The sequence below is a fragment of the Saccharospirillum impatiens DSM 12546 genome, assembly GCF_000423605.1.
GTDB lineage: Bacteria > Pseudomonadota > Gammaproteobacteria > Pseudomonadales > Natronospirillaceae > Saccharospirillum > Saccharospirillum impatiens.
On sequence record NZ_AUIH01000004.1, the window covers coordinates 1 to 57671 of the forward strand.

General features: G+C 54.5%; 55 protein-coding genes (1 of these 55 running past the window's edge). 27 read left to right on the forward strand and 28 right to left on the reverse strand.

The window, feature by feature from the left end:
- Together G565_RS22815 and G565_RS27695 are read left to right on the forward strand one after the other, a co-directional pair.
- On the forward strand, positions 1-345 hold a 345-nt coding region (locus G565_RS22815; RefSeq protein ID WP_037337594.1), incomplete at its 5' end, for an IS66 family transposase.
- Positions 346-362: 17 nt separating this feature from the next.
- On the forward strand, positions 363-551 hold the full coding sequence (locus tag G565_RS27695) for a tyrosine-type recombinase/integrase (protein ID WP_084649227.1): 189 nt from the start codon (positions 363-365) through the stop codon (positions 549-551).
- A 356-nt stretch (positions 552-907) separates the two neighbouring features.
- Here the strand turns inward: G565_RS27695 and G565_RS0103635 are convergent, their stop codons facing one another.
- A complete protein-coding gene (locus G565_RS0103635) occupies positions 908-1399 on the reverse strand; it encodes an ATPase (protein ID WP_245584116.1) in 492 nt (163 codons plus the stop codon).
- Positions 1400-1582: 183 nt separating this feature from the next.
- Here G565_RS0103635 and G565_RS0103640 point away from each other — a divergent pair, with 183 nt between their 5' ends.
- Together G565_RS0103640 and G565_RS0103645 are read left to right on the forward strand one after the other, a co-directional pair.
- Positions 1583-2203 carry a hypothetical protein gene (locus tag G565_RS0103640; RefSeq protein WP_028669748.1) on the forward strand — a complete coding sequence of 207 codons (621 nt, stop codon included), beginning with the start codon at positions 1583-1585 and terminating at the stop codon, positions 2201-2203.
- 32 nt (positions 2204-2235) lie between these two features.
- A complete protein-coding gene (locus G565_RS0103645; protein ID WP_028669749.1) occupies positions 2236-2982 on the forward strand; it encodes an SOS response-associated peptidase family protein in 747 nt (248 codons plus the stop codon).
- Between the two features lie 4 nt (positions 2983-2986).
- On the opposite strand, the gene G565_RS22820 is transcribed toward G565_RS0103645, so the two are convergent.
- Entirely contained in the window at positions 2987-3589 is a 603-nt protein-coding gene (locus G565_RS22820; protein ID WP_051207273.1) for a thymidine kinase, read from the reverse strand.
- A gap of 128 nt (positions 3590-3717) precedes the next feature.
- Here G565_RS22820 and xthA point away from each other — a divergent pair, with 128 nt between their 5' ends.
- Positions 3718-4557, forward strand: coding sequence for an exodeoxyribonuclease III (xthA, locus tag G565_RS0103655; RefSeq protein WP_028669750.1), 840 nt, complete (start codon positions 3718-3720; stop codon positions 4555-4557).
- A gap of 90 nt (positions 4558-4647) precedes the next feature.
- Here the strand turns inward: xthA and G565_RS0103660 are convergent, their stop codons facing one another.
- Positions 4648-7563 (reverse strand): insulinase family protein, encoded by a 2916-nt coding sequence (locus G565_RS0103660; RefSeq protein WP_028669751.1) that lies wholly within the window; start codon positions 7561-7563, stop codon positions 4648-4650.
- A 244-nt stretch (positions 7564-7807) separates the two neighbouring features.
- Here G565_RS0103660 and G565_RS0103665 point away from each other — a divergent pair, with 244 nt between their 5' ends.
- Positions 7808-10468 carry a helicase-related protein gene (locus tag G565_RS0103665; RefSeq protein WP_028669752.1) on the forward strand — a complete coding sequence of 887 codons (2661 nt, stop codon included), beginning with the start codon at positions 7808-7810 and terminating at the stop codon, positions 10466-10468.
- Between the two features lie 118 nt (positions 10469-10586).
- Positions 10587-11375 carry an enoyl-CoA hydratase-related protein gene (locus G565_RS0103670; RefSeq protein WP_028669753.1) on the forward strand — a complete coding sequence of 263 codons (789 nt, stop codon included), beginning with the start codon at positions 10587-10589 and terminating at the stop codon, positions 11373-11375.
- A gap of 185 nt (positions 11376-11560) precedes the next feature.
- On the opposite strand, the gene G565_RS22825 is transcribed toward G565_RS0103670, so the two are convergent.
- The gene (locus tag G565_RS22825) at positions 11561-12190 is read right to left on the reverse strand and encodes a TetR/AcrR family transcriptional regulator (RefSeq protein ID WP_037337596.1); all 630 of its coding nucleotides are present in this window, start codon (positions 12188-12190) and stop codon (positions 11561-11563) included.
- A 355-nt stretch (positions 12191-12545) separates the two neighbouring features.
- Here G565_RS22825 and G565_RS0103680 point away from each other — a divergent pair, with 355 nt between their 5' ends.
- From G565_RS0103680 to G565_RS0103710, 7 genes are all read left to right on the forward strand, one after another.
- Positions 12546-13214 carry a Bax inhibitor-1/YccA family protein gene (locus G565_RS0103680; RefSeq protein ID WP_028669754.1) on the forward strand — a complete coding sequence of 223 codons (669 nt, stop codon included), beginning with the start codon at positions 12546-12548 and terminating at the stop codon, positions 13212-13214.
- A 71-nt stretch (positions 13215-13285) separates the two neighbouring features.
- Complete coding sequence (gene tusD, locus G565_RS0103685) at positions 13286-13675, forward strand: sulfurtransferase complex subunit TusD (RefSeq protein WP_028669755.1); 390 nt, start codon at positions 13286-13288, stop codon at positions 13673-13675.
- Positions 13672-14061 (forward strand): DsrE family protein, encoded by a 390-nt coding sequence (locus G565_RS25760; RefSeq protein WP_051207275.1) that lies wholly within the window; start codon positions 13672-13674, stop codon positions 14059-14061. Before tusD ends, G565_RS25760 begins: the two co-directional genes overlap by 4 nt.
- Positions 14061-14324 carry a hypothetical protein gene (locus G565_RS0103695; protein WP_028669756.1) on the forward strand — a complete coding sequence of 88 codons (264 nt, stop codon included), beginning with the start codon at positions 14061-14063 and terminating at the stop codon, positions 14322-14324. Before G565_RS25760 ends, G565_RS0103695 begins: the two co-directional genes overlap by 1 nt.
- A gap of 64 nt (positions 14325-14388) precedes the next feature.
- On the forward strand, positions 14389-14706 hold the full coding sequence (locus tag G565_RS0103700) for a TusE/DsrC/DsvC family sulfur relay protein (RefSeq protein WP_037337599.1): 318 nt from the start codon (positions 14389-14391) through the stop codon (positions 14704-14706).
- A gap of 29 nt (positions 14707-14735) precedes the next feature.
- A complete protein-coding gene (locus G565_RS22835) occupies positions 14736-15716 on the forward strand; it encodes a glycosyl transferase family protein (RefSeq protein ID WP_037337602.1) in 981 nt (326 codons plus the stop codon).
- Positions 15717-15885: 169 nt separating this feature from the next.
- On the forward strand, positions 15886-16101 hold the full coding sequence (locus tag G565_RS0103710) for a hypothetical protein (protein WP_028669758.1): 216 nt from the start codon (positions 15886-15888) through the stop codon (positions 16099-16101).
- 96 nt (positions 16102-16197) lie between these two features.
- Here the strand turns inward: G565_RS0103710 and cysG are convergent, their stop codons facing one another.
- The 6 genes from cysG to G565_RS22845 all read right to left on the reverse strand — a co-directional run bounded on the left by cysG (position 16198) and on the right by G565_RS22845 (position 24112).
- Positions 16198-17583: a siroheme synthase CysG gene (gene cysG / locus G565_RS0103715; RefSeq protein WP_028669759.1), complete on the reverse strand. Its 1386-nt coding sequence runs from the start codon at positions 17581-17583 to the stop codon at positions 16198-16200.
- Between the two features lie 362 nt (positions 17584-17945).
- Positions 17946-19235, reverse strand: coding sequence for a serine--tRNA ligase (gene serS / locus G565_RS0103720; RefSeq protein ID WP_028669760.1), 1290 nt, complete (start codon positions 19233-19235; stop codon positions 17946-17948).
- A 90-nt stretch (positions 19236-19325) separates the two neighbouring features.
- Positions 19326-19718, reverse strand: coding sequence for a fluoride efflux transporter CrcB (crcB, locus tag G565_RS0103725; RefSeq protein WP_051207276.1), 393 nt, complete (start codon positions 19716-19718; stop codon positions 19326-19328).
- Between the two features lie 42 nt (positions 19719-19760).
- A complete protein-coding gene (locus G565_RS0103730) occupies positions 19761-21074 on the reverse strand; it encodes a replication-associated recombination protein A (RefSeq protein ID WP_028669762.1) in 1314 nt (437 codons plus the stop codon).
- Between the two features lie 5 nt (positions 21075-21079).
- Entirely contained in the window at positions 21080-21718 is a 639-nt protein-coding gene (lolA, locus tag G565_RS22840; protein WP_037337606.1) for an outer membrane lipoprotein periplasmic chaperone LolA, read from the reverse strand.
- A 51-nt stretch (positions 21719-21769) separates the two neighbouring features.
- Positions 21770-24112, reverse strand: a complete 2343-nt coding sequence (locus G565_RS22845) for a DNA translocase FtsK (protein WP_084649206.1) — start codon at positions 24110-24112, stop codon at positions 21770-21772.
- A gap of 248 nt (positions 24113-24360) precedes the next feature.
- Here G565_RS22845 and aat point away from each other — a divergent pair, with 248 nt between their 5' ends.
- From aat to infA, 3 genes are all read left to right on the forward strand, one after another.
- Positions 24361-25125, forward strand: a complete 765-nt coding sequence (gene aat, locus G565_RS22850) for a leucyl/phenylalanyl-tRNA--protein transferase (RefSeq protein ID WP_084649207.1) — start codon at positions 24361-24363, stop codon at positions 25123-25125.
- Entirely contained in the window at positions 25125-25877 is a 753-nt protein-coding gene (locus tag G565_RS0103750; RefSeq protein ID WP_028669763.1) for an arginyltransferase, read from the forward strand. The genes aat and G565_RS0103750 overlap by 1 nt, the downstream gene beginning before the upstream one ends.
- 169 nt (positions 25878-26046) lie before the next feature.
- Positions 26047-26265: a translation initiation factor IF-1 gene (gene infA, locus G565_RS0103755; RefSeq protein WP_008043370.1), complete on the forward strand. Its 219-nt coding sequence runs from the start codon at positions 26047-26049 to the stop codon at positions 26263-26265.
- A 161-nt stretch (positions 26266-26426) separates the two neighbouring features.
- Here infA and clpA read toward each other — a convergent pair whose 3' ends face one another.
- The gene (clpA, locus tag G565_RS0103760) at positions 26427-28697 is read right to left on the reverse strand and encodes an ATP-dependent Clp protease ATP-binding subunit ClpA (protein ID WP_028669764.1); all 2271 of its coding nucleotides are present in this window, start codon (positions 28695-28697) and stop codon (positions 26427-26429) included.
- A 21-nt stretch (positions 28698-28718) separates the two neighbouring features.
- Entirely contained in the window at positions 28719-29069 is a 351-nt protein-coding gene (gene clpS, locus G565_RS0103765) for an ATP-dependent Clp protease adapter ClpS (protein ID WP_028669765.1), read from the reverse strand.
- A gap of 782 nt (positions 29070-29851) precedes the next feature.
- On the opposite strand from clpS, the gene G565_RS0103770 reads away from it, so the two are divergent.
- Positions 29852-30148: a cold shock domain-containing protein gene (locus G565_RS0103770; RefSeq protein ID WP_028669766.1), complete on the forward strand. Its 297-nt coding sequence runs from the start codon at positions 29852-29854 to the stop codon at positions 30146-30148.
- A gap of 127 nt (positions 30149-30275) precedes the next feature.
- Here G565_RS0103770 and icd read toward each other — a convergent pair whose 3' ends face one another.
- A complete protein-coding gene (gene icd, locus G565_RS0103775; RefSeq protein ID WP_028669767.1) occupies positions 30276-31535 on the reverse strand; it encodes an NADP-dependent isocitrate dehydrogenase in 1260 nt (419 codons plus the stop codon).
- Positions 31536-31687: 152 nt separating this feature from the next.
- Between icd and G565_RS0103780 the strand changes: the two genes are divergently transcribed.
- On the forward strand, positions 31688-32425 hold the full coding sequence (locus G565_RS0103780) for a pseudouridine synthase (protein WP_028669768.1): 738 nt from the start codon (positions 31688-31690) through the stop codon (positions 32423-32425).
- On the opposite strand, the gene fabV is transcribed toward G565_RS0103780, so the two are convergent.
- Positions 32319-33500, reverse strand: coding sequence for an enoyl-ACP reductase FabV (gene fabV / locus G565_RS0103785; protein ID WP_028669769.1), 1182 nt, complete (start codon positions 33498-33500; stop codon positions 32319-32321). The genes G565_RS0103780 and fabV overlap by 107 nt on opposite strands.
- A 228-nt stretch (positions 33501-33728) precedes the next feature.
- Here fabV and G565_RS0103790 point away from each other — a divergent pair, with 228 nt between their 5' ends.
- From G565_RS0103790 to G565_RS22860, 6 genes are all read left to right on the forward strand, one after another.
- Positions 33729-34199, forward strand: a complete 471-nt coding sequence (locus tag G565_RS0103790) for an NUDIX domain-containing protein (protein ID WP_028669770.1) — start codon at positions 33729-33731, stop codon at positions 34197-34199.
- A gap of 4 nt (positions 34200-34203) precedes the next feature.
- Entirely contained in the window at positions 34204-35295 is a 1092-nt protein-coding gene (mnmA, locus tag G565_RS0103795) for a tRNA 2-thiouridine(34) synthase MnmA (protein ID WP_028669771.1), read from the forward strand.
- Positions 35296-35401: 106 nt separating this feature from the next.
- A complete protein-coding gene (gene hflD / locus G565_RS22855; RefSeq protein ID WP_037337612.1) occupies positions 35402-36025 on the forward strand; it encodes a high frequency lysogenization protein HflD in 624 nt (207 codons plus the stop codon).
- Between the two features lie 154 nt (positions 36026-36179).
- Positions 36180-37556 carry an adenylosuccinate lyase gene (gene purB, locus G565_RS0103805; protein WP_028669772.1) on the forward strand — a complete coding sequence of 459 codons (1377 nt, stop codon included), beginning with the start codon at positions 36180-36182 and terminating at the stop codon, positions 37554-37556.
- A gap of 122 nt (positions 37557-37678) precedes the next feature.
- Positions 37679-38803 carry a cupin domain-containing protein gene (locus tag G565_RS0103810; RefSeq protein WP_037337616.1) on the forward strand — a complete coding sequence of 375 codons (1125 nt, stop codon included), beginning with the start codon at positions 37679-37681 and terminating at the stop codon, positions 38801-38803.
- Positions 38804-38820: 17 nt separating this feature from the next.
- Positions 38821-39474 (forward strand): lytic transglycosylase domain-containing protein, encoded by a 654-nt coding sequence (locus G565_RS22860; RefSeq protein ID WP_211227127.1) that lies wholly within the window; start codon positions 38821-38823, stop codon positions 39472-39474.
- A 79-nt stretch (positions 39475-39553) separates the two neighbouring features.
- On the opposite strand, the gene G565_RS0103820 is transcribed toward G565_RS22860, so the two are convergent.
- The 4 genes from G565_RS0103820 to htpG form a co-directional block, all read right to left on the reverse strand.
- A complete protein-coding gene (locus G565_RS0103820) occupies positions 39554-39787 on the reverse strand; it encodes a hypothetical protein (protein ID WP_028669774.1) in 234 nt (77 codons plus the stop codon).
- A 76-nt stretch (positions 39788-39863) separates the two neighbouring features.
- On the reverse strand, positions 39864-40343 hold the full coding sequence (locus tag G565_RS0103825; RefSeq protein WP_028669775.1) for a DUF6586 family protein: 480 nt from the start codon (positions 40341-40343) through the stop codon (positions 39864-39866).
- 3 nt (positions 40344-40346) lie between these two features.
- Entirely contained in the window at positions 40347-40907 is a 561-nt protein-coding gene (locus G565_RS25765; RefSeq protein WP_051207277.1) for a YfaZ family outer membrane protein, read from the reverse strand.
- A 147-nt stretch (positions 40908-41054) separates the two neighbouring features.
- Entirely contained in the window at positions 41055-42965 is a 1911-nt protein-coding gene (htpG, locus tag G565_RS0103835; RefSeq protein ID WP_028669776.1) for a molecular chaperone HtpG, read from the reverse strand.
- A 153-nt stretch (positions 42966-43118) separates the two neighbouring features.
- Between htpG and G565_RS0103840 the strand changes: the two genes are divergently transcribed.
- Positions 43119-44537: an MFS transporter gene (locus G565_RS0103840; RefSeq protein WP_342662964.1), complete on the forward strand. Its 1419-nt coding sequence runs from the start codon at positions 43119-43121 to the stop codon at positions 44535-44537.
- Positions 44538-44580: 43 nt separating this feature from the next.
- Here the strand turns inward: G565_RS0103840 and G565_RS0103845 are convergent, their stop codons facing one another.
- The 10 genes from G565_RS0103845 to sdhC all read right to left on the reverse strand — a co-directional run bounded on the left by G565_RS0103845 (position 44581) and on the right by sdhC (position 56744).
- A complete protein-coding gene (locus G565_RS0103845) occupies positions 44581-45312 on the reverse strand; it encodes a DUF599 domain-containing protein (RefSeq protein WP_028669778.1) in 732 nt (243 codons plus the stop codon).
- A 149-nt stretch (positions 45313-45461) separates the two neighbouring features.
- Positions 45462-46334, reverse strand: a complete 873-nt coding sequence (gene sucD, locus G565_RS0103850) for a succinate--CoA ligase subunit alpha (protein ID WP_028669779.1) — start codon at positions 46332-46334, stop codon at positions 45462-45464.
- Positions 46331-47500 (reverse strand): ADP-forming succinate--CoA ligase subunit beta, encoded by a 1170-nt coding sequence (gene sucC / locus G565_RS0103855; protein WP_028669780.1) that lies wholly within the window; start codon positions 47498-47500, stop codon positions 46331-46333. The genes sucD and sucC overlap by 4 nt, the downstream gene beginning before the upstream one ends.
- Positions 47501-47624: 124 nt before the next feature.
- Positions 47625-49064 carry a dihydrolipoyl dehydrogenase gene (gene lpdA, locus G565_RS0103860; protein WP_028669781.1) on the reverse strand — a complete coding sequence of 480 codons (1440 nt, stop codon included), beginning with the start codon at positions 49062-49064 and terminating at the stop codon, positions 47625-47627.
- 103 nt (positions 49065-49167) lie between these two features.
- Complete coding sequence (gene odhB, locus G565_RS0103865) at positions 49168-50478, reverse strand: 2-oxoglutarate dehydrogenase complex dihydrolipoyllysine-residue succinyltransferase (RefSeq protein WP_028669782.1); 1311 nt, start codon at positions 50476-50478, stop codon at positions 49168-49170.
- 30 nt (positions 50479-50508) lie between these two features.
- Positions 50509-53352 carry a 2-oxoglutarate dehydrogenase E1 component gene (locus G565_RS0103870; RefSeq protein WP_028669783.1) on the reverse strand — a complete coding sequence of 948 codons (2844 nt, stop codon included), beginning with the start codon at positions 53350-53352 and terminating at the stop codon, positions 50509-50511.
- A 183-nt stretch (positions 53353-53535) separates the two neighbouring features.
- Complete coding sequence (locus G565_RS0103880) at positions 53536-54243, reverse strand: succinate dehydrogenase iron-sulfur subunit (RefSeq protein ID WP_028669784.1); 708 nt, start codon at positions 54241-54243, stop codon at positions 53536-53538.
- A 9-nt stretch (positions 54244-54252) separates the two neighbouring features.
- Entirely contained in the window at positions 54253-56025 is a 1773-nt protein-coding gene (sdhA, locus tag G565_RS0103885; protein ID WP_028669785.1) for a succinate dehydrogenase flavoprotein subunit, read from the reverse strand.
- 3 nt (positions 56026-56028) lie between these two features.
- A complete protein-coding gene (gene sdhD / locus G565_RS0103890; RefSeq protein WP_342662965.1) occupies positions 56029-56364 on the reverse strand; it encodes a succinate dehydrogenase, hydrophobic membrane anchor protein in 336 nt (111 codons plus the stop codon).
- A 5-nt stretch (positions 56365-56369) separates the two neighbouring features.
- Positions 56370-56744 (reverse strand): succinate dehydrogenase, cytochrome b556 subunit, encoded by a 375-nt coding sequence (gene sdhC, locus G565_RS0103895; protein WP_028669787.1) that lies wholly within the window; start codon positions 56742-56744, stop codon positions 56370-56372.
- 450 nt (positions 56745-57194) lie between these two features.
- Here sdhC and gltA point away from each other — a divergent pair, with 450 nt between their 5' ends.
- Positions 57195-57671 carry the 5' end (the start) of a citrate synthase gene (gltA, locus tag G565_RS0103900; RefSeq protein WP_028669788.1) on the forward strand. 801 nt of this gene lie beyond the right edge of the window, so 477 of the gene's 1278 nt are visible here — the first part of the coding sequence; it begins with the start codon at positions 57195-57197; its stop codon lies beyond the right edge, outside the window.

Below are 57671 nucleotides of genomic sequence, written 5' to 3' on the forward strand. Positions count from 1 at the left end.
TCGGTAACACCCAAGAGCAAACTGGGTAAGGCGATCAACTATGCGCTGAACCAGCGGCAAGGGCTAATGCGTTATCTCGACAACGGCGCCATGCCGATCGATAACAACGGTGCTGAAAATGCGATCAGACCGTTCGTAGTGGGCCGGAAAAACTGGCTGTTCAGTGATACGGTCAACGGAGCAAAAGCCAGTGCTGTGTGGTACTCGATCATGGAAACGGCGAAGGCTAATGGACTGGAACCCTATCACTATCTGAAGCGGGTCTTTGAGCAGTTGCCGCTGGCAACATCTGACGATGATGTTGATGCCTTGCTGCCATGGAATATCGAGTTACCTGCTCAGTGAAAGTGTGGGGTTAATGGATCGCTTACAAAGATGTCACATCCCATTGGCTGAGACATACAGGTGCTAGCTCGGAAATCGACCGTGGTCGGGCATTAAAGGATGTATCTGAAGACCTCGGCCACTCAAGCATGGCAACCACGGACAGTATTTATGTCCAGGCCAGCGCTAAGAACCGAGCAAAAAGCGGAAAATCCCGAGAAGTATAGTTTGATCACATATTCAATTGCGGCATGACGCGTTCTTAATGAAATAGCTTCTTGCGAAATATTTCCAATATTGTGTGGAAAATGGGCTATAACACGCTGTTAGATTTCCAACTTTACTAGGTCGCTTACCAGCTGGAAAGCCAGACCCCGTCGCATCATCCACTATTTCCTGTAATAAAGATTACAGGAAATAGAGGATGAATGATCTGCAGGTAACTCCCACCCGGTATAGACAACCCCAAATTATGAACCTGATCTCCTTCAACCTATCCATATTGTCCGCGGGTCTTTGACATTGTGGGCGAAACCCGAACAATTGGCTGACGCCCACGCTGACTCACGTAATTGCGCTGGTCCTAAAGGGCCCTGCCCGCATCGATCTGTTTGGCCAGCCGCATTGATTCGTGTTCCTCCATTGTCAGCAGCGATTCCATCAATTCACGGGCATTGGCCGTTTCGGCTTTGCCAATCAGACTCTGATAAAGCGTTGTTAACTGAGTATGGAAGTCGAAGACTTCGCGACAAATACCCTCGTAATCCAACTCACTGTATGGCACGTCGCACGTTCTCTGAGAGTGCAACGGCCCGTTGGATAGATAGTCGTAAACGCGGGTTTTCAGCACCTGCTGGTCGGTTTCCTGTTCAAAGCGATCGACCATTTGTTCCAGCGCCTGTTCATGATCAGCCAGATACGCCAGCAGCGCTCCGGCTTTGTCGTCGGTCTGGTGTTGCGCACCGGCCGTCAGGCAGCGGCTCAGGTTATGGTGAAGTTCACGGCTCCAGTCGATCAGATCTTCAAAGGTTTTAATATCCAAAACAGGCTCCCCGTTCATTACGATGCCTTTCATGTGCAATCCGTTGGGAAAAATTCAACCGTCTGAGACCTTTTGGCGCTGAAATTGCTGAACCCACGGCTCTTACCGGGGTTTATTGCCCGGGAATTCTGGCTCACTGACTTTTAGGGGAACCCTACCCGGCCTGCTATACTGCGCAACCCGCCCCGGGAAGACCGACCAATCAGGAGCTATTGCTTGAACGACCGCTTGAACAAGACCGTTGATTACCGCGAGCTGATACTCAGCGCCGACCAGAAATCCCTCGAACACAACTTGCCACATCGCGCCTTGTCCTATTCGGGAGACCCACTGCAGACGGCGGAGCTGAAGCGTTGCATGATGCTGGGTGTTGCGGCCAGAAATGCACTGACTTTTACCTCGAAAGACCCGTTTCGCAACGCGCCTGATATTTGCCTCGCTGTCAGTGAAGCGTTGACTGAGGCCGGTTTCGAGCATGAAGTCACCCTGGGCAATCTGATTCGCCGCGGCAAACACCTGGTCAGCAATGTGTCTGCCAGGGCGCTTGTGGACGCCTTTCAGTCAACGGAATCGGCGGTCAGGGCCAACTACTATTGTTGGATCACGCTGAATGATGGGTCGGTTTTCGATTTCGCCCTGCTATCTGAGGTCAAACCGCCTGTACGAGCGCCTATTCAAAAAGGTCGGGTGCGGCCACCAAAGCCCAAAAAACAGAACCTTGCCGATACGGTGTTGATGCTGAATCCCACGGAACATGGCACCTTGTACCGGTATGTTCCTGAAATTGTCGGCTATGATGTCTTGAAAGCGCTGGTCAGTCGTACACCAGGGCGATAAACACCCTTCGGCTAACGGGAGGCGTTATAACCATGTGCGGTGCCATCAACAATGTGTCCGATTTTCCGCTACTGGACCCGCTGCTGGGGCTGGCCGGTTATTCGGAGGCTGAGATTCGGTCGGTATTGAACAAGCGCGAATGCCGACCGACCGATGAGGTGCTAGCCCTGGTGCCGACGCGTCAGGGCCCGCGCCTGATGGCCGCCACCTGGTGGCTCAAGCTCGACCCGAACACCTTATTGCCGGATACCCGCTGGAATACCTTCAACTGCCGATCAGGCCAGATTTTAAGCTCTCCCCTTCACCAGCTCGCGCCTAAAAGCTTTCGGGCGGTGGTGATTACCGACGGGTTTTACGAGTGGCAACCGCGCTACTCCGGCGGCCGGCTCTACAGTGACTTGTCGGCTGAAGAGCAACAGCACCTTCCCAAAGCTCAGTCCAAGCAGCGTCACTGGATTCATCAGCCCGGAGAGCTGATGCTATTGGGAGCCATGTGCAAACACTGGCTGGATGCGCAAGGAAACCCCAAAGTCTCGGTAGGCGTTATTACCCTACCCCCACACCCGGCATTCTTGGACGTGCACGCCAAATCCTTTCCGCTGGTGTTGAGGCCCGACGAACTGAATGACTGGATGAACCCGCGCATCGGCCATGCTCATTTCGAGTCTTTGTTCAAAGAAACAGAGGTTCGTGTTGATGTTAACGTTCAAGCCATCAATGATGCTGAGTTCGATCTGATACCCGGAGAACCGCCAATACTGAGGGCTCCGAGAGTTTAAATGGCTACCGTGTAGATAAAACTGGCGTCGACCAGACGGGTTTTACCGCTTCCTTGTAGTGCTTTCGACACATTGATACGTAGCGGTCATTGCCACCGATTTCAACCTGATCTCCCTCACTGATCGCACCGCCCTGCTCATCCAGTCGCGCCACCATGATGGCTTTACGACCGCAATGGCACACGGTTTTTAGCTCATTCAATTTGTCAGCCAGGGCGAGCAAGCGCGCGGACCCGGGGAACAGATTGCCCAGAAAATCGGACCGGATGCCAAAGCACAATACGGGCACGTCGGCATCGTCCACCAGATCGGATAACTGATTAACCTGCTCGGGCGTCAGAAACTGGGCTTCATCCACCAATATACAGTCCGTATGTCCGTCAAAGGCGGTAAACCAGGCTTTCAGGTCTGTCGTCTCGGTAAACGTATCGGCCGCCTTTTCCAGACCAATGCGTGAACTGATGCGCCCTGCCCCGTAACGCTGATCAATCTGCGCCGTCAGCAGGCGCGTGGTCATACCACGTTCCCGGTAGTTGTACTCCGACTGCAGTAAAGAGGTGGATTTGCCAGCGTTCATCGCTGAATAGTAAAAATAGAGCTGGGCCATGGGGGCATCCTGATTCGGGGTTTCAATACGGCGGTCGAGGGGGAATAATAGCGCGCAAGCGAGCACGGTTACAGTTTGGGTTGAGGTTAATCCCGAACCTTGAAGAACTCACAGCCAATAGGACAACCATGCGAATCATTTCGTTCAATATCAACGGTATACGCGCCAGACTTCATCAATTGGAAGCACTGCGTGATCACCAAAAACCAGACATCCTCTGCCTGCAGGAAATCAAAGTCCACGACGATATGTACCCACACCCGGCGGTGGAAACGGCCTCCGGTTTCGGTTCGGTGACCCATGGGCAAAAAGGGCATTACGGTGTCGCCACCCTGACCGCAGCACCCCCGCGGTTTGTGCAGCGGGGCTTTAGCAGCGACACAGAAGATGACCAGAGACGCCTGATCATTACTCACCATCCCCTGACCGATGGCCGGCACCTGACCGTCATCAATGGCTATTTCCCCCAGGGTGAGAACGTCAGTCACGACACCAAGTGGCCCGCCAAGCGCAAGTTTTATGCAGATTTAACCCACTGGCTGAAAACTGAAGCCAAACCCGATGACCTCATCGTGATCCTGGGCGACTTCAACATTGCTCCGGTCGACGAAGATATTGGCATCGGTGATAAAAACGCCCAGCGTTGGCTGCGCGAGGGCAAATCCGCGTTTCAACCCGAAGAGCGGGCCTGGTTTGAAACGCTGCGTGCCTGGGGCCTGACCGACAGTTACCGCCATTTGTATCCGGATACCAACGATCGATTCAGCTGGTTCGACTACCGTTCACGCGGCTTCGACGACGACCCCAAACGGGGCCTTCGCATCGACCACATCATGGTGTCACAACCGTTAGTGCCGCTGATTCTCGATGCAGGCATTGACTACGACACACGCGGGCTTGAGAAACCCTCTGATCATGCGCCGGTCTGGCTGGACCTGGACGTATCGCTTGCGGGTTTGTCTATGTAGTTAAGCGCATTTGATGTCTCCAGCCCATACTAAAAAGCCGCCTACAGGCGGCTTTTTACGTTCAGAAACAACGGTGTGTCTAGCGCTAAGTTAACTCAGCGATTCGACCTCGAACCCTTGTTCGGTGAGCTCGTCAGCATGTTTGCGGTCTGTGACCACAGCCCTGGACGCGTTGTTTTCCGCAAAGTACGTTTCAGCCACACGCTTCACATCAGCAGCCGTTACACCCAATAGCGCCTCACGGTAGGCCTTGCGGTACTCATCCGACCGACCGAACAACCGATTCTGGAAGGCTTGTTTGGCTTCACCGGCCGGTGATCCGGGTTTATCCATGGAGCTGATCACCCCCAGAATCGACGATTCAACCTGCTCCTGCGTAACGCCCTGCCCGGTCGCCCAATCGAGACTGGCGCGGAAATCATCCAGCGTTCCCTCGATGCGAGGATCACGGTACGAGTAAAACCGGAACGTACCGGTATTGCTGTCGTGTGCAGCGCCGCCGCCATAAGCGCCCCCTTGTTCCCGGATGGTCCGGTGCAGGAAGTTGTCGCGCAACACGCCGCCAAGGACGGTCAGTGGCGCTGAATCCGCATGGCCTGGTAACACCGTTCTGTAAGCCGCTGAACAAAAATTGACCTGAGTGTTGACGCTCCAGGCGGTGTTCTGTTTGGGCATCAGCCAGTCGGCCGTCTGGTTGGCCGGCTCGGAAGTCGACTCTCTGTTTTGTAGCCCCTGTTCTCTTAACAGCTGGGTCAAAGACTCGAGTTCAGCGGGCTCAGCGATCAATACAGCATGAGAGCGTTGCTGCTGAATCTTTTGATGCAGGCTACTAATCGCCGCCAACCAGTTCGTCAGGGCCTGCTGATCATCGGTGAAAGAATCCACCCAGCCTTTAACGCGTCGAATTGCCGGCAAGCCGCCCATATCGTAAGTCAGCGCACTGGCGCGCGTGTGAAAGGCACTGCTGGTTTGCATGGCCAGAACATGGCCCTGTCCGGTGACACTTTGCTGACGACGCGCGCTCAGCTGTTTGAGCAAGTCGAATACGCGCGAGGTTTCGTCAAAACGTGGGGATGACCAGTGACGGGTCAGAATCTGGGTCAGCTCGTCCACATGTCTGACCAGGGCCCGGCCAGATAACACCACATAACCCGCGACGTCGTCGGCACTGTCGAGTGGGTTACGGAACTGGCTGTAAAAGCTGACGCTCCCGGTTCGGGCTGCCTGCCATTGCTGCATGGCCAGGTAGTCTTTGTCGCCCGCACCTATCTCAGTCAGCAAGGCGGTATAAACCGGTAGCAACGCCAATTCATCGGCCGACAACTCCGGCAGAGGCACAAACCACTGCTCATAGGCAATGCCATTGGTACCGGCGGTGTAACGGGTGATGTCGTCGCTTGCAGCCGGAGCTATACGTTTAACGTCCGGTTTAACATCAGCCAGCGTGACTTTGGGGAGCAAGCCCACATCGTCTTCCTGCTCCTGGCGCGCTTTTAGTTTGCTGGCCTGCTCAACCAAATGCTGTTTTTCAGGCTCCGTCAGACTGGCCTGGATACGCGCCAGTCGAGCGGCTTCATTATCCAGTTGGCGCTGATGGAGCTCAGCATCGGGGCGCAGCGTCAGCCGCACGCGATGAACGTTATCGAGCAACAGAGTGCGGATAAGACCTGGAATATAGGCCGGATCCTGGCTGCGTTCGCGCAAAATGGCCAGTGTGGGGTCTATATCGAGCGACTCCATGACTGAGCCACCGTGTGTAGCAGCACCGATCACTGAAAAGATCAGCTGCAAGCCATACGGCGCGCTGTCGCCGGTGATTTCACGTTGCGACAGTTCGAGCTGGTGCAGCATGGCCTCTACGTCTTCATACGGCACACCCGACTGCTCAATGGCTTCAAGCGATTCGATGACCAGACGCTCAAACTCGGCCGCTTTTTCCGGCTCACTGCCTTCCAGGCCGCACAGGAACATCATTTCCCGGTTGGAATCTTCCAGGCCGCACATCGGTGATGGGTTGCTGCCAACGTCGGTTTGCTCCAGGGCTTTGCGCAACGGCGAAGCACTGTTATCGAGCAACACATCGCTGAGCAAATGCGCCTCCAACTGACCCAGAAGATCGGTGGATTCGCCCAACAACCAGCCCATAACATGGTGCGTTTTGCCGCTCAGGTCACCGGGTTCAGCGGCGTAGGCGTTCTCAACCCGCAACACGGAGTTGTAGCGGCGCTCCAGCGGCACGGACAATTTGTGATCGAGGGCTTCAAACCGATGCAGAGCCTGGTCGTGAACGCGCTGCTGAACATCGGCTGCCGAGCGGTCACCAAAGGTAAAAAAGGTCGCATTGCTCGGGTGATAGTGAGTCTTGTAGAACGCCTTGAGATCTTCGTACGTCAGATCCGGAATCGCTTCCGGGTCACCACCGCTGTTGAAATGGTAGGTGTTGTTGGGAAACAAATAATGCTTGGCGGTCTGGTACAACTGGCTGACCGGTGAGCTCATGGCGCCTTTCATTTCGTTGAACACTACGCCTTTGAACGTCAGCGGTGACGCCGGGTTGTCGGGTTCGGTAAATTCAAGGCGATGCCCTTCCTGCAGGAAATCGAGTTCGTTCAGGTTCGAGAAAAACACAGCATCGAGATAGACGCTGAGCAGGTTTTCATAATCCTGATCGTTTTCGCTGGCAAAGGGATACGCTGTCCAGTCACTGCTGGTCATGGCGTTCATAAAGGTATTCAGGGAGCGCCGCGTCATCATAAAGAAGGGGTCGCGGACCGGAAATTGCTCGCTGCCGCACAACGCCGTGTGCTCAAGAATGTGCGCTACCCCGGAAGAATCCTTCGGCATGGTGCGCAGGGCAACCATAAAGACGTTTTCAGGATTATCGGACTGGATGTGGAAGTGATCGGCTCCGGTGTTCCGATGCCGGTAGTGTTCCAGCGTCACATTCAGTGAGTCGATGGTGCGGGATTCAATCGCGTCGAACGCGGTGTGCGCATTTAGAGTCATACAGCGGAAGTACCTTGATTCATGTACCCCTAATAATGGGGCAATGAAGCCAACTGGCAAGCCCCAAATGCATGATTTTGCACTCTGCTCACCTTAAAAACAGGCTTCTGTCTGGGCGAATTCTGCAGATGGCGGCCGTTTTACTAGACTGAGAGTCCACGAATTGCCGCCGATTCAAGGTTATCTCTTTCATGACACGACAGATTCCGTAGAATAGCGGCCCTTTTGGGGATACGAGGACGCCATGTCAGACTTTATTCAGGGCCAGCGCTGGCTAGCAGATGGTGAGCCCGAGCTCGGGCTCGGTATGGTGCAAGGCCAGGATGAGCGCACTGTTACTCTCTATTTCCCTGCCGTCGACGACGAACGGTGCTATGCATTGCGCCAGCCACCGCTGACTCGCATACGTTTCGAACGGGGTGAGGAATTTCAGCGTCGGGACCAGCGCAAGGCAGAAGTTAAGGCCGTGCACGACCTGAATGGCCTTCATGTCTATGAAACGCTCGATGGCGAGATGGTTCCCGAGACCGAGTTGGCCGATACGCTGGATCGAAACAGCCCGCTGACAAGGTTGATGACCGGTCAGACCGACCACCCTAACTGGTTCAATTTTCGCGCAGCGCTCAACGCCGGACATCAGGCAATCTGGTCCGCCCATCTGAATGGCCTGCTCGGCACTCGCTCTTCTTTATTGCCTCACCAGTTGTATGTTGCAAAGCAAGCGACTGAAAGAACCCGGGTTCGGGCGCTGCTGTCCGACGAAGTTGGCCTGGGTAAAACCATCGAAGCCGGCCTGATTATCAACCGACTGCTTCAGCAAGGCCGGGCAAGTCGCGTGCTGATCGCCGTACCAGACGCCCTTCAGGCTCAGTGGCTGGTTGAACTGGTGCGCCGGTTTTCGCTGCACTGCGAGTTTTACCAGTCCGAAGATCACGACTTCGGCATGGGTCAGGTGCATCTGATTCCCCATCGATTGTTAAACGACAGCGAAGAAATGCCCTGGATCACCGCCCAGGACTGGGATGTACTGGTCGTGGACGAAGCCCATCACCTGTCTCTCGACGATGCCGAAGGGCTTGACGATACCGAGAGCTGGGTAGCGCTGGCACGGAAAACGCCGCATCTGCTGCTGTTGACGGCAACGCCTGAGCAATTAGGCCAGGAGGCGCATTTTCAGAGACTGCAATTACTCGATGCCTCCAGGTTTATCCGGTTTGAAGACTATCAGGCCGATGAATCCCACTTTATTGAGCACTCGTCGGTGGCCAGTGCCTTGTACAACGACAGCATTGACGATGCCTTGCTCGACCGGCTCGCTACCCTGGGCATCGAATGGCACGACGACAGTCGTCGCGCCCTCGCCGAGGTGCTGGATCGGCATGGGCCGGGTCGCGTGGTCTACCGCAATACGAGACGGGGCGTCGCCGGTTTCTTCCCACGCGAAGTTCAATTGCACCCGTCAGCGTCTGAAACGGAGCGACAGCGCTGGCTGGTCGACTGGCTGAAGGCCAACCGCACCGAAAAAGTCCTGTTGATAACCCAGACCTCAGAGGTCGCGCAGGAGCTGTCTCACCACCTCTGGCATGATCATGGTCTGGAATCGACCGCCTTTCATGAAGGCTTGAATCTGATCGAGCGTGACCGTGCTGCCGCACACTTTGCCAGGGAAGACGACGGTGCCCAGATTCTTGTGTGCTCTGAAATCGGCGGTGAAGGCCGCAATTTTCAATTCAGCCACCACCTGGTGCTGTGGGACCTGCCGGATCATCCGGATGTTCTGGAGCAGCGCATTGGCCGACTTGACCGCATAGGCCAGGATCAGACTATCCACATCCACCTGCCCTTTTTGACAGATGGGCCTGATGCGGTGCGCGTGCGCTGGTTCCACGAGGTACTGGGTTGCCTGGAGGCATTGCAACCGGCCGCTGGCGCTATCCATGAGCAATTCGCTGACGCCTGGTTCGCTAACCCAGAAGACAGTGATCTGACCGGGGACGTGCAGCAGTCTCTGACGGCGCTGAACCTGGAGCTGGAGTCGGGCCGTGATGTCATGCTGGAGCTGAATTCCTGCCGGCAACCGGAAGCGACAGAGCTGGCCGATCAGGTTGCCGAGCTTGAGCAGAACAGCGCAGAACCGGTTGTTGAGATGGCGGCTAATTTGCTCAACCTGCATTTTGAAACGCTGGATGAAGGCATCTTTGAACTGATTCCTTCAGACAATATGATGATACCGGTTATTCCCGGCATTCCCGAAGGGGGCGCCGTAATAACCTTCGACCGGCAACGGGCGCTCGTGCGCGACGATGTGCTCTTTGTTTCCTGGGAGCATCCTCTCATTGTGGGGCTGATGGATATTCTGACCAGTACTCAACTCGGTCAGGCCAGTGTAGCCCTGCTGGAAACCAAACAGATACCGGCTGGCCAGGTGTTGCTTGAGGTCCAATGGCAAATTGCCATTCCGCCCCGACTCGCGCATACGCTGAAACCTTATCTGAATCGCAATTTGTTGCGCACCCTAACCCTGGAAGGCGGTACCGCCGACCTGTCATCGGCCCTGACAGAGGCCTCGCTGGCCCCTCAGATCAAGACCTTGCCGGTGAAAATGGTGCGCAAGCTGATTCAGTCGGCCAAAGACCGCATCCCTCCCATTTATGATGTCGGCCTTGGCCATGCCAAAGTGCAATTCGATACGGCCGTAGCGGACGCACGCCAGGAGCACGAAGCCGCCAGCGATGCCCGTATCGAACGTACTCGCTATCTGGCCAGCGTGAACACTCTGGTCAACGAACAGGATGTTGTAAAAGCGGAGATGCAGGCAGAAATGCAACGCCAGGCCTGGGATAACGTGGAATTGCAGCCAGTTGGCGTACGCATGATCCTTTGCGCACCGCCAGGAACGGTTTGAACCGGCCTGCCCTGCTATACAAAAAACATACAAATACCAAGGCCGCCTGCAACTGGCGGCCTTGGTATTTGTGGTTTAGTGTTAAAATACCCTTCGCTAAAAAAGAACAACAACAGCCATGAAGGAAACCGTACTGATTGAGCGTCTGGAAGATGGGCTGGCCCGGGTCATTCTCAACAAACCCGAGAACGGTAACGCCTACGATGACGAAATGATTTGCACCCTGGTCACAGCTCTGGACGACCTGGCCGATGATGACACCCTGAAACTGGTTTGGCTCAGTGGCAAGGGAGCACACTTTTGCAGCGGCCCCGACCGACAATGGCTAACACGCCGGGAGGGTGTGGGTCGGGCCGAGCATCAGCAAGACGCTGAACAAATGTCGCGTCTGCTGGAAACCCTGTATCAGTTCCCGGTGCCGGTATTACTTACCGTGCGCGGCGACGTCAATGCGGTGGCGGTAGGCATAGCCAGCTGCTGCGATATGGTGCTGGCCAGTGAACGAACGTCATTCTGCATCACTGAGTCGTTGTTCGGACAGGTACCGGCGCTGAGTAGCCCTTATCTCACCAAGGCCCTTGGCGAGCGTGCCGCCAAATACTATTCGCTCACCGGCGAAATCATGGATGCGTACACGGCAACCCGGCTTGGGCTGGTTCATCGATTGGTGCCTGGTGATGAACTCGAAGCAGTCGCCACGGTATTGGTTCGGGGTATTTTGTCTCGCAGTCTGGATTCCCTGCGGGTCACCAAAGCCACGTTTAATCTGGTGGCCAATGAACCTTATGATGAATCGCTGCTGGAGACCATGATCGAATGCTCCACCGATGTTCGACTGACACAGTCTGAGACACTACGACAACGGCGGACCAACGGTCGCCGCATCAATTCAGAGACATCCAAGTGAGTTGTTGTTGAGCAACACAAGGCCCTCTACCAAGGCGCCCTGGTGGCCTGCTAAGAGCCTGGCACCCGTATAACGGCTGTTCTTCCCTGTCGTTCAATTTCAAAAGACCGCTCGTTCTCGATGTTTGCCGACATACCCTTGCTCTGGTGGCAACCGGCTGACGCTGACTGACGTTCAATCGTCGTCTAGCGTTCGAGTGCCGCCGCCAAAAACGGAATCAACTGGTTCATCACGTCTTCAACGCCGGAGTCTTCGCCGGTGTCGGCCATCGACATATCCCGCAGCACCTCAATGCTCGACATGGTGAACACACAGGCACCGATGGCAAAATGAATCCGCCAGAATATCTCCCGGGGTGACAGTTCAGGATGAGCAGCACGCAGGTACAGGATGAACCGACTGTATGTCTCGTGGTAGTTCTCTTTGAGAAAGCGCCGCAGATGTCCCTGAGCCTGAGTATAAGCCAGACCGAGCAAACGCATGAAAACTGACAACTTGCGAGTCCCCACAGTGGAATGCACGCCGGTCAGCATGGTTCTTGCCAGTACATCGAGAACATCGCGAAGGTCGGGTTCGGTGTTGGCTGCCGCCATGACTGTCAGTTCTTTATCCAGCTTACTGCAGAACGGACTTAAAAAGCGGGCGAAAACGGCCTGAATCAGGTCTTTTTTCGACCCGAAATGATAGTTGACCGCTGCCAGATTAACCTTGGCCCGGGTGGTGATCATTCTCAATGACGTTTCAGCAAACCCTTTCTCGGCAAACAGTTCTTCAGCTGAATCCAGAATGCGGGTGACGGTATCGGCTTGGCTCATGGTTCGGTCTCGGATAGGGCTTGGCGAGGCTGACTACAACCCCAGTCACGGGTTACTTGATGGCGGTCGTCGATACTCGCATTCGTGCGATTGTTTAAAACGACCGTTTAAAACGAGAATATACAGGACTTATGGCCACTTTGCAGGCCTTTTTCTCGCGCACAGAAAGGAGATGGGCTCTACCCATGGCAACGCTTGGTGCCAGGGCGTAAAAACACCGATCGAAGCTGACAGCTACTGGCTTATCCTGTAATGTCAGCAGCAGGTATAGCTGGCGCATAAGTGATGATATCGCTTGAAAAACGGTGACTGGCCTATACTATTTAATTCGGGTTCACATTATGGAGGTTTGCCCATGGCTGACTATCAAGGTACCGTCACGTCGCGTTCGGAATCGACGCTGGCGACCAATAAAGTTTTACGAAATACCTATCTTCTATTGTCGATGACACTGGTGTTCAGTGCCGTTACGGCAATGATCGCCATGGCTGTAGGAATGCCTCAGGGCGGCGCATTGATCATGATGCTCGCCGCCATTGGTATCGTCTGGTTTGTGTTGCCGCGTGCTTACAATTCAAGCATGGGCATTGTCTGGACGTTCGCTTTCGCCGGCCTGATGGGCGCGAGCCTGGGGCCCATGCTGTCTTCCTATCTGGCGCTGTCTAATGGCCCTGCCATTGTCGCCCAGGCGTTGGGTGGCACCGCTCTGGTGACGTTTGGTCTGTCGGCTTATGCCGTGACGACTAAGAAAGATTTCAGCTTCCTCGGCGGTTTCGTCATGGTTGGCATGATCGTGGCGCTCGTAGCCATTCTGGCCAATCTGTTTCTGGCGATTCCTGCACTGAGCCTGGCCATTTCTGCTGGCGTCGTGTTGCTGATGTCATTGTTGATTCTGTTTGACACCAGCCGCATTGTGAATGGTGGCGAAACCAATTACGTGCGTGCCACCGTGTCGTTGTATCTGAACATCTACAACTTGTTCGTTCACCTGCTGGTGCTCGTCGGCGCACTGTCCGACGATTGACACGGGTCAGTCGATAAGTGATAGAAAGGCCGCTTTTAGCGGCCTTTTTTGTGTGTGATATGATAACCACCATGAATCTTCAACTGAACCTGTATCAGGCGCCCTGGCACCATGTGAGCCACCGAGATGCCCTCGCCTTCGCCCGGGCCAGCCTGGCTCGCGGAGACCGTATTGAGCGAGTGTTTTTCTTTATGGATGCGGTTTACATTGGGCTGACCAGCCAGTCTCCGGCATCCGATGAAGTCGACATGAGACAAGCCTGGCTTGACCTGGCCGCTGACGCTGGCTGCGAATTGTTGCTGTGTATTGCCGCCTCGGCCAACCGCGGGTTATTGAACGACGCTGAAGCTGAACGGTACCAAAGCCCAATAACCACTGTTGCCGAACCGTTTCAGTTGGTGGGATTGGGCCAGTGGGCACTGGGCTATGGCGATTCAGACAAGGTCGTGAGTTTTCGATGAATACAACCGCAGATGCTACTGCCGAGGCAGGGTCCGATCGTTTCGACACCCTCGTGCTGATCACCCGTCCGCCCTACCAGGGCCGACGCAGCGAGGAGGTGCTGGAAGCAGTTATGAGTCTGGCGCTGTTTGATCGTGACCATGCCGTGGTGTTTTTTGATCAGGGTCTTGGCTGGCTTGCTGAGGGCCAGGCACCGGGTGACAGCAAGAGCCTTAGCAAACAGTTGAGTGCCTTGCCCATGTACGGCAGTGAAGCCTTGTTTTATTGTGCTGGCCATCAACATCGGGTTCTGGGCCAAACCGTTAGCCGGGATGACGTTCAAGCCTGCTCTCTGGCGCAATTGGCGCACTGGTTACGCCAGGCTCGTTACGTAGAGGTGTTTTGATGGCTCTGCTCACCCTGACCGGATTGCCCAATGACGCGCAACTGGAACTGTTTGGTTTGTGGCTGACAACCGCTGATGCGCTGTTGCTGCGTGAAGATGCGAGACCACTGATGTGGCAACCCAACCCGACCCGGGCAAGAGGATACGTGCGCCAAACCGACGCTGATGCCCTGGGAGGCTTACGACACCCTGACTGGACGCCGATTACCGACCGGCACTGGGTAGAGCTGGTCGCTGAACACCAGCCACAACTGACCTGGTGAGTGGCATCGTTCGTTAGATTTTCGATACACCCTGTCTTTAATAAATCAAATGAAAGAGAGAATAATGACGGTCACGCTTGAAACCGACCATCTTGGCTTTTTACTGGACGCCCGGAGCTGGAGTCGGGACTGGTGTTTGTCGATTGCGGATCAACAACGCCTTTCGCTGACCGATCAGGACCTGGCGATCGTGGAATCGCTGCGCGAATTCTACTTTGAGTATGATCTTTCACCTGCCATGCGACCGCTGGTCAGGCATTTGAAAGGCCGGTTCGGGCCCGACGTAGGCAACAGCATATTTCTGATGCAACGTTTCGGTGAAAGCCCGGCCCGTATGCTGGCCTTGCTGGCTGGTCTGCCCAAACCCAAAAATTGCCTGTAATCTGAAACCACTTTGTTGCTGGATAAACAATGTCTGAACCTCTGAAGTTTGCCGACCTGATCCGCGCCCTGGGACGAGGGAAGAACGGCAGCCGATCGCTGAGCCGGGAAGAAGCCCATTTCGCCATGCAGGAAATCTGGCATCAGCGTGAAACCCAGGCACAATTGGGTGCCCTGCTCATGCTCATGCGGGTAAAAGAGGAAACGGCCGAAGAACTGGCAGGTATGGCCCAGGCGGTGCGCGATGAACTGGACACCTGGGACGGTCAAGCAATGCACATTGACTGGCCCGCCTATGCTGGCAAACGCCGGCAGCCCTCCTGGTACGTGCTAGCCGCCAAGGCGCTGGCACAAGGCGGTTACCGGGTCTTCATGCACGGTGGTGGCGAACACACGGCTGGGCGCCAATACGCCCGGCAGGTGTGCGAAGCGCTGTCCATACCCATTGCTGCATCCTGGCAACAAGCCGCAACTCTCAGTCAGAACCACACAATGGTCTACTGCCCCCTTGCCAGCTTCGCACCAAGTCTGTCGCACATTATTGACATGAAACAGGAGCTGGGTTTGCGTTCACCGGTAAACACCCTGGTACGCAATCTTAACCCGACCGGTGCAGACGTTACCCTGCAGGGCATGTTTCACCCCAGCTATAAAGCGCTTCACCATGACACAGCCAACTTACTCGGGGATCGGCTCAATATCGTGCTGAAAGGTGACAGTGGTGAATTTGAAGTCAGACCCGATTCCAATGCCGTGGTGCGGGTGAACAGCCCGCGTCATCCCGATTCGCTGGAAGTACCAAAACGACTGCCACAGCGAGCCGTGCGGCCGGATGAACCATCGCTTTCGCTGCTGCAAACGACCTGGGCCGGTGAATCAAATCCGGAATATGGCATAGCGGCCATACAGGAGACCATGGCATTGGTACTGATGGTTGCGGACGGATTGTCACTGCAGAACGCCAGGAACAAGGCTTTGCTGTTATGGCAGCAACGCTTGCTCGCTGACTGATCCGATAGTCGCCGACCCTGGGTTCGGATCAGCACACCGCCAAAAGTGGCATGTATCTTGAGATACCCTCTGTATCGGAGGTTTTTCTGTAGAAAACCGCCGAAATCGCACCAAAAGTGAGCACAGATCCTATTGCTGTGATTCAAAGCGACGCTCGGAGGCTGCTGTAATGACCGAACCCCTACCCCTGCAAATGACTGCCTATCAACTGAAGATACTGATGGGCGTTGTCTTTTTTATCGGAATCACGCTCGTGTCTGCGGCCATTGCCGTTCTGGGAGCCGCGATTCTTGGTTTGTTGCCCGTATCCTCTGCCGGTTACGGTTTGGCCCCACTGATCAGCGGCATAGCATCGGTGTCTGCTGCGGTATTTTTGTCGCACTGATTAAGTCGCCAGCCCGTTTGTAAGGCGGGCCTGTCCTGTCCGATACTGTCGATAAGTTTGCCAGGACGGTACCGCTATACACCGCGCTTGAGTCTTCTATTGGCTCGTCACAGCAGAACCCACCCAGTTCAAGCGCTCATGCAATGAGACCACCTCACCCACGATAATCAGAGTCGGCGCCTGGGGTGGATCATTCCTGACCAGAGTGGGCAGCGTTGCCAGAGTGCCGACCCAAAGTCGCTGATCAGGCGTCGTGCCCTTCTGGATCAGGGCAATGGGCGTGTCTGCTGAACGCCCATGCTGGATAAGTTTGTTGCAGATCTTTTCCAGACCCATCAGGCCCATGTAAAACACCACGGTTTGCTGCGGGCTTGCCAGTTCGCTCCAGGGCAAGTTCAGGCTTCCGTCTTTCAAATGGCCGGTTACAAAACGCACCGACTGGGCATAATCCCGATGGGTCAGCGGAATACCGGTATAGGTCGAGCACCCCGAAGCAGCCGTAATACCAGGAACTACCTGGAAAGGAATGCCCTGCTCGGCCAGTAAGTCAATTTCCTCGCCACCTCGGCCAAAGATGAAGGGGTCTCCCCCTTTGAGGCGCAGAACCTTCTTTCCTTCCAGCGCCAGATCGACCAATCGTTGATTGATGTCCTGCTGGGGGACCGAATGGTCGGAGCGCTGCTTACCGACGTAGAGTCGCTCCGCATCGCGTCGCACCAGGTCCATAATGGCGTCTGACACCAACCGGTCATAGAGCACTACATCGGCTTGCTGCATCAGTCGCAGCGCCTTAAAGGTCAGCAAATCCGGATCACCGGGGCCGGCTCCTACCAGATAAACTTCACCGTGTTGAGTGTCACCGGGTGCATCGATCATCGCTTTGAGTTGGTGCTCTGCCTGCTCCAGCCGTCCGGCGTAGACATGCTCGGCCACGGTACCGCCCAGTACTTTTTCCCAGAAGTAGCGCCGGTCGTCCAGGCGGGTGAAGCGTTTTTTAACCGCGGTGCGAAAGCGAGAAGCCAGTTGCGCCAGGTGGCCATAACTCGCCGGGATCGTGCTTTCCAGTTTGGCTCGAACTGATCTTGCCAAAACCGGGGCCTGGCCACTGGAGGTAATCGCAATAATCAATGGATCCCGGTCGACCAGAGAGGGAAAAATGACATCGCATAGATCGGGGGAATCCACCACATTAACCAACACCCCCCGAGCCCGTGACTGCGCAGAGACTTCCCGGTTCACCGATTCGATGTCAGTAGCACTGACCACCAGTGCTTTGCCATCAATATCGGCGGGGTCAAATGTTCGCCATTCACAGTCACAATTGGGGTTATCGGCTATAACCGGCAGAATGGAGGGAGCCACGACCTGAATCCGACATCCTGAACGCTGCAACAGGTGGATTTTGCGCGCCGCAATGTCCCCGCCGCCAACCACCAGGATGGTCTTATCGGATAACTTATGGAACAACGGAAAATATTGCATGACCACTCCCTATTCTATGGACCCGGCACTGGGGTCTGATGCCGGGCCCGACACAGGCGGGCACAGGCCATTCAATGCCGGTGTTAGACCCGCCGTTGGGTCAGTCAATTGTTACCGGGTTGGTAATGCCCGGATTTAAAGACTTTCAAAGGTAATGCGGCGCCACCAAACACAGTGCTGGCTGCCGGGTTGACCTCCACGGGGCAGTCCGCAGCAGGGATGCTGCGGTCTAGGCCCCCTAGGTTGGGTTGAGTGGGCGGCATCCCGCACGACTCCGGAGAGGTCAACCCGGCAGCGGGCACGGCTGATTGGCACCAAAGACCAGGCAACCTGCCCTTTTGACGTGGCTATGTATCAGCCGTTTAGATCAATTCCAAACCAGCCATATAGGGTTTCAGTACCTCAGGAACCCGAATGCGCCCTTCTGCCGTCTGGTAGTTTTCCAACACCGCGACCAGGGTGCGACCTACCGCCAGGCCAGACCCGTTCAGGGTATGCACCAGTTCGGTTTTGTTGGTCTCGGGGTTACGGTAGCGGGCCTGCATACGGCGGGCCTGGAAATCCGTCATGTTGGAGCACGAGGAGATTTCCCGGTAGGCCTGCTGAGCGGGCAGCCACACTTCCAGATCGTAGGTTTTAGCGGCGCCAAAGCCCAGGTCGCCGCCGCACAGCAGCACTTTCCGATATGGCAATTCCAGACGCTGCAGAATGCTTTCTGCATGGCCGACCAGAGACTCCAGGGCGTTCATCGACTCTTCGGAGCGCTCTATGTGTACCAGTTCAACCTTCTCGAACTGATGCTGACGAATCATGCCTCGAATGTCCCGACCATAGCTGCCGGCCTCTGATCGAAAGCAAGAGGTGTGTGATGCGAATTTAAGCGGCAACTCTGCATCGGTCAGGATCTCATCGCGTACCAGGTTAGTCAGTGGCACTTCAGAGGTTGGAATCAGGTAATAATCGCTGGCGTGATCGGTGTTCAATTTGAACAGATCATCTTCGAATTTCGGCAATTGGCCGGTTCCCATCAACGATTCCCGGTTGACGATAAAGGGCACCTGAGTTTCCAGGTAGCCATGCTCCTGAACGTGGGTATTCAGCATGAACTGAGCCAACGCCCGGTGCAGGCGAGCAATGCCGCCACTCATGACCGAAAACCGGCTCCCCGTTAACTTGGCCGCCCGTTCGAAATCCAGACCACCGGAAACAGCGCCCAGGTCAACGTGATCCTTAACCTCAAAATCAAAGGTCGCCGGCGTACCCCAGCGAGCCACTTCCTGGTTGTCTTCTTCGCTTTTGCCTTCAGGCACAGACGCATCCGGCACATTGGGAATACCCAGTAGCAGACCGTCCAGTTGCGCCTGAATCTCTTTCAATTCCGACTCTTTGGCACCCAGTTGCTCGGCTATGGTGTCGAGTACCTTCTGTACCTGAGCCTTGGCTTCGTCGACTGACATGCCCTGCCCGACCAGCTGACCGATCTGCTTTGACGCCTTTTTGCGCTCCGCCTGGAGCTGTTCGGTATCGACCTGTACGGACTTGCGACTCGACTCCAGGGACTCGAAAGCCGACACGTCGAGTTGGTAGTGCTTTACCCGAAGTTGATCAGCAAGCGTGGAAATGTCCTGTCTCAGCCGTTTTATGTCCAGCATGGGCGTTTCTGTCCTGTTAGAGTCGATTAAAGTAGTGTGAAATTTCGCCACAGGGTGTTACGGCTTTAAGCCCTCCTGCCTGGCGGGCCGTTAGAATACCAGTTTACCTACACCAAAGCCCAGCGCTGCTGCGGCAAGGCAGGTGAGTACACTGCCCAGGGTATATCCCAGAGCCATCCCGTAGTGCTGTTGCTGCAACAGCACCAGATTTTCCAGCGCAAAACTGGAGAAGGTCGTAAAAGCGCCCAGAAAACCGACAATGAGCAGTCGATGCCACAATGTGTCGGATCCGGAGAACCGCAGCATAAGGACCACGAAGATGAGCCCCATGGCAAAGCTACCAACGGCATTGACGACAAAGGTCCCGAGCGGGAAATGACTACCGTGTAGCCGATTAAAAGCGTTCACTAACCAGAACCGTCCCATGGCACCCAGACTCCCGCCCAGCGCAATGGCAAGCCAGTGGATCAAAGGGTACGACATGAGCTCACTCTCTCTGCTGATGTAACCGGATTGTAAGACGCTTTATGGCTGATGGCGCTCATCGAGTTCACGCAAAAAAGCCAGTTTGTCAGCGATTTTTTTCTCCAAGCCCCGATCGACAGGCTGATAAAAACGATGCCCCGCCAGCGGTTCGGGCAGGTAGTGCTCTCCCGCCGCATACCCATGGGGCTCGTCGTGGGCATACCGGTATTCATGACCGTACCCCAGTTCTTTCATCAGGGCGGTTGGCGCGTTGCGCAAATGGACTGGCACTTCCAGACTCTGATCAGACTGGACTCGCGCCATGACTTCATTAAACGCTTTGTAGACTGCATTGCTCTTGGGAGCGCAAGCCAGGTAAACCACGGCTTGAGCCAGACTCAACTCCCCTTCCGGGCTGCCCAGCCGTTCCTGAACCTGCCAGGCGTCCATCGCCAGTGTCAGAGCGCGGGGGTCTGCATTGCCAATGTCTTCACTGGCCATACGCACCAGTCGACGGGCAATGTACAGTGGGTCACAGCCTCCGTCGAGCATACGGCACAACCAATAGAGAGCGCCGTCTGGCGATGAGCCGCGAACACTCTTGTGCATGGCCGATATCTGGTCGTAAAACGCGTCGCCGCCCTTATCAAATCGCCGGGTCTGACCCTGGGTTAGCTGTGATAAGCGTTCCAGAGTGAGCCCTTCAGGGTCATCTGCATACAGATCTGCTGACAATTCGAGCAGATTGTAGAAACGGCGGGCATCGCCATCGGCCAGTGCGAACAGGCGCTGCTGCACATCGGTTTCAATCATCAGCCGGGAGACGGATGCGTCTTGTTGTCTGGCCTGGTCGAGTAAGGCGGCCATGTCACTGATCGAGACGGGTTTCAGTGGGTAGACGCGAGCGCGTGAGAGCAAGGCGGCATTAAGTTCAAAACTGGGGTTCTCGGTCGTTGCCCCCACAAATATAAAGGTGCCGTCTTCAACATAGGGCAGAAACGCGTCCTGCTGTGCCTTGTTAAAACGATGCACTTCATCAACAAACAGCAGTGTACGCCGACCTTCTGCTTTTGCCTGTAGCGCGCGCTCTGCTGCAGCTTTTATGTCTTTTACACCGGACTGAACCGCCGACAGAGCCTCAAAGCGTGATGCCGTAGAGTGCGCCAGCAGCCTTGCCAGCGTCGTTTTACCAACACCGGGAGGCCCCCAGAAGATCATCGAATGCAGCTGGTCGTGCTCGATGGCAAGACGCAAGGGTTGAGCCGGGCCCAAAATATGAGGCTGGCCAATGTAGCCGGCCAGCGTGGTAGGCCTCATCCGTTCGGCAAGGGGGGCAAAGGGATTGGTGTCGGTTGAACTGAACAGGTCGGCCATAGACGTTACATCTGTTCGAAGACGTCAGTGCCCTCGGGCGGGGTAAATTCAAAATCGGCCGGGTCAAAGGTCAGGTTCGTTTCAACGTTGCTGAAGGTAATGCGGGTGTCTTGCCCCAGATTGTCACGAAGCCGAAGCTCGCTGATGCGTCCGTCTTCAAACAGCAGAGTCATGTCTTCGAACACGGCGTCTTCACTGGTGGGATACAAGCGATAGGCTGTCAGGCTATCGTTGGCAGCTTCTGTGACGTCGTACGAGGTTCTGAGCGTGGACTCGGGCTGACTTAGAATCATCGCCGGGGATTCCTGCAATTGACTGGTCACGGGCTGATAAGTCGCTTGCAACAAATCCGGATCATGAACCCAGAGGGTCTCGCCATCGGAAATGACCGACTGTTCATAGGGCGCAGAGACCTCCCAGACAAATTTCAGAGGACGGGCAATCTTCATGATGCCCTCTGCCTGGTCGCCTCGCAGCTCTCCATCGGCATAGGTTTCCTGACGAAACGTAGCCTGCAGGGTTTCAGTCGACTCCAACAGGTCGATCAATCGCTGGCGGGCAGCTTCATCGGCATTAACTTGGGGTGCAAGGGCCACCCAGCTTAGCAGTAACGCCACACCGGACCGGGCAAAAACGTTTAACATGAATCGCTCTCCTGAGCTTCTGGCTAGTTAGGGCAGTTAGGAATGCGCCACTTACCCCGCCGGGGGTGGTGGCGCCAACACTTCGCGGCTGCCATTGTGGCCAGCCGAACTGACAATGCCGGCGGCCTCCATCGTATCAACCAGCCGCGCCGCCCGGTTGTAGCCAATGCGCAATTTACGCTGTACTGAAGAAATTGACGCTTTGCGGCTTTGGGTTACAAAGGCGACAGCCTCGTCAAACAGCGGGTCACTTTCGGAAGTATCATCGCCATCATCCAGTGATGGAACACCGGGCAAGTCAGCGTCGCCGCCGGCCAGAATTTCTTCAATGTAATCGGGCTGGCCGCGCTTCTTCCATTCTGCTACCACCCGGTGAACTTCGTCGTCGTCAACAAAGGCACCATGCACCCGAACGGGTAAGCCGGTACCCGGAGGCAAATAGAGCATATCGCCGTGACCGAGCAACTGCTCTGCGCCACCCTGGTCCAAAATGGTTCGAGAGTCGATCTTGGATGAAACCTGGAACGCTATGCGGGTTGGTATGTTGGCCTTGATCAGGCCGGTAATAACATCCACAGAGGGCCGTTGCGTAGCCAGGATCAGGTGAATGCCTGCCGCCCTGGCTTTCTGCGCCAGCCGCGCAATCAGTTCTTCCACTTTTTTACCGACGATCATCATCATGTCGGCAAATTCATCAACGACAACTACGATAAACGGCAGGGGTTCCAGTTCAGGTCTCGGCGCGTGCGGATCCAGAGTATCAAAGGGCTCATAGAGCGGATCCAGCAAAGGCTCTCCCTCGCGCCGAGCGTCTTCAACCTTTTTATTGAACCCGGCGATGTTTCGCACCCCAACCTTCGACATCAGTTTGTAGCGACGTTCCATCTCCGCCACACACCAGCGCAGGCCATTGGCCGCGTCTTTCATATCGGTAATCACTGGTGTCAGCAGATGTGGAATGCCCTCGTAGACTGACAGCTCAAGCATTTTGGGGTCGACAAGAATCAACCGGACTTCTTCCGGTGTGGCCTTGAACAGCAGGCTACACAGCATTGAGTTCACGCCAACCGACTTACCGGAACCGGTAGTACCGGCGACCAGCAAATGCGGCATCTTGCCCAGATCAGCAACCACCGGAGCTCCGCCGATATCGTGACCCAGAGCCAGCGTCAGGGCTGATTTGGCTTTGTCATAGGCACTGGACTGAAGCACGTCACTGAGCCGGACAATATCCCGCTGTTCGTTTGGAATCTCGATACCCACCGTGGTCTTGCCCGGGATGATTTCCACAACCCGGACACTGACCAGCGCCATCGACCGGGCCAGGTCCTTCGCCAGGTTCGATATTTTCGATACTTTGATACCCGCCGCTGGCTGAATTTCAAAGCGGGTAATGACCGGCCCTGGAGCCACCTCGGTCACCTCGGCATCGACATTAAAGTCTTTGAGCTTGATTTCGAGCATGCGCGACATGGCCTCGAGGGCTTCCTGGCTATACCCATTGTTGGTGTCGTGCTCTCCGGATGTCAGCAAACTCAGGGCTGGTAGTGGCGTGTTCGAGTCTCCACCGGTGAATAGAGGTTGCTGCTTCTCTTTTTGGACCCGCTCGCTGGGCTCGGGCGCTTTGGGCTGCAATGGCTTGATCTGGGGCGGTTTGCGCTTCGACTGTTTCTCGATCTGAATATCCAGATTGGCTTTGCGCGTTTCGACAACCTGTCTGACCTGGGCTTTCTCAGCCTGGCGTCGACGTCTCGATTGCATCCGTTCGCGCAGTGAGGTGATGCCCGATAACAATAGCAGCCCAATTCGCTCCATCAATCGCAACCAGGAGACGTTCATGGCCAGGGTCAGAGAAATGAACCAGAGCACGACGAGTAACAGGGTGGTGCCGGTCATGCCCAGAATTGGGAAAATCCAATCGGACAAGCCTATACCTAGCCAGCCGCCTGCGCTTGCTTCTGTATTAGAGGCGATGTGAACGGTGGCGAGAGTGCAGCTAACAGTAACAAAGAGGGCCCACCCAAGGGTCCGGATAACAATTAGCAATGGATTCCACGCTAACCCTGCTCTTCTATCCCGAAAAGTAGACCATGCTCGATACAAAAATATTGCTGGCAACCCATACGCAAGGCCGCCAACAAGCGTAAAAAGGAGTGACGACAATTTTGCGCCTGCAGAACCAGCTAGGTTACGAATACCGTCACCTGAACCAGAAAAATTAAAACCAGGGTCAGAAGGGTGATGAGTCGCCAAAGCAATTAAAAAATAGACGCCCACAGCCAATGAGAGCAGCAAGCTGCCTTCGTGCAACAAGCGCTGCTTTACATCCAGAACTCTGTGGTCGTCACGCGCTCTGGACAGTTCCTTGCGTGGCGAAGCGTTCTTTTGCGTCAAATCGAAGTTACCTGTTTGTTGTGTCTGTCATACCGTTGTGTCAGTCATTTGGGGCTTTACCATCCCTGCCCCGCCGAGCTATTAGTAGGGTCGCATTCTAGCCGAAGTGACCCGGCCACAGTAAGTGCTCCCCGGTCAGCCGCAAAAAGCGGCGTACCTTCGAATCTGTCCAAGCGTGGCAGTCCGGGTCAAAGATCACTAAGATACCACAGTATGAAGCCCAACTTATTGATACACCGAGCATTTTTATGCCACAACTAAGCTGGCTGGACGCTGAACAGGACGTTTGCTTTCCACCCACCGATCAGGGCCTGGTCAATCCACCGGGGCTATTGGCAGCGGGAGGCTCCCTGACGCCTGACTGGCTTTTGACCGCCTATGAGCGGGGTATTTTCCCCTGGTACAGTGAAGGGGAGCCCATCTTGTGGTGGTCCCCGGAGCCGCGCATGGTGCTGATACCGGGCGACATGCATGTGTCGCGCAGCCTGCGCAAGGCATTCCGTCATGAACCGGTCCGGATAACCCTTAATACAGCGTTTGCCGAAGTCATTGCGGCCTGCCAGGCGCCCAGGGCAAAACAGCCCGGTACCTGGATCAGCTCAGAGATGCGCGAAGCCTATACTGAGCTGCATCAACTTGGGTGGGCTCATTCTATCGAAGTGTGGCGTAAAAACGTCTTGGTTGGCGGTCTGTACGGCATCGGCATCGAAGGCGTGTTTTATGGTGAAAGCATGTTCTCGCGCCACACCAATGGCTCGAAGTTCGCCCTGCTGGCCCTGCAGGAAGCAGCACTGATGCAATCACTCAGGCTTATTGACTGCCAGGTCTATAATGACCACCTGGCCAGCCTGGGCGCCCGGGAGGTAGAACGCCCCTGGTTCGAACAACAATTGCCCAGACAGCGCCGCAAGCTGTCGCTCCCCGAGGCGTCAGCACTGAACCAGGCACTGGTCAGGCGACTCCAGACCAGTGTCCCCAAAACCAATACGACCACGATTCCGGGAACCCGCTGATGAAACCTGAATCAGAGCAACAGGAAGACAGCATCAAACTTTACCGGACCGGCGAGCACAACTGCAGCTATCTGGACGGGCAGCAGGCGCGTACCCTGTTTCTGGACCCGGACCTGCGCTTTTCCCTGCCCCTGTATGAACAAATGATGCATCTTGGCTTTCGCCGCAGCGGTCATCATTTGTACCGGCCCGATTGCGAAGCCTGCGGTGCCTGCATGCCATCGCGCGTACGCGTCACCCAGTTTCACTGGCGGCGGCGCTTCCGGCGCATACTGAATCGGAACCAGGACCTGAGCGTGCGTCGCCTGCCCTGCCAGTATACCGCCGAACATTATCGTCTGTATGAAGCCTACATCAGTCACCGCCATTACCAGGGTGATATGTATCCGCCCTCTGAAGAGAGTTATCGCGAATTTCTGGTCAGCCGGCCCGACCTGGCCTTTATTCTGGAGTTCAGACAAGAAGACCGGGTGGTCGCCGTTGCCTTTACCGATCGCATGGAAACCGGGCTGTCGGCGACGTACACCTTTTTCGACCCGGACCAAAGCCAGCGCGGGCTGGGGGTGTTCAGCATCCTGACTCAGATTCAGCTCTGCGCGACCCTGGGCTTGCCATTTCTGTACCTTGGTTATTGGGTTCCCGGCTCAGCGCAAATGACCTATAAAGCGGATTATCGTCCACTGGAGGTGCTGATCAACCGACACTGGCGACTGCTGGATGATCAACTGATTGAGGCGGTTGGCATCGAGTGACATTCAATGCGCCGGTTCGCTGATTTCAGAGCCAAATACCTGAATTTGCCCAGTTTTTTGATAATTGCCGGAAATTCAGGCAGAATGCCCGCCGGATCTCATACTTACACGAGGTTGACGGATTGCAGTCAGCCTCAGCTGTCTTAATCAAAGGTGTGTACAAGCATATATGGCAAAAGAAGACGTTATTGAAATGGAAGGCGAGATTCTCGATACCCTTCCAAACACCATGTTCCGGGTTAAACTCGAAAATGGCCATGTCATTACCGCTCATATCTCAGGGAAAATGCGCAAAAACTACATTCGCATCCTGACGGGCGATAAGGTTAAGGTCGAGCTAACGCCTTATGACCTGACCAAGGGCCGCATCGTTTATCGTGCCCGCTAACGCGTCCATGTCGGGCCTGTGACCTGAGAACGAACCAGGCCCCGTTGAAAAAGAACACCCGAGTGGTGTTTTTTTTTGCCTGCGCATCCCCGGGTGACGGCGACATACAGCAAAAAGGCACCCGAAGGTGCCTTTTTCAGTCGCCGAGATCACACTGATTGTCAGGCGGTCTCCGCTTCCTCCTCCACTTCCAGCGTCAGTTCATCGTTGCGGATATGAACGTACACGGTACCGCCACGTGACAGCGAACCAAAGAGGATCATATCGGCCAGCGGCCGCTTCACCTTCTCCTGGATCAGCCGACTCATTGGTCGAGCGCCCATGTGCTCATCGTAGCCCTTTTCAGCCAACCAGGCACGGACGTCATCGTCTACTTCCATCATAACCCGTTTGTCGTCCAGCTGAGCCTGCAGCTCGGTCAGGAACTTGTCGACAATACTGGTCACCACGGCAATAGGCAGCGCCTTGAACTGGACAATGGCATCGAGGCGGTTACGGAACTCCGGCGTAAACTGCTTGCGGATCATTTCCATGCCATCGGTGCTGTTGTCCTGCTCCAGGAAGCCCATCGACCGGCGATTAATTTCCTGAGCGCCGGCATTACTGGTCATGATCAGGATAACGTTGCGGAAATCTGCTTTACGCCCGTTATTGTCAGTCAGGGTACCGTGGTCCATTACCTGCAACAGCAAGTTAAAGACATCAGGATGCGCCTTTTCGATCTCGTCGAGCAGCAATACGCAATGTGGGTGCTTGGCAACCCCATCAGTCAGCAGACCACCCTGATCGAACCCGACATAGCCCGGAGGGGCCCCGATCAGGCGTGACGCAGTGTGGCGCTCCATGTACTCCGACATATCGAAGCGCAGCAATTCGATTCCCAGCGAATCAGCCAGCTGTTTTGATACTTCCGTCTTACCGACGCCGGTAGGCCCGGCAAAGAGGAAAGAACCGATCGGCTTATCGACCGATTTCAGGCCGGCGCGGGCCAGCTTGATGGCCGATGCCAGTTGCTCGATCGCCTGCTCCTGACCAAACACCGTCATCTTCAGGTTGCGCTCCAGATGCTCAAGCACTTCCTTGTCATTCCGGCTAACACTTTTCTCCGGAATACGGGCGATGGAGGCGATAACTTTCTCTACGTCACTGACGTTGATCGACTTTTTACGTTTGCTGGCGGGCAACAGCCGTTGTGCAGCGCCTGCTTCATCAATCACGTCAATGGCTTTGTCGGGCAGGTGACGATCGGTAATGTACCTCGCCGACAGCTCTGCAGCCGCTTTCAGTGCCTTATCTGTGTATTTGAGGTGATGATGCTCCTCAAACCGCGACTTAAGCCCTTTCAGAATACGGTAGGTCTCATCGACTGAGGGCTCATTAACGTCGATTTTCTGGAATCTGCGAGTCAGAGCACTGTCTTTCTCGAAAATTCCGCGAAATTCCTGAAACGTTGTTGACCCCATGCACCGCAATTCACCGGAGCTCAGCATTGGCTTGAGTAAATTCGAGGCATCCATGACACCGCCAGAAGCCGCTCCAGCCCCGATGATGGTGTGGATCTCATCGATAAACAGAATCGACTTCTCTTTTTTCTTCAACTCAGCCAGAAGCGTTTTCAGCCGCTTCTCGAAATCGCCCCGGTACTTGGTGCCGGCAAGTAAAGCGCCCAAATCCAGGGAAAACACCTGAGCGCCTTCCATAATTTCAGGAACGTCGTTATCGATGATGCGCTTGGCCAAACCTTCGGCAATGGCGGTTTTGCCCACACCGGTTTCACCCACCAACAAAGGGTTGTTCTTACGCCGACGCGACAGGATCTGAATGACCCGCTCAACTTCATGTTCGCGACCAACCAGCGGGTCTATCTGGCCCTTGCGAGCAAGTTCATTCAGATTAGAGGCAAAACTCTCCAGTGCACTGCCCTGAACGCCTTCACCGCCACCCTCTTCCTGCTGATCTGCGTTGAACTCTTCGTTTGGCTGGGCATTCTCGCTTTGTACCTTGGAAATGCCATGAGCAATGAAGTTAACCACGTCGATTCGCGAGATACTTTGTTGCTTAAGGAAAAACACCGCCTGGCTTTCCTGTTCGGAAAAGATGGCCACCAACACGTTGGCGCCGGTGACTTCTTTCTTGCCAGACGACTGAACGTGGAAAACTGCACGCTGCAGCACTCGCTGGAACCCCAGCGTAGGCTGCGTCTCCCGGTCCTCGTCATCGGATGGAATCAGTGGCGTCGTGGAGTCAATGAATTCCGTCAGGTCGCGGCGCAACTGCGGAATATCGGCAGCGCAGGCAGTCAGCACCTCGGCTGCGGCGTGATTGTCCAGCAACGCCAGCAACAGGTGTTCAACGGTCATGAACTCATGCCGCTTACCTCGCGCATCTTTGAACGCATTATTCAGCGTCAATTCGAGATCTTTACTTAGCATGGTATAAAACCCTCTTGCTGATCACTGGTCATCTGCCTTTTCTACCTCACACACCAGGGGATGTTCATTGTCCCTGGAATACTGGTTTACCATGGTTGCCTTGGTTTCTGCGATATCTCTAGTATAGACGCCGCACACGCCTTTGCCTTGTGTGTGTACTGCTAACATGACTTGTGTCGCCTTTTCCCGAGAAAGGTAAAAGAAGTTTTCAAGTATATGAACCACGAACTCCATGGGCGTGTAATCATCGTTTAACAAGATCACCCGATACAGCGGAGGTTGCTTGAGTTCCGGATCCTGGGTCCGGGTCGCAACGCCATAGTCGTCTCCCTGCTCGGGTTCATCAGGCCCAAGTCTCGGCGCTACAGTCACCCCTGAATCCGCGCTATCAGCGTCAAATGATGTCGCTTGGTCGTCGTACAATGTTGGTTTTCCAGAAGTAATAATGGTCATAGGTCGATGTTCAAACTCATTTAGTTATACGGTGGGGCTGACTCGGTGGTTTTCCAATGACTCAACGACAGGTTGTTTATCTGCAGCGCTCAATCGGGAACCCGTCCGGTCTCCAGCGAAAGGCATCGTACAGTGATCAAGCACCCAAACCCGACCTTAACGAGCGCTTTTCAGTAACATCAGGTGAACACAACGTGCGCTGCATCATAACTCAGTGAGTTGGTGCTTGACTTAAACGGTTCAACAACCAAACATAAGCCTACCGTAAGATCTGTATGAATACTGTACAGGTTGCCTCGGTAGGCGATGAGGCTTCGGTAGATGATGTATCAGTAGGTGTTGACTACAACCGGTCACAGTATGCAGACAAGGTTAGTGAAAAAAAACGGGCATGCCAATGTGCAGTAGGCATATAGATCCGGTAAGGCAATTAACGTCTGACTGCGATCGGGTTGGGAAAGAACGTTACGGTATCAGGATTGCATAGGGTCGCTAAGCAATGCAATAACTGACCGTGGCGATTCAAACCAACAGGTTCTTCTCGAGACTCAGGGAAGAAATGGGCGGAACTGAACAACACCCAGCCAACAATTGGCTGTCCATCACTGCAGAGGTTGCATTGTGTAGAGGGTCGGCCCGGCCATGTATATGGCTCTGGTCGATTTCAAGTTGTAATTTAACGTGGTCGTAAGGAGTCCGTTATGCCCGTAGGGAAAGTTAAGTGGTTCAACAATGCAAAAGGTTTCGGGTTTGTCGTTTGTGATGAACATGAAGAAGACCTGTTTGCCCATTTCTCCTCCATTCAGATGGAAGGCTACAAAACACTCAAGGCCGGACAACCGGTAGAATTTGATACCGTAAAGGCCGATCGAGGCATTCATGCTGTCAATATCCGGGCGTTACCGGAACCAGGTACGCAAGCAGCCGCCTCCCCTACCCAATCTACAGACACTACCCAGCCTGCCAAGGAGCGAGCGACCAGCGATTATTCCGAATAACCTGATTCGGCTGGCCTTTTAGCGCCAGATTTATGGATGGGTATAAAAAAGCCTGGCAGTTGCCAGGCTTTTTGGGGTCTGAGAGGGCCAATTTGATGACCACTCAGCTAGAGCTAGCTTCAGGGTGTCACTTATCCATCTGCTTGATGATTTCCTGACCGAACTCAGAGGCCTTGACCAGGGTAGCACCGTCCATCAGACGCTCGAAGTCATAGGTAACACGCTTGGAAGCAATCGCATCGGCCATGCCTTTGAGCACCAGGTCTGCCGCTTCGATCCAGCCCATGTGGCGCAACATCATTTCGCCAGACAGAATCAATGAGCCCGGGTTTACCTTGTCCTGACCCGCGTACTTCGGTGCTGTGCCGTGTGTTGCTTCAAATACGGCCACGTCATCAGACAGGTTGGCACCCGGTGCAATACCGATACCGCCCACTTCAGCCGCCAGGGCATCTGACAGGTAGTCACCGTTCAGGTTCAGTGTCGCGATCACGTCATAATCGCCCGGGCGCAACAGGATCTGCTGCAACATGGCGTCAGCAATCACGTCTTTGACCACAACGTTCTTACCGGTATTGGGGTTCTTGAATTGCATCCAGGGACCGCCGTCCAGCAATTCAGCACCGAACTCCTCTTTGGCCAGCTCATAACCCCAGTCTTTGAAGGCACCTTCGGTGAACTTCATGATGTTGCCTTTGTGAACCAAAGTCAGGCTGTCACGGTCGTTATCGACCGTGTATTGCAGGGCCTGGCGAACCAGCCGCTTGGTGCCTGCTTCTGATACCGGTTTAACACCAATGCCGCACATTTCAGGGAAACGGATTTTGGTAACACCCATTTCTTCACGCAGGAATTTGATGACTTTCTCGGCTTCAGGGCTGCCTGCTTTCCATTCAACGCCCGCATAGATGTCTTCGGAGTTTTCACGAAAGATCACCATATCGACGTCGCCAGGGGCCTTAACCGGGCTTGGCACACCTGTGAACCACTGTACAGGGCGCTGACAGACGAACAGGTCCAGCTCCTGACGGATAGCAACGTTCAGAGAGCGTATGCCGCCGCCTACAGGGGTGGTCAGTGGGCCTTTGATGCCCACTTTGAATTCCCGAAAGGCATCCAGCGTTTCTGTAGGCAACCAGGTGTCAGCATCATAAATGGTGGTGGCTTTTTCGCCTGCGTATACTTCCATCCAGCTGATTTTGCGTTCGTTGCCGTAGGCCTTGGAGACCGCAGCATTGATTACCGCCATCATCGGTGGCGTTACGTCCACGCCAATGCCATCGCCTTCGATGAACGGGATAATAGGGTTGTTGGGTACAGTCAGGGTACCTTTGGCGTCGACCGTAATTTTCTCTCCGGCCGGCACTTCAATTTTCTGATATCCCATGGTTCACTCCATCTGTGTATTATGGTTTCAACGGCGGCGGAGTATAACGGAATCGCTTGTCTACTTACAGCACCAACGAATGTGACTTTGGTACCATGCGCTGCACGCCGGGTTGCAATTACAACACTTCTGAAAGGCCCTGATACCGAGCGATGACCACACTGATCATGTTCAACAAACCGTTTCAGGTTTTGTGTCAGTTCACCGACGAACGCACCAGCCAGCCGCGCCGTACTCTGGCCGATTTTATTCCGATACCCGGGGTATACGCGGCGGGTCGGCTGGATTTTGATTCGGAAGGCTTGCTGTTGCTCAGTGACGACGGCGCCCTCATCCATCAACTGGCCCACCCAGCCAATAAGGTTGAAAAAACTTACTTGGTTCAGGTTGAAGGCATTCCGTCGGAAGCCGATCTTGCCCGGCTACGCCAGGGAGTCCGACTTAAAGATGGCATGACTCAGCCTGCACAGGCATCACTGATCGAAGAGCCCGAGGCCTTATGGCAAAGAATTCCTCCCATTCGTGAGCGTAAGGAGATTCCCACCCAATGGCTTAAACTGGCTATTACCGAAGGGCGTAACCGCCAGGTAAGGCGTATGACTGCTCACATTGGCTTCCCGACATTGCGATTGATTCGCTGGCAAATAGGCGACCTGTCGTTGGGAGACCTGGAAACTGGGCAATACCGTCACATAGAGGCTAAAACCGTCTTAGATAACGGTATAAAATCCGTGACTAAAAAGGGGCGCCCTGAAAGCGCCCCTTTAAAGAGCAAACGCCGGGCTAAACGACCGGGTCTACATCCTGGTCATAATCCACCTGGTCGTAACCGAAGCCGAACAGGCGGAAAAACTCCTTCTGGTACCCGTCAAAGTCAGATAACTCGGTAAGGTTCTCCGTCGTCACCTGGTGCCAAAGCGCTTCAACCTCGCTCTGTACTTCGTCGGTTAGCTCTTTCATATCCACACGCACACGCCCCTGGTCATCCAGGGTAAGGCGATCATTACCCGAATAGAGTTCTCCGGTCAGGAGGGTGTTAATTTGCTCGATACAGCCTTCATGGGTGCCCTGCTCTTTCATCACCCGGTACAGCAGTGAGATATACAACGGCATCACCGGAATGGCTGAACTCGACTGGGTTACCAGGGCTTTCAGTACCGACACGCGGGCACTGCCGCCTACACTGGCATCCAGCGTCTGATTAATAGCTGCTGCTGCACGGTCCAGGTCTTCTTTGGCACGACCAATGGTCGCTTCGCCGTAGATCGGAAAGGTCAGCTCTCGGCCAATGTATGTGTAGGCCGTGGTTTTGGCGCCTTCGGCCAACACGTCGGCCTCAGCCAGTGCCTTGATCCACAGCTCCCAGTCCTGCCCACCCATCACCTTAATGGTATTAGCAATCTCCTCGTCGTTAGCGGGCTCCAATGTAACGCTGGAAACTTCTCGGGTATCGGTATTCAAACTTTTGCGAGTCACGGCTTCACCAATGGGTTTCAGTGTAGACATGTACACGTCACCGGTATCCGGATCCTTGCGGCGCGGCGAAGCCAGGCTATAGACAACCAGATCGACCTTACCCATGGACGCCTTGATTTCCTCGATCACGTCCTGCTTGCATTCGTGACTGAACGCATCGGCATTAAAGGTTTTAGCGTACAATCCGGCATCGGCTGCGGCTTTCTCATACGCCCGGGTGTTGTACCAACCTGCAGACGCAGTCCGACGCTCGGTGGGTTCTTTTTCAAACATCACCCCCAGGGTGTTGGCGTTGAAGCCAAAGCCAGAGACAATGCGTGACGCCAGACCGTAGCCGGTCGAAGAACCGATCACCAAAACGTTCTTGGGGCCCTGTGCTGCGGGCGGATGGGCTTTTACATAATCGATCTGCTCTTGAACATGCAGGGCACAGCCCGTGGGGTGTGCTGTGGTACAAATAAAACCACGTACCTTGGGTTTGATGATCATGCCGGGTTCCTTAATCTTGGTTCGCGTATGAGTAGCAAACGTCATCATGACGCGCTTGTTACTGTTCATTCTACTGCCAGTATGCCGCTAAACGCTCTGGTTTGAATGCAAAAGACTTGTGACGGATACGAACAGTGTCCAGACATCAAATCGTACCCTGCTCTCGCCGGTTGTTACACCGCGAGATTAACGGGTCATTGTCACCAAATTATTGTGCCGGGAGACACTATGGCCGCTGCACCTGAAATGCCGCACCTTACGACTGCAGTCATTGTAGAAGAAAATCGTTCAATCCTAATGGTCAATGAAACAGATAACGGTATAAATGGATGGAATCAGCCTGCGGGGCATGTCGAACCCGGTGAATCATTGCTGGAGGCCGCCCTTCGCGAAACACTGGAGGAAACGCAGTACCGGGTCCGCCTGACCGGTCTGGTTGGCATCTATCAGTCAATACACCCCAAAACCAGTATTCACTATCTTCGTGTTTGCTTTACCGCCGATCAGCCTGAGTGGGTTGAAAACAGCCCTCGTGACACCGATATTCTGGCCGTAGACTGGTTACCCGTCGATCAATTGCTTGCCGGGCAATATCCGCTTCGCAGCGCCCTTGTCAGCCAGGCACTGGTCGATTACCAGGCAGGACAACACTATCCACTGTCCCTTATTCACCCCATGATTGCCCCCGGGAGCTTATGAACCCATGACGTCAGTTGCTTCAACCAAAGTCATCGTCGGCATGTCCGGTGGTGTCGACTCTTCTGTTACAGCAGCTTTGCTGCTGGAGGCCGGTTACCAGGTCGAAGGCCTGTTCATGAAGAACTGGGATGAAGATGACGGCACCGAATACTGTACCGCCAAGGAAGACCTTGCCGATGCCCAGGCCGTCAGTGACCGCCTGGGTATCCATTTGCACAAGGCTAACTTTGCCGCCGAATACTGGGACCATGTGTTTGAACACTTTCTGGAAGAATACCAGGCCGGGCGCACCCCCAATCCGGACATACTGTGCAACCGGGAGATCAAGTTCAAAGCCTTTCTGGACTATGCACTGACTCTGGGGGCCGACAAAATCGCCACGGGACACTATACCCGTACCCGCTCGACCGAGCAGGGAACTCAATTGTTGCGCGGGCTGGATAGCAATAAAGATCAATCGTACTTCCTGCACGCCGTTGGCCACAAAGAGTTCGCCAAGACCCTGTTCCCGGTCGGCGAACTTGAAAAGCCGGAGGTTAGGCGCATCGCCGAAAAATACCAACTGGCCACGGCCCGCAAGAAGGACAGCACGGGGATTTGCTTTATCGGTGAACGTCGGTTCAGCGATTTTCTCAAACAATACCTGCCTGCTCGACCAGGCACGATTGAAGCCGACACCGGTGAGGTGATCGGTGAACATCAGGGGTTGATGTACTACACCATAGGCCAGCGTCAGGGGCTCGGCATTGGTGGTACACGAAACCACCCTGAAGCGCCCTGGTTTGTCGCTGCCAAGGACCTGGAGCGTAATGTGCTCACCGTGGTACAAGGCACCAACAACCCGGCGCTGTACACCCAGGCATTGGCGCTGTCGTCAGTCTACTGGGTTGCTGGTGAAGCCCCTGAGCTTCCCGCCTCGTTAATGTGCAAGCACCGTTATCGCCAGCCGGACCAGGCCTGTCAGATCACGGCGACAGAGGCCGGCTACCAGGTACAGTTTGAACAACCTCAGCGGGCCATTACCCCGGGCCAGTCCGCCGTCTTTTATAACGGTGATATCTGCCTTGGTGGGGGCGTCATTGAACGCACCTGGTAGCACACACCCGACCGTTAAGGCCATCGGTTTTCCTCACCTCCCGGCTTTATATAGAACATTAACAATGCTAGTTAACTCATTGAATTAAAAGGCATTAAGGAAGTTAATGAATCACTTTAACAATCAGGTTCTGGCATTAGCCGGGGTCTTTCAGTCTGCGTTGATGGTCGAGCAACTGGCCCGCCAGGGTAGCCTTGAACGCCCCCGCCTCGAACAGTGCATCCGAACCATTCTCAACCTGAATCCAAATTCAGTCGAAGAGATTTATGGTGGTGCCAGCGGCGTTCAGAGCGGGCTTGTGGGACTGAAAGAAGTCCTGGCCAAGCGCGGCAAAGGCATGTCGCCGGATGTATTGCGCTACGCCATGGGCTTGTTGCACGCCCAGAGAAAGCTGATGGCGCGCGACGATCTGATGGAGACGCTCAGCCAACATCTGACGCGCGCCGTAGAGCAGTGCCGCTACTTCGATGATCCGCTGCATGAATCGGTCATTGCAGCCGTCGCGAATAGCTATCAGCAAAGCGTCAGCAAACTTGATTTTCGCATACGCGTCATGGGGAATCCCTCCTATCTGCAGAACCCCAACATCGCTGAACAGGTCCGTACCGTATTGTTATTTGGCATTCGCAGTGCGCATCTCTGGCACCAACAGGGCGGGCGACGCTGGCACATAGTGGTCAAACGTTCAAAACTGCACGATACGGCAGAACACCTGTTGAAAGGCCTGTAACCCGCCAGTGCCGGGCCCTGGTAAGCCAGGTGACCGCTGTACGCTCTCCAAGCCAGGCAATCCGGGGCAAAGGACTGCATCAGCATTGGCCTGACTGGCGTCAGACCGGTATAATCGCCCGCCTTCACGAACGTACCGACGGGAACCAGGCACCATGGAATTAAACGCGCTCACCGCGATCTCCCCTATCGATGGCCGATATGGCACTAAAACCGAAGCGTTTCGCACTGTTTTCAGCGAATACGGCCTGATCAAAGCCCGGGTCACCGTTGAAGTGCGTTGGCTGCAACAACTGGCCAGCCATTCAGACATACCCGAACTGGCACCTTTTTCAGCTCAGGCCAATGCCTTCCTGGATGCCATCATCGAGCAGTTTTCACTGCAGGATGCCGAGGCTATCAAAGCCATCGAGCGCACAACCAATCACGACGTAAAAGCCATCGAGTACTTTCTGAAGACCCGGCTGAGCGAACTCGAAGAGCTCAGCCAAGTCACGGAGTTTGTGCATTTCGCCTGCACCTCCGAAGACATCAACAACCTGTCCCATGCGTTGATGTTGAAAACGGGGGTTAGCACAGTCCTGCTGCCCCACATGCGAACCATTCGGGATGAGATTGCAGCACTGGCCAAAACCCACGCTGACCAGCCCATGCTCAGTCGAACCCACGGTCAGACTGCATCGCCGACCACCCTGGGCAAAGAAATGGCCAATGTGGCGCACCGCCTGAGCCGTCAAATCCGTCAGGTTGAGTCAGTGGAGTATCTGGGCAAGATGAATGGCGCAGTAGGCAACTACAACGCCCATATGTCTGCTTACCCCGCCATTGACTGGGCCGCCAACGCCGAGACGTTCATCCACGCTTTGGGGCTTACGCCCAACCCGTACACGACGCAAATCGAACCCCATGATTACATGGCTGAACTGTTCGATGCCGTCGCACGGTACAACACCATCCTGATCGATTTTGACCGGGATATCTGGGGTTACATATCGCTCGGGTATTTCAAACAACGCACCATCGCTGGTGAAGTGGGCAGTTCGACCATGCCGCACAAGGTCAATCCGATCGACTTCGAAAATTCCGAAGGTAATCTCGGCCTGGCCAATGCCATCCTGGCGCACCTGGCCGCCAAGTTGCCTATCTCCCGCTGGCAGCGCGACCTGACGGATTCCACCGTCTTGCGCTCTATGGGTGTTGGTCTAGCGCATAGCCTGATTGCCTATCAGGCCACCCAGAAAGGCATTAGCAAGCTGGAAGCCAATCCGGAGCGTCTTAACCAGGACCTGAATCAGGCGTGGGAGGTCATGGCCGAAGCCATTCAAACGGTGATGCGCCGCTACGGGATTGAAGAACCCTATGAGAAACTGAAGGCGTTTACCCGTGGCAAAGCCATCACCGAGCCCATGATGCAGGACTTTGTTAATCAGCTCGACTTGCCGGATGATGCCAAGAAAGGGTTGTTGTCCCTAACCCCAGCCACTTACCTCGGCAACGCCCCTGCACAAGCCCGCGCGATCGATTCATACTGATGAACGAAGGTCAGGCCGCTCGGTTCCCGGGTGCCTGACCTTCCCCTCCTTGTACAATCTCCGCTTTACTGCAAAACTGAGCAGTTATCGCTGCTCTATATAACCCGACTCAGGTGACCCTCATGGATATGCTCGGCGGCCTCAGTGGCCAGGAATTTCTGAGCCAGTACTGGCAAAAGACTCCCTACCTCGTCCGCCAGGCGTTCCCGGACGGTCTGTATAAGATCAGCGGTGATGAATTGGCAGGCCTTGCAACCGAGCCAGATGTGGAATCACGCCTGGTAACAGCGAACGACTGGACATTGCGTCATGGCCCCTTTTTTGAAGAAGATTTCACCCGCCTGCCTGAAAAGGACTGGACACTGCTGGTTCAGGCGGTGGATCACTGGGTCCCTGACATAGCCGCTCTTTTTGATGCGTTTGACTTTATTCCTGCCTGGCGTATGGACGACATCATGATCTCCTACGCTGTTCCGGGAGGTGGCGTCGGGCCACACTTCGATCATTACGATGTGTTTCTGATTCAGGTTGACGGTGAACGCGAATGGCGAATAGGCCAGTCCTGTACCGACGCCGACGACCGTCGTGACGACACTGATCTGAGCATTCTGGCTCATTTTGACGAGCAAGAGCGCTGGGTACTAAAGCCCGGAGATATGCTGTATGTCCCCCCAGGAATAGCCCACTGGGGCTCAGCGCTCAGCAAAGACTGCATCACCTATTCGATCGGTTTCCGAGCTCCCAGTCAGGCCGAAACACTGGTCGAATTTGCGCAGTTTGCAGCAGACAGTTGCACGGATTTTGATCGTTATCAGGACGCTGATCTCAAAGCCCGCACAGACAGTCATCTGATTACAGACGCCGACATCGACCGCATTCAACAAATGTTGCAAACACTCACAGAAGACCGCGACGCCATGGCCAGATGGTTTGGCCGCTATATGACTCAACCCAAGTACGGCGACGCCCCGCTTGAGGAACCCACGTTGAGCAACGCCGATATTGCCCGGCAATTACAAAGGCAACCTCTGATTCGCAATAGCGCCGTGCGGCTGGCTTACCAGCCAGGTATCCTCTTTGTAGATGGTGAAGCGATCGACAGCGGCCTTCCGGCGGATGGTTTGCGTTGGATATGCGAGCAAAAACAGATCAGCGCATCGGACCTTGGTAATCAGGACGATGTTGCTCGTCTTAAGGTTTTGACAACACTGGTCGGTCACGACGCTTTTTACTTCGACAACGAATAACGCGGGAGCAGTAACCCTTGCGTACAAACATCACGAGTACCCGGGTAAGACCGGGCGTCCCCCTTTCAATGGCTTATTCGGGCATCAGGCAACTGGCCGTCATTGTCTGTTTTCTCGCAGCGTGGCCGGCAACCAGTAATGCCGCCAATCTCTATATCTACCTGACCCCGACAGGCGAACGCGTGGTCACCAATCGCCCCGTCTCTCTTCCAGGTTACGTGCTTGAACACAGTGGTCTGAATGCACGCAATGCGGGCCAGCGCCTAAGAGACCCGCAGGGTCTGCGCGGTCGCGCTGAAATCGAACAACATATCGATACAGCCGCAAGCCAATACCAGCTGGATGCAAACCTTATTCGTGCCGTAATACGCCAGGAATCAAACTTTCAGGTCAATGCACGATCGCATAAGGGCGCGATGGGGCTCATGCAACTGATGCCCGCGACCGCGGCACAGTATCGGGTTAGAAACATCACGGATCCGAGAGAAAATATCCATGCTGGCAGTGCGCACCTGAAGTATTTGTTACAGCGTTATCGCGATCTGGATCTGGCTCTGGCTGCCTATAACGCAGGAGAAACCGCGGTAGCTCGATATCAGGGCATTCCACCTTACCCTGAAACCCAAGCCTACGTTGAATCGGTTAAACGCTGGTACAGAGGGTATCAATAGTCCAGACAAGGTGGACGAGGTTGTGGGGTAAACAATGGGCTTTGGCTGATACGGAAGTGTTTTATGCGCGCTGGCAGATTCAGTGAACCATCACCTCGTCATCGTCCAGCTCATCAATATCATCACCCGATTCAATTTCTGTCGCAACTTGCACGCCCGCTGAAATCATGGCCCGGGCAACGTCCAGACGCTGCTCTTTCAAGCGCTCCTTGGCTTCATCCGAAAACCGGATAACCAGTAGCGGATCGTCGTTGGAATCGGCGCGGCGCAGTGCCACTTCGCCATTCGCCAGTTCAATTATTTCCCAATACATAAAACCCTTAGTGTCGTCACTGTGCACATCCCCCGGTCATTGCCACTGTGGCTCGGGTATCACTACTGCCAATTCGTCAACTGTGGTCGCTTTGTGCTCTCACGTCGTCAACCCATTGTTGCAGCTCATTCAGGAACCTGGGGTAATGATTTGTTGGTTCTTGGTTATCGTCAGAGACCAGTGTTATACGGTTTGGGTCGGCTTTTTTGACGCCTTCCGGTACCAAACCCGACGACCAATGGGTCTGCGCCCGTTGAAGCTGCTGCATCCAGTGACCGGGCTGCCCCAGGCCGGCTTGCACCGCCTTGAACTCCCAGGCATCGGGCCGGTCGCCCTGCCAAATACTCAACAACTCATTCAGGGGTTTTTCCGGTGCCAATGTCAGCCCGTAAGGTTCAGCCGCTTCACAAAGGGCTGCCATCCAGGCCCGATAGACCAACACCTCAAAAGATGATTCACACGCCTGGCGTTCAGCAGTCAAACTGCTCTGCTCTGCCAAGGCCAGCATCAGCCTGGCCTGGTACAACAAAGCATTCGTCAAACCGCGTCGATTCATGGCTCAGTAATTCATCCTGAAACCGACATTAAAGGTATTATCGATTCGGCTGGGGCCTCCTGTCGTATCACGATAATACCCGGCAATGTCGTGCCAGCCGACAAAGACTCGCGCCTGTGGCAATACCTTATAGGTCACACGGGCGATCACCTCCTGAAAGGCAACTACATCCCCAAAACTGAGAATGTCGGGCGCGTAATACAACTGAGCTTCTGTGCCCAGGCCGTTCATGAAATCTGGCTGCCAACGCAGAAAGCCACCCACACCCAGGGCAAACCCAGGCTCGCCGGCATCAAACAGGAACCCCTTGAACCCAATCCCGCCAATCAGCTCGCGGTTTGCCATGGTTGCATCAACGGCATTGAAACCGGCGCTAAAGGCATAGGCCTGATTGTCTTCACTGTAGGCCAGACCTGTCGTGATGTGCGCACCCGACCCGACCCGAACAGCCTCATGCTCCAATCTGACCGACGTATTGGACAAGGCGATGTCCAGCGAACCACCGGCTTGAGCGCCCAGTGGAACTAATACGGCACAGACTGCGAGCCAGGTCTTGAAGGTCATGTTAGTACTCCAGAATTGGGAAAGTGGTGGCATTGTACTGAATTCTGACCGTGCAGGCATCAGGCAACGGCCCACACGGTGGACCGTTGCCTTTAAGGAGTTCCAGAATCACCTTCTGTCACCCCATATCGGCCGTTGAAGCGTCGCTTAGCGAGAGAGGTCCAGCAACAGCTTATTCAACCGGCCCACAAAACCTGCGGCATCTTTAGGGTGTGACCCTTCTGCCAGGCGGGCCTGCTCAAGCAGAATATTCGCCAGATCCGCAAAACGATCTTCACTGACTTCCTGCTCAAGCCGTTGCACCAGCGGATGCTCCGGGTTCAGTTCAAAGATGGGCTTGGTCTCGGGCACGGCCTGACCGGCGGCTTCCATAATGCGACGCATCTGAGCCCCCATGTCGTTGTCACCCACCACAATACAGGCAGGTGATTCCACAAGGCGGTGAGTCATACGGACGTCTTCAACATCGCTTTCAAGCAGCGTTTTAAGACGCTCCAGTAACGGCTTGTGATCGTCGTTGGCCTTTTGCTGTGCCTCTTTCTCTGCTTCGGTTTCAACGCCACTTAAATCCAGTCCACCACGGGCGACATCGACCAGAGACTTACCGTCAAACTCGCGCAGATAACCCATTAGCCACTCGTCAATGCGGTCGCTCATCAACAGCACTTCAATGCCTTTCTTACGAAAGACTTCGAGGTGTGGGCTGTTTTTCGCAGTCTGGTGGCTGTCTGCGGCTACGTAGTAAATTTTATCCTGACCTTCCTTCATGCGGCCAACGTAGTCATCCAGCGATTGTGTCTGGGCAGCGTCACCGGTATGCGAGGTGGCAAAACGCAGCAACTTGGCAATCTTGTCATTATTACTGGCATCTTCTGCCGGCCCTTCTTTGAGCACCTGACCAAATTCATCCCAGAAAGCCTGATACCCCTCCGGGTCTTTCTTGGCAAGCTTGGACAGCATGTCCAGAACTCGCTTGGTCAGGGCTGTACGCATGGTGTCGATCGCGTCGTCACTCTGCAGGATCTCGCGACTGACGTTCAGGGGCAAATCGTTGGAGTCGACGATCCCCTTCGCAAAGCGCAGATACATTGGCAGGAACTGCTCTACGTCGTCCATGATGAAGACGCGTTGAACATAGAGTTTCAGGCCGCGAATGCGTTCGCGATTCCAGATGTCGTAGGGAGCTTTCTTGGGAATGTATAGCAAACTGGTGTAATCCAGCTTGCCTTCAACCTTGTTGTGACTCCAGGTCAGTGGATCGCCAAAATCATGCGAGATGTGACGGTACAACTCTTTGTATTCATCGTCAGAGATTTCACTGCGCGGACGCGTCCACAGGGCCTTGGCACTGTTGACGGTTTCCCATTCGACAGCCGAGTCCTCTGCTTTTTCCGCTTCCGGATCGTCGTAGCTTTCTTTCAGCATCTGCACCGGAATAGCAATGTGGTCCGAGTATTTCCGGATCAGGTTACGCAAGCGCCAGCCGTCGGCAAACTCCGTTTCTTCAGGTTTGAGATGCAGCACAATGCGCGTACCGCGTTGCGCCAAGGTCACCTCAGACAGGGAGAAGTCACCCTCGCCTTCACTGTGCCAGTGCACGCCGGCATCTTCCGGTGTGCCAGCACGACGGGAATAGACATCGACCGCGTTGGCAACGATGAACGATGAGTAGAACCCTACCCCGAACTGCCCGATCATCTGGCTGTCTTTGCGTTCATCGCCCGTCAGGTTTTTCAGAAAATCGGCAGTACCGGACTTGGCAATGGTGCCCAGGTTGGCGATGACATCGTCGCGCGTCATACCAACGCCGTTGTCGGTCAGCGTGACCGTACCGGCCTCTTTGTCATACTCGACGCGAATGGACAGATCACCGTCATCGCCCAATAAGGAATCGTCCTTCAGAGCCTGAAATCTCAATTTGTCACACGCGTCTGACGCATTGGAGATCAGCTCGCGCAGGAAAATCTCCTTGTTGGAATACAAGGAGTGGATCATCAAATGCAGAAGTTGCTTGACTTCTGTCTGAAAACTGAGCGTTTCTTGTTGGGTTTCAGACATGGAATTCACCTCAAATCAAAGACTTAGCCTATAGTCCCCTCTATCTATGGGCCTTGTGTTGCATTTCAAGCGCTGGCGCTATCATTTACCAGCCCGGACTTTCTTCACTGCCTGCTCTGGTGCACACTGAGCGTGAAAATCGGGCGGTTTGTTGTGCTGTATAACCTTACCGGCATAGCCAAGCCCCAGAGCTCGTCTACAAAACAAGGAAGCACCCCCAGGATGTCGACACCTACACCCCTCGCGCCCGTTCGCAAACGCGAAATCTTTGGATGGGCCATGTATGACTTCGCCAACAGCAGTTACACCACGGTCGTCGTCAGCTTTATCTACAGTGCTTTTTTCATTTCCTACATTGTTCCACCCGAGCTTGACCACCTGAAAAACACTTTTTGGGCAGCCAGCGTGGCCATTTCAACAGGTATTGCCATCATCCTGGCACCATTGGTAGGTGTGATCTGTGATTACAGCGGTCGCAAAAAACGGTATCTGGCTTGGTGCACCTGGGTCTCGGTATTGGCTACCGGTGGGTTGTATTTCGTGGAACCCGGTTCCGTCTGGCTGGGCATGGCGTTTCTCATTTGCAGCAACACTGCCTGGATGCTGTCGGAAAGCTTCATCGCCAGTTTTCTGACCGAGCTTGCCAGCAAAGACAACATGGGTCGCATCTCCGGCATTGGCTGGGGCATCGGATACATCGGTGGCCTGCTGAGCTTGCTGATCATCATTGTTGTGGTCACTGAAAGCGCCGATTCAAATCTGGGGGCTTACATAGACCAGAACCAACTGGCCATGGTCGTGGTGGCCTTGTTCTATGGCCTGGGCGCCCTACCCACCTTTTTGTTCGTCAAAGAACGAGCGGTACCTCAGCCTGAGTTTGAACATGCCCGCATGTCAGTATTAATCAAAGCAGCCGGTGCACGGCTATTGGCAATGCGCAGTATCATTGCCGACTACCCGGTTTTGTTTCGGTTTTTCATCGCCTTTATGGTCTACATGGCTGGTGTCTCGGTTGTCGTCAAATTCTTTGGCATTTACGCTCAGGAAGAGATTGGCATTCGGGGCACTGAATTGTTGATCATTGGCGCAACTTTACAAATAGCCTCAATGATCGGGGCCATCGGCTTTGGCTTTATTGAAGATTCTCTGGGCTCCAAGAACACCTTGGTTCTGACTCTCGGCTGGTGGCTGACCGGACTGCTGGGCATCTACTACCTCGATGCTCTGGTCGCAATGACAGGCCTGACGCAGTCGACCCTCTTTGTTGCGATCGCCTTTATCGCCGGCAGTGCTATGGGTGCCACGCAAAGCGCCAGTCGCGCCGTGGTTGGGCTCCTGGCTAGCCCACGGGATTCGGCATTGCTGTTTGGGCTATGGGGTACATTTGGCCGGTTTGCCATCATCATCGGCATGACGTTCGGCCCGATTTCAGATGCCGTTGGCCGACAACAAGCCTTGCTGATCATCATGCTCTACTTTATTGCCGGTGGAATCCTGCTGATGCGAATCCCCTTGCGTGAGGCTATTCAGGATCAGCGCTCTTTGCCTGCCGAAACCGCGCCAACCTCATAAAGCTGACAATACCCGGCCCTGCACTGCAGGACCGGCCACTCATTTAGTCATCAGCACGTTTGCTCAACGCAATGTCCTGGTTGGGATCCAGCCCTCTGGCCCTGACCAGCTCCTTCAGCGTAGTACTGCGAAACTCCCTGCGGTAGAGCACGCCAATAATGACGCTGGTCAGAACCACAAACCACAAAGGCCCGAGAAACCAGCCGATAACCGCCAGGCTAAAATACACCGCCCGCAAACCCAGATTGAACTGCTTCCCCGCCAGATCCATTACTTTGGCGGTATGAACGGAAAAATCTTTCTTGACGGAATCGGCAATGGTTTCACTTGGAGTGGGCGCCGAACCAATCATGACCGACAGAAAACCAAACTGACGCATGCTCCAGGTGAAACTGAGGAAGGCGTAGACATATATCGCAACCAAAACGCCAACCTTTGCCTCCCAGAGTGCTTTGGTACCGGGTTGTACAAAAGAGATGTCATTGAGCAAGCGGACAACCTGCTCAGACGCCGCCAATACGGTAATGAGACCCGCCACCACAAACAGGCAGCTGGACGCGAAAAAAGCCGAGTTACGTTCCAGGTTCCCCACCGCCGACATATCGGCCACCCGGTTTTCACGTCGTAATAGCCGATGCATCCAATCCACTCTGAAGTGATGCATAATCGACGACAAGCTGTGCCTGCGCTTGGCTTCGCGGGATGCGTAACGGGTATAAACCACCCAACTGGTGAAAAACACCAGCAACGACAACCAATCCAATAAATGTAACATGCCCTTTCTGCCCTTAATGGTCGTGTCCGTAACGTCAAACACAGTTTAGCCTAACGCCCCCGACCTGACTGCCGACTTATTCTCACCCAATAAAAAAGGCAGCCTCAGCTGCCTTTTGAGAAAATCGCTGCTACCAGCGATGATCAGACTTACCAGCCAGTGACTTCTTTCAAAGCATCACCGATTTGCGCCAGAGAACGAACGGTTTTAACACCGGCGTCTTCCAAAGCAGCAAACTTCTCATCGGCAGTGCCTTTACCACCGGCGATGATCGCGCCAGCGTGACCCATGCGCTTGCCGGCAGGTGCCGTTACACCCGCGATGTAAGAAACAACCGGCTTGGACACATTGGCCTTGATGTAAGCTGCGGCTTCTTCCTCAGCTGTACCACCAATCTCACCAATCATCACGATAGCTTCAGTCGCCGGATCTTTCTCGAACATTTCCAGAATGTCGATAAAGTTGGAACCCGGAATAGGATCGCCACCGATACCCACACAGGTAGACTGGCCAAACCCATGGTCAGTTGTCTGCTTGACCGCTTCATAGGTCAGGGTACCTGAACGCGACACGATACCGACTTTACCAGGCTGGTGAATATGGCCTGGCATGATGCCGATTTTGCATTCTCCCGGTGTAATCACACCCGGGCAATTCGGGCCAATCATACGCACGCCCTTGCGGTCGACGTATTCCTTGGCAACCAGCATGTCCAGCGTCGGAATGCCTTCGGTGATGCACACGACCAGCTCAACACCACTGTCGACGGCTTCAATAATGGCATCCAAGCAAAACGGAGCCGGAACGTAGATCACAGAAGCCGTTGCGCCAGTTGCTTCAACCGCTTCACGGGCGGTGTTGAAGACTGGCAGACCCAGATGCGTAGTACCGCCTTTACCCGGAGAAACGCCGCCGACCATCTGCGTACCGTACTCGATGGCCTGTTCACTGTGAAAAGTACCCTGAGAACCGGTAAAACCCTGGCAGATAACCTTGGTGTTCTTATCGATCAATACGCTCATGCTGCACCTCCAGCTGCTTGAACCACTTTCTCAGCAGCGTCAGTCAGCGAAGTGGCTGCAATGATGTTCAGGCCACTGTCGGCCAGTTTTTTGGTACCCAATTCTGCATTGTTGCCTTCAAGACGAACAACGACGGGAACTTTAACGCCCACTTCTTCGACCGCGCCAATGATGCCTTCGGCAATCATGTCGCAGCGAACAATGCCACCAAAGATGTTGACGAAAACCGCTTTGACCGAGGTATCGGACAAGATGATTTTAAACGCTTCAGCAACACGCTCTTTGGTTGCACCGCCGCCCACATCCAGGAAGTTGGCTGGCTGACCACCGCTCAATTTGACGATGTCCATGGTGCCCATCGCCAGACCGGCGCCATTGACCATGCAGCCAATGTTACCGTCCAGAGCTACGTAGTTAAGCTCCCAGGCGGCCGCTTGCGCTTCGCGCTCGTCTTCCTGTGAAGGGTCGCGCATGTCAGAGATTTGTTTCTGACGGAACAGTGCATTGCTGTCGACGCCAATTTTAGCGTCCAGGCAGTGCAAATTGCCTTCGTCGGTTATGACCAGCGGGTTCACTTCAATCAGTGCCAGGTCTTTGTCGACAAACAATTTGGCCAGACCCAGAAAGATCTTGGTGAACTGCTTGACCTGCTCGCCTTTAAGACCGAGCTGAAATGCCACATCGCGCGCCTGGAATGGCTGAGCGCCAACCAGTGGGTCGACCACAACGCGCAGAATTTTCTCGGGCGTTTCTTCAGCGACGGTCTCGATGTCGACGCCACCTTCGGTCGATGCCATAAACACGACACGACGGCTGCCGCGGTCAACAACGGCACTGAGGTACAACTCATTGGCAATATCGGTGCAGGTTTCAACCAGAATCTTGCTGACTGGCTGACCCTTTTCATCGGTCTGGAAGGTCACCAGATTCTGACCCAACCACTTTTCAGCGAAGGCGCGAATCTCTTCGTCGGTTTTGACCAGCTTTACACCACCAGCCTTGCCCCGGCCACCCGCGTGCACCTGAGCCTTGACCACCCACATGCTACCCCCGATCTTTTTAGCGGCTGCTACCGCTTCTTCAGGCGTATCACAGGCAAAGCCATCGGATACTGGCAGACCGTACTCTTTGAACAGCTGCTTCGATTGATACTCGTGTAGGTTCATCGTTCTTTCCGTTCTGTGAACTCGAGTGTTTGGGAGAATTTTTTGTTCTAGTGGGTTTCACCCGCAAGGCACTCTGATTAGCGAATAAAGAAACCGGGAGCAATCTCCCGGTAACTTTCTATAATCAACGCTTTTTGCGATTGACCTTGTGAATTGCCATATTATCTACAGCCAATGCTGCTTCGTGAACCGCTTCCGAATTAGTCGGGTGAGCGAAACAGGTCAGCTGCAAATCTTCTGCGCTGGAGGCAAACTCCATCGCGATAACGCCCTGAGCGATCATCTCTGACGCGCCCGATGCGAATATATGCATACCCAGAATACGGTCGGTTTTAGCATCGGCGATGATCTTGACCTGTCCGTCGGTAGCATTTTGTGCCATGGCACGACCAATAGCGGCCATGGAGAAAGAACCCACTTTATAGTCGACTCCTTCCGATTTAAGTTGCTCTTCGGTTTTGCCAACCCAGGCAATTTCAGGGTGGGTATAAATGACGTTTGGAATGGTGTCGTAGTTCATCTGAGCGTTATGCCCGGCGATTATTTCCGCTACCATCAGACCTTCTTCAGAGCCTTTATGAGCCAGCATTGGGCCGCGTACCACGTCACCAATGGCGTAAACACCTGGCACCGTTGACCGGCACTGATCGTCAACCTGAACAAACCCGCGCTCATCCAGAGAAACGCCACAGCCCTTGTCGAGGCAGCCTTCTGTATAGGGGCGACGACCCACTGCAACAATCAACTTGTCGAAGGTTTCTTTTTTCTCGCCTTCGCTGTCTTCAAAGGTCACTTCAACCTTGTTCTTCTTCACATCAGAGCCGGTTACGCGCGCACCAAGGCGAACATCGAGACCTGCTTTCTTGGTAAAGAACTTAAAGGCATCTTTGGCGATGGCCTGGTCAGCAGCGGGCAGGAACGTATCCATCGCTTCCAATACGACCACTTCCGAACCCAGACGTTTCCACACCGACCCAAGTTCCAAACCAATGACGCCGGCACCAATAACGCCGAGTTTCTTCGGTACGGCCGAGAATTCCAGCGCACCTTCAGAATCGACAATGGTGTCGCCATTGGTAGGTGTGGGCGGGATCTCGATAGGAATGGAACCCGTCGCCAGAATGACGTTCTTGGCTTCAAGTGTTTCGACCTTGCCATCGTGCAGAGTTACTTCAACGACCTTGTTGGCCTTGAGCATGCCCTTGCCTTCAAAGGTCGTTACGCCGTTACCTTTTAACAAACCGGCGACACCACCGGTGAGCTTGCCAACGATGTCTTCCTTGCGCTTTAGCATGGTTTTAACGTCAACTTTCAGTTCTTTCAGACTGAAGCCATGCAAAGAAAAGTCGTGCTGAGCTTCGTGAAATTTTTCTGAGGATTCAAGCAATGCCTTTGAAGGAATGCAACCAACGTTCAGGCACGTTCCGCCGTAGGACGGTTTTTCATCTTTGGTCAGCCATTTTTCGACAATGGCCGCTTTCAAACCCAGTTGTGCCGCCTTGATGGCGGCTACATAGCCACCCGGACCTGAGCCGATAACCACTACATCAAATTGTTGTGCCATATTTTCTGACCCTTCTATTAACTGTTAGTGATGGCAGCAGCATCGCGGCTGCCCTTCCTAATCGTGTCTCGATACGCGTCTGTTCAAAGAGCGATCGCTGTAGTTACAGCTCGAGCAGAATACGCGCCGGATCTTCCAGCATGTCTTTAATGGCAACCAGGTATTGAACCGCTTCTTTACCATCAATCAGTCGGTGGTCGTAGGATAACGCCAGATACATCATCGGCAGAATCTTCACCTCACCATTCACTGCCATCGGACGTTCCTGGATTTTATGCATACCCAGAATAGCGGTTTGTGGCGGATTCAGGATCGGCGTCGACAACAAGGATCCGAACACACCACCGTTGGTGATGGTAAAGGTACCACCCTGCATGTCTTCCAGACCCAGCTTGCCCGATTGCGCCTTCGCTCCAAATTCCCGGATGGTGCTTTCAATGGTCGCCAGGCTCATCTGTTCAGTATCACGCAATACCGGTACAACCAGGCCACGGTCACTGGAAACGGCAACACCAATGTCGTAGTAACCGTGGTACACGATGTCATCGCCATCGATGGAGGCGTTGACATCCGGGAAGCGACGCAGCGCTTCGGTCGCGGCCTTGATGAAGAACGACATGAAGCCCAGGCGAGTGCCGTTGTGAGCATTCTGGAATTCTTCTTTGTATTTGGAACGCAGATCCATGATCGGTTTCATGTTGACTTCGTTGAACGTCGTCAGCATCGCCGTGCTGTTTTTGGCTTCGAGCAGACGCTCGGCAACCCGCTTGCGCAACCGGGTCATCGGCACCCGCTTTTCAGAACGCTCACCAGGCTGAGTGGCGATGCCGGCAGAAGACGTGCTTTGGCTTTGTGGCATCATGCCAGGCATGCTATTGGAGGGTGCTTCAGCCGGGCTCGACTTGGCACTGCTTTCCACCGCGTTAGTGACGTCTTCCTTGGTAATGCGTCCACCCTTACCAGTACCTGTAATATCCTGAGCAGTCAGGTTATGGTCGTCAGCCAGGCGACGGGCTGCCGGGCTCATAGCGGCATCGGGATCGCCTTTACCGGACTCGGATGACGCCGAGGCGTCGTCTTTTTTGGAAGACGCTTTGGCGCTATCTTTGTTGCCAGCATCGTCTTTTTTCGCATCACCACTGTCTTTCTTGCCAGAATCTGCATCACCGCCACCGGCACCCGCTTCGAAATAGCCAATCACTTCCTGGCTTTCGACCGTGTCGCCTTCATTCTTGGTGATTTCCTTGATTGCGCCGTCTGCCGGTGCGACCACTTCCAGTACGACTTTGTCCGTTTCAATGTCGACGATCAGCTCATCACGCGATACAGCCTCGCCTGGCTGTTTGTGCCAGGTAGCAACGGTACCGTCAGCGACGGACTCTGGAAACTGGGGAGCTTTAATTTCTGTAGCCATGTATTGGGTCCTTAGTCGGTTAGCCGTCGATCATTGATCAAGCAAAATTGCTTCATTAAGGAATTTTTCAAGTTGCTCAAGGTGCAGTGCCATGTACCCGGCCGCCGGAGACGCTGATGCTTCACGTCCGGCATAGCTCAGATGCAGCTTGGGATTAACCCGTTGCAATGCCTTGCGCATGTGGTGTTGACTGGAGTACCAGGCGCCCTGATTCATCGGCTCCTCCTGACTCCAGATCACCTCTTTAAGCTTTGGATAAGCCAGCAGGGTTTCATACAGCCGGTCTTCCGGGAACGGGTATAACTGTTCGATCCGGACAATAGCGACATTGGTGGCTGATTCCTTGGCACGCTTTTCCGTCAGGTCGTAATACACCTTGCCGGAGCAAAGCACGACCCGGGTAACCTTCTTCGGATCAATGTTGCTGTCGACTTCCGGTATCACTGTCTGGAAACTGCCATTTGACAGTTCTTCCAGGCTGGATACGGCGTCTTTATGGCGCAGCAAGCTCTTTGGCGACATGACAACCAACGGCTTGCGCAGGTTTCGTCGTGCCTGACGACGCAGCATGTGAAACACCTGTGCCGGTGTCGTCGGCATGCAGACCTGGATATTCTGTTCGGCGCACATTTGCAAAAAGCGCTCCAGACGGGCCGAAGAATGCTCGGGCCCCTGCCCTTCATACCCGTGCGGCAACAGCATGACCAGGCCACAGAGCCTTCCCCACTTGTGCTCACCAGACGTAATAAACTGGTCTATTACTACCTGGGCACCGTTGGCGAAATCGCCAAACTGGGCTTCCCAGATAACCAGGGAGTTGGGCGTCGTCGTTGAATAACCGTATTCAAAGGCAACGACTGCCTCTTCAGACAGGAAAGAGTCAAAGACTTCAAAACTCGGTTGATCATCCGACAGATGGGCCAACGGTGTATAGGTACTGCCATCTTTCTGGTTGTGCAAGACGGCATGACGGTGCACAAAGGTACCGCGACCGGAATCCTGGCCGGTCATCCGTACCGGATGTCCGTCCTTGATCAGCGTAGCGTAGGCCAGCATCTCGGCCATGCCCCAGTTGATGGGCAGTGCACCCTTGGCCATTTTGGCCCGGTCTTCAAGTATCTTGTTGACCTGACGCTGCAGTGGAAAACCCTCCGGCAGCGTGTTCATCTGATTGGCCAGATCCTGCAGTTCTTTCAGCGGGTAGCTTGAATCATAATCATCGACTACCGGCTGATTCAAATAAGGCGACCAGTCAACAAACAGGGTTTTGTTCGGTTCTTTAACCAGCGATTTAACGACATGTTCGCCATTATCAAGCAAATCCCGGTATTCATCGGCGATTGCCTTCGCATCCGACTCAGTGATCACGTCCTGCTCGATCAGAGATTCGATGTACAGAGCCAGCGATGTTTTACGGCTGCGAATCGCCTGGTACATCATCGGCTGGGTCATGGCCGGCTCATCCGCCTCATTGTGACCACGACGGCGATAGCAAACCAGGTCGATTACCACGTCTTTCTTGAACTGCTGGCGGTAATCTACGGCAACCTGAGTGGCAAACACGACCGCTTCCGGGTCGTCACCATTCACGTGCAAGATGGGCGCCTGAACCATTTTGGCGATGTCAGTACAGTATTCGGTCGAACGCGCATCTTCGCGCTTGGACGTAGTAAAGCCAACCTGGTTGTTGATGATGACGTGAACGGTCCCGCCGGTATGGAATGCCCGAGTCTGGGACATCTGGAAGGTTTCCATCACAACACCCTGGCCTGCGAAAGACGCATCGCCATGAATGTTTACCGGAACGACCTGATCTCGTGAGGTGTCATTGCGACGATCCTGGCGGGCACGAACCGACCCTTCAACCACCGGAGAAACGATCTCAAGATGCGATGGGTTGAAGGCCAAAGCCAGGTGCACTTCGCCGCCTTCGGTCATGACGTTCGACGAAAAACCCTGGTGATATTTAACGTCACCGGAGCCCTGATCCAGGAACGACTTGCCTTCAAATTCCTGAAACAGCTCAGAGGGGTTCTTACCAAGGATATTGACCAGCATGTTAAGTCGACCGCGGTGGGCCATGCCAATCACAATTTCCTTGGCGCCGTAGCTGCCACTGCGCTGAATCAGTTCATCCATCAGCGGAACCAGTGTTTCACCGCCTTCCAACCCGAAGCGCTTGGTCCCCGGGTATTTGGAGCCCAGAAACTTTTCAAGCCCCTCAGACGCGGTCAGCCGCTCCAGGATGTGCTTGCGCGCCTGTGGCGAGTAGTCCGGTTTGGATCGAACCGATTCAATGCGCTGCTCGATCCAGCGACGCTTAGCAGTATCAACAATATGGGTGAACTCAGTGCCAATGGACGAGCAATAAGTTTGCTCCAGCGCCGTAACGATGTCTTTCAGCGGTGCCTCTGCCTTGCCTATATAGAGGTTTCCACATTGAAAAATGGTGTCTTCGTCTGCGGCTGAAAGCCCGTGGTATTGCAACTCAAGATCCGGAACGTCACCGCGCACAGCGATTCCGAGCGGGTCGAGCTTGGCTTTCTGATGACCCCGAAACCGATAAGCGGTCGCCAACTGATGCACCTGAACTTGCTTGCGCTCGTGCTCGGTTACGATACTGGGTGCCAGGGTATTGGCCGCGACGTTGCGGGATTTGCCGAGAAGCAGGAAGTGATCACGAACCGGGGCGTGGGGTGTGTCGGTCGTGACTTTATCGTTGATGTTGGGGAGTTTGTCGAACACCGCGCGCCATTGCTCGGTGACGGAATTGGGGTCAGCCAGATAGGCTTCGAACATTTCATCAAGGTAGGCTTGGTTACCGCCCGATAGATGGGATGTAGACCAAAGTTCCTCCATGGTGCCGTTTTGCATTGCTTGAACCCTGTTTGTTCAATACCGCGGAGAATAATGATGCCAAATGACATCGGCTCAATTTTCATCACTCAAATGCGCCCGGCCGACCCGAAAAACAACCAGCTGATCGCAAAACGCCCCGATATCTGTCGATACCGGGGTGCAACCGCAGAGTGAAGCGGTTGTTCTAATACACTGTGATCAGGTCGCGTTGGCCAACAGCATAGACCGGATATGACCGATCGCACGCGTTGGATTCAACCCTTTGGGGCACACACTGACACAATTCATGATACCACGGCAACGGAAGACACTGAACGGATCGTCCAGTTCCGCCAGGCGATCAGCCGTCGCAGTGTCCCGGCTGTCGGCCAAAAACCGATAAGCTTGCAGCAATCCGGCCGGTCCGACAAATTTCTCCGGGTTCCACCAGAACGACGGACAAGAGGTTGAGCAGCATGCGCACAGGATGCATTCGTACAGGCCGTCCAGCTTTTCCCGGTCTTCCGGGCTTTGCAGCCGCTCTATGCCGGGCGCAGGCTGATCATTGATCAGGAAAGGCTTGATTTTTTCGTACTGCTTGTAGAAGACACTCATGTCGACCACCAGATCACGAATGACCGGCAGGCCCGGCAATGGACGCACCACCAGTTTGTCCCGGCCGCCCTTCACTTCTGACAGGGGTGTGATGCAACCGAGGCCGTTCTTGCCATTGATGTTCAGGCCGTCTGAACCACAGACGCCTTCACGGCAGGAGCGACGATAGGATACCGAGGAGTCCTGTTCTTTAACCAGATTCAGAACATCCAGAACCATCAGGTCCTTGTCTGCAGGGACATCGATGTCGTAATCCTGCATATAAGGTTTCTTGTCGGTTTCCGGATTGTAGCGATACAGGCTGACTTTCATACAACGCTCCTAGTAAGTCCGGATTTTAGGCTGGAAGGTATCAACAGTCTTCGGTGTAAAATTCACCGCCCGCTTGCTGATCACTTTTTCGCCTGGCTTGAAGATGGAATGGCACAGCCAGTTTTCATCATCGCGTACCTGGAAATCTTCGCGAGCGTGGGCTCCGCGGCTTTCAGTGCGCTGCTCTGCTGATACGGCAGTGGCTTCGGCTACTTCCAACAAATTGGCCAGTTCAAGTGCCTCGATCCTGGCGGTGTTGAAAGCCCGGCTCTTGTCATCCAGAGCGATATTTTCCACACGCTTGCGAATCTCGGCCAGTTTGGCCAGGCCTTCACCCATGCTCTTGCCTTCGCGAAATACACCAAAGTGCAGTTGCATGCAGTTTTGCAGATCTTTTTTGACGTCGGCGACTTTTTCGGTTCCCTTGCCGCTATCCAGCGCATCCAGGCGTGCCATCGCACGCTCGATGTCGGCCTCACTTGCGGCACTGGTTTCAAAGCCTTCGCGCAGGGTCTTCTCGATCTGCATGCCCGCAGACCGACCGAAGACCACCAGATCCAGCAAGGAGTTACCACCGAGACGGTTGGCACCATGAACGGAGACGCAAGCCGCTTCACCGCAGGCATAAAGCCCGTCGATCACATGATCCTTGCCATCTTCGTCAATAGACAGGGCCTGGCCGCCAATGTTGGTCGGAATACCGCCCATCATGTAATGACAGGTTGGCACTACGGGGATGGGCTCTTTCGCCGGGTCCACGTGAGCAAACGTTTTGGACAGCTCGACGATACCGGGTAGGCGGCTTTGCAACAGCTCTTCCCCCAGATGGTCCAGTTTCAGGAACACGTGGTCCCCTTCCGGACCGCCCCCGCGACCTTCCAGCAACTCCAGAATCATGGAACGGGCCACGACATCGCGACCGGCCAGGTCTTTGGCATTGGGTGCGTAGCGCTCCATGAACCGCTCGCCGTCTTTATTGATCAGATAACCGCCTTCACCCCGGCAACCTTCGGTCACCAGTGTACCCGCACCATAAATGCCGGTCGGGTGGAACTGCCACATTTCCATGTCCTGCACCGGGAAGCCTGCACGCAGAGCCATACCGATACCGTCGCCGGTATTGATCAGGGCGTTGGTAGTGGACGCGTAAATCCGCCCGGCACCACCGGTTGCCAGAACCGTCGCCTTGGATTGGATGTGAACGGTTTCGCCGGTCTCGATATCAATGGCAACAACACCTACGACAGCGTTGCTTTCGTTGGTAACCAGATCAACCGCATACCACTCGTTCAAAAAGCTGGTGCCGGCTTTCAAATTACCCTGATACAGGGTGTGCAGCAGCGCATGACCGGTACGGTCAGCAGCGGCACAGGTACGGGAAGCCTGACCACCCTCGCCAAAGTTCTTCGATTGACCACCAAAGGGACGCTGGTAGATACGGCCATTTTCAAATCGAGAAAATGGCAGGCCCATGTGGTCCAGCTCGAATACTGCCTGAGGGCCGACAGAGCACATGTACTCAATGGCATCCTGATCACCGATATAGTCAGACCCTTTTACGGTGTCGTACATGTGCCAACGCCAGTCGTCATCGGGATCGGCACTGGCGATTGCACAGGTAATACCACCCTGGGCTGATACCGTGTGCGACCGAGTCGGAAACACTTTGGAGATGACAGCCGTATTAAGTCCGGACTCAGCCAGCTGCAGGGCAGCCCTCAGGCCCGAACCACCACCACCGATTACGATGGCGTCATAGGTCATTGTCTTGATGTTAGCCATGCTTTATACACCCCAAACAGCGGTAACACCGGTAACCAGATACACAAAGGCGGTTACCGCAATCACACAGAGAAAGAAGAAGCGAACCCAGGTGTTTTTCAGGTAGTCGGTAGCAACCGTCCACATTCCGATCCAGATGTGCCCGACCAGAGCCAGCAAGGTGGCCAGAGTGAATAACTTGACCCAGAACAGTGAAAACAGGTGTTCCCACTCATCATAGCCCAAATCCGGATTCGCAAAGAAAACACCCAGGATGAACAGTGTATAAAGCGCCAGCAATACGGCTGAAACGCGTTGCACCAGCCAGTCAGAAAGCCCACTACGGGTTAGATTCGTCACGCTTTTTACCATACCCAAACCCCCATCAATAGGATCACAACAACAGACAGGACGAGGCTGATTTTGGTTGCCAGCGGCCCCCCTTCTTTTGTTTCAGCGAAACCGGCATCCATGATCAAATGCTTGATTCCGGCAAACAGGTGGTAAATCACCAGTGACAAAATGCCCCAGGTGATTAGTTTGGCGAGAGGGTGAGTCATGACGGCAACGGTCTGGTCAAATCCCTGGCGGGACTCAAGGCTCAGGCTCAAAGCCCAGACTAGAAAGCCCACGGCGACAAACAGCATGACGCCGGTGATCCGGTGCAGAATCGACGCTATGGCGGTGATCGGCTGACGGATTGTCGCCAGATCGAGGTTTTTCGGTCGGTGATCTTTCACGGCAGTACACTCTTCTTATGGTGCGAACCCCTGAACCGGGGTGTTTGGAGTTGTTGGACGATTCAGCCCAACCCCGAAATGCGGCGGAATTATAGAGACCGTCGAACACAATTACAAATGAACACGCCCTTCATCAGCCCGCCTGATCCGGGATTCATTAGCGGTCGCTATTGTATCTATTGACAAAAAGATTCCACTTCGACTTTAGGGGGAGGCATCGTTTTTTGACTTGGGTGCGTAAAACTGAAGTCAAATTGACAATCCCGACCAAGGCTCTATAGTTGGCCGCGATTTTAAACTCTGAGTCACAACTGTATCATCCGGCGTAGTTGCAGCTAAACACCTTACTGCTCAGACACGCCGCACGGGCCCGCTATAGAGGCCCGGCACGATTCACCCCATCCGGCGCCTATAGCCTGGCGCCTAACACTGCTTTTAAGAGGAGGCCTCATGACTGACAAGACAGCCAAGTTGGTCATCGAAGGACACGACCCGATTGAACTGCCGATTTACTCCGGCACTCTGGGTCAGGATGTTGTAGACGTGCGGTCACTGACCACACACGGCCTGTTTACCTATGATCCGGGCTTTGTCTCAACCGCGTCCTGCGAATCTGAAATCACCTTTATTGATGGTGAAAAAGGTGTGTTATTGCACCGGGGCTACCCTATCGATCAGTTGGCCAATAATGCCGACTATCTCGATGTGTGTTACCTGCTGTTGTATGGCGAACTGCCGGACAACAACCAGAAAGGCGAGTTTAAAAACGTCATCATGCACCACACCATGGTGCACGAGCAGATGCATGAGTTCTTCCAGGGCTTTCGCCGCGACTCACACCCCATGGCGATCATGGTAGGCGTGGTCGGGGCACTGTCAGCCTTTTATCACGACTCACTCGATATCAGTAACGACCACCACCGGGAA

Coding starts and splice junctions, on each gene's coding strand:
- G565_RS0103670 (WP_028669753.1), top strand. CDS start 10,587: ATGAAGGAAACCGTACTGATTGAGCGTCTGGAAGATGGGCTGGCCCGG.
- G565_RS0103730 (WP_028669762.1), bottom strand. CDS start 21,074: ATGGCCGACCTGTTCAGTTCAACCGACACCAATCCCTTTGCCCCCCTT.
- icd (WP_028669767.1), bottom strand. CDS start 31,535: ATGGGATATCAGAAAATTGAAGTGCCGGCCGGAGAGAAAATTACGGTC.
- G565_RS0103750 (WP_028669763.1), top strand. CDS start 25,125: ATGAAACCTGAATCAGAGCAACAGGAAGACAGCATCAAACTTTACCGG.
- G565_RS22820 (WP_051207273.1), bottom strand. CDS start 3,589: ATGGCCCAGCTCTATTTTTACTATTCAGCGATGAACGCTGGCAAATCC.
- G565_RS25765 (WP_051207277.1), bottom strand. CDS start 40,907: ATGACCTTCAAGACCTGGCTCGCAGTCTGTGCCGTATTAGTTCCACTG.
- sdhA (WP_028669785.1), bottom strand. CDS start 56,025: ATGGCTAACATCAAGACAATGACCTATGACGCCATCGTAATCGGTGGT.
- sucD (WP_028669779.1), bottom strand. CDS start 46,334: ATGAGCGTATTGATCGATAAGAACACCAAGGTTATCTGCCAGGGTTTT.
- G565_RS0103665 (WP_028669752.1), top strand. CDS start 7,808: ATGTCAGACTTTATTCAGGGCCAGCGCTGGCTAGCAGATGGTGAGCCC.
- odhB (WP_028669782.1), bottom strand. CDS start 50,478: ATGGCTACAGAAATTAAAGCTCCCCAGTTTCCAGAGTCCGTCGCTGAC.
- G565_RS25760 (WP_051207275.1), top strand. CDS start 13,672: ATGAATACAACCGCAGATGCTACTGCCGAGGCAGGGTCCGATCGTTTC.
- G565_RS0103870 (WP_028669783.1), bottom strand. CDS start 53,352: ATGCAAAACGGCACCATGGAGGAACTTTGGTCTACATCCCATCTATCG.
- G565_RS22835 (WP_037337602.1), top strand. CDS start 14,736: ATGTCTGAACCTCTGAAGTTTGCCGACCTGATCCGCGCCCTGGGACGA.
- G565_RS0103710 (WP_028669758.1), top strand. CDS start 15,886: ATGACCGAACCCCTACCCCTGCAAATGACTGCCTATCAACTGAAGATA.
- G565_RS22825 (WP_037337596.1), bottom strand. CDS start 12,190: ATGAGCCAAGCCGATACCGTCACCCGCATTCTGGATTCAGCTGAAGAA.
- G565_RS0103635 (WP_245584116.1), bottom strand. CDS start 1,399: ATGAAAGGCATCGTAATGAACGGGGAGCCTGTTTTGGATATTAAAACC.
- G565_RS0103780 (WP_028669768.1), top strand. CDS start 31,688: ATGACCACACTGATCATGTTCAACAAACCGTTTCAGGTTTTGTGTCAG.
- serS (WP_028669760.1), bottom strand. CDS start 19,235: ATGCTGGACATAAAACGGCTGAGACAGGACATTTCCACGCTTGCTGAT.
- G565_RS0103810 (WP_037337616.1), top strand. CDS start 37,679: ATGGATATGCTCGGCGGCCTCAGTGGCCAGGAATTTCTGAGCCAGTAC.
- G565_RS0103645 (WP_028669749.1), top strand. CDS start 2,236: ATGTGCGGTGCCATCAACAATGTGTCCGATTTTCCGCTACTGGACCCG.
- G565_RS0103790 (WP_028669770.1), top strand. CDS start 33,729: ATGGCCGCTGCACCTGAAATGCCGCACCTTACGACTGCAGTCATTGTA.
- clpA (WP_028669764.1), bottom strand. CDS start 28,697: ATGCTAAGTAAAGATCTCGAATTGACGCTGAATAATGCGTTCAAAGAT.
- mnmA (WP_028669771.1), top strand. CDS start 34,204: ATGACGTCAGTTGCTTCAACCAAAGTCATCGTCGGCATGTCCGGTGGT.
- crcB (WP_051207276.1), bottom strand. CDS start 19,718: ATGTCGTACCCTTTGATCCACTGGCTTGCCATTGCGCTGGGCGGGAGT.
- cysG (WP_028669759.1), bottom strand. CDS start 17,583: ATGCAATATTTTCCGTTGTTCCATAAGTTATCCGATAAGACCATCCTG.
- G565_RS0103770 (WP_028669766.1), top strand. CDS start 29,852: ATGCCCGTAGGGAAAGTTAAGTGGTTCAACAATGCAAAAGGTTTCGGG.
- G565_RS0103825 (WP_028669775.1), bottom strand. CDS start 40,343: ATGAATCGACGCGGTTTGACGAATGCTTTGTTGTACCAGGCCAGGCTG.
- G565_RS0103820 (WP_028669774.1), bottom strand. CDS start 39,787: ATGTATTGGGAAATAATTGAACTGGCGAATGGCGAAGTGGCACTGCGC.
- purB (WP_028669772.1), top strand. CDS start 36,180: ATGGAATTAAACGCGCTCACCGCGATCTCCCCTATCGATGGCCGATAT.
- lolA (WP_037337606.1), bottom strand. CDS start 21,718: ATGTTAAACGTTTTTGCCCGGTCCGGTGTGGCGTTACTGCTAAGCTGG.
- xthA (WP_028669750.1), top strand. CDS start 3,718: ATGCGAATCATTTCGTTCAATATCAACGGTATACGCGCCAGACTTCAT.
- htpG (WP_028669776.1), bottom strand. CDS start 42,965: ATGTCTGAAACCCAACAAGAAACGCTCAGTTTTCAGACAGAAGTCAAG.
- fabV (WP_028669769.1), bottom strand. CDS start 33,500: ATGATCATCAAACCCAAGGTACGTGGTTTTATTTGTACCACAGCACAC.
- sucC (WP_028669780.1), bottom strand. CDS start 47,500: ATGAACCTACACGAGTATCAATCGAAGCAGCTGTTCAAAGAGTACGGT.
- G565_RS0103700 (WP_037337599.1), top strand. CDS start 14,389: ATGACGGTCACGCTTGAAACCGACCATCTTGGCTTTTTACTGGACGCC.
- tusD (WP_028669755.1), top strand. CDS start 13,286: ATGAATCTTCAACTGAACCTGTATCAGGCGCCCTGGCACCATGTGAGC.
- infA (WP_008043370.1), top strand. CDS start 26,047: ATGGCAAAAGAAGACGTTATTGAAATGGAAGGCGAGATTCTCGATACC.
- hflD (WP_037337612.1), top strand. CDS start 35,402: ATGAATCACTTTAACAATCAGGTTCTGGCATTAGCCGGGGTCTTTCAG.
- G565_RS0103660 (WP_028669751.1), bottom strand. CDS start 7,563: ATGACTCTAAATGCGCACACCGCGTTCGACGCGATTGAATCCCGCACC.
- G565_RS0103680 (WP_028669754.1), top strand. CDS start 12,546: ATGGCTGACTATCAAGGTACCGTCACGTCGCGTTCGGAATCGACGCTG.
- aat (WP_084649207.1), top strand. CDS start 24,361: ATGCCACAACTAAGCTGGCTGGACGCTGAACAGGACGTTTGCTTTCCA.
- G565_RS0103695 (WP_028669756.1), top strand. CDS start 14,061: ATGGCTCTGCTCACCCTGACCGGATTGCCCAATGACGCGCAACTGGAA.
- lpdA (WP_028669781.1), bottom strand. CDS start 49,064: ATGGCACAACAATTTGATGTAGTGGTTATCGGCTCAGGTCCGGGTGGC.
- G565_RS0103845 (WP_028669778.1), bottom strand. CDS start 45,312: ATGTTACATTTATTGGATTGGTTGTCGTTGCTGGTGTTTTTCACCAGT.
- G565_RS0103880 (WP_028669784.1), bottom strand. CDS start 54,243: ATGAAAGTCAGCCTGTATCGCTACAATCCGGAAACCGACAAGAAACCT.